Genomic DNA, 56,563 nt, shown 5'->3' with positions numbered 1-56,563 from the left:
AACAGGCCCACGCCCAGCCCGCTTTTAGTGCGGCCCGATATTTTGGTAGCGTTCAGCAGCCGCGTGACGCCGGGGTTGCTCACGACGTATTCGCCCTGCTTGATTTCTCCTTCGGGGCCGGTGGTACGTTTGCGTAACAGGCCATCTACCTCATAAAAACCCAGCGGCTGACCGCCCACCCGGCGCGAGTAAAACAGCCCGCCCTTATTGAACAACTCGGTACCCTCGGTGAAAAACTGCCGGTTCTCGTTGTACTGTACCTCGAAAGGTGACAGGTTGAGCACCTGGTTGTCGCTCTGCACCTGCCCGAAATCGGGTACCAGCGTGGCATCGAGCGTGAAGCTTTCGTTGATGCCCCATTTCACATCGGCCCCGCCGTTGAAGCTGGTGCTGGAGTTGCGCTTGCCCTGCTCGTTGAAGGGGTAATGCTCGTAGTAACTCGACACGTAGGGCGTGAGCGAAAGGCGCAGCGGCGGCTTAATGTCGCGCACGCCCCGCAGCTCGCCCCATTGGTTTACAAAGCCATCTACCTGGGGCTTTACCTGGTTCCAGAAAAACTGCTGGCGCGTACTCTGGCGCTGGCGCGCGAAATTGATGCCCCACACCTGCTCGGGCGCGTCGCTGAAACGGATGGCCGAGTAGGGAATCCGGATTTCGGCCACCCAGTCGTTGCCCTGCAGCTTGGTCTGGCTCATCCACACGGCATTCCAGTTGAAATCTTCGCCGCCCGCGGGCGAGTAGCGGGCATCGAGCTCCACACCGCCGGGCGTAATAAAAAAGCCGTAGCCGTTGAGCTTGTCGTGGTAGGTGTCGAGAAAGATGGCGAAGTAATCGGTGTTGCCCAGGTCGTCGCGCTGGCTAAGCTCGCGGAAGATGGAATCGGGGCTCACATCGTGCATCACGGCCCCAATATAGAGGGCGGCATCGTCGTAGAGCAGGCGTACTTCGGTGGCGTGCTTTTCGAGGCGGCCGGGCGTGGGCCGGGTTTCGATGAAGTTGGTTGCGACCGGCGCGGCGCGCCAGACGGCCTCATCCAGCTCACCATCAATTTTAACGGGTTCCGTAATGCGCGTGGCCTGAAACTGGCGCTTAAAGGCGGGTATAGCGGCGCTGTCGGCCGTGGTAGTTTTAGGGCCGCCAGCGGCCAATTTCTGGGCATGGGCCGGAGCCACCAGCAGCAGAATACACAGGCTCAGCAGAGCACAAAAAGGCTTCACGACGAATCGACGAGAGAGTAAAGAAATCAAACCAAGTAGCAGAAATAAGCAACGAACCAGGCACCTAATAAGCTGGCAACCGGCTCAAAACGACACCAGCCGCCCTACCCGGGCCGGCGGCTTGCCGCCATAGATGCGGGCCGCACCTCAACCGTTGCCTGTTTGCCCGAAAAGTTGCGGATAAAAGCCGGCCACCGTTGCAGCGGCGGCCGGTTTGGACATTCGTCCTTACTCACTCACTGAAATCTGAATGTTGCGGCTGTTTTTGCCGTCGGCGCCGGGCTGCACCCCCAGCAGGCGGCGGTATTTGTCGGCCACGTTGGCGGGTTGTTGCTGGCCGTTCACTGTCATAGTTTTATCGTTGAGCTGAAGCTGAAAGCCCTTATCCGTGGCTCCAATTAGCCCGTCGCTTCGCAACGCAGCTCTTATTTCGTCGGTATCGAGCTGGGGTGGCGCGGGTGGCGCGGGTAGCCTAGTTGCCGGGCGGAGTGCGGGCGGAGCCGGTGGCGCAGGCATGGCCCGGGGGCGGGGCGCAGCGCGGGGTGCGGGTGGGGCCGGCGGAGCTGGTATTGGCCCCATGCGGTCGGTCGTCGAGCCCGAAGTCTGGTAGTTGAGGTTGTACGCGCCCCGCAGCGGCTGGCCCTGCTGCTGCTCGATCAGCCGCAGGTACTTCTGCTGCACAGCGGCCGGTTGCTTTTTCCCGTTCAACATCATCCCGCTGGCCGAAAGACTGAACTGCAGGTTGTTGGTGTTCTGGATAAGGTTGTCGCGGCGAAGCTCCTGCAGCAGGGCGGCGGTGCCTTTATCCCGGCGGGCCTGCTCCGCGTCGCGGCGGGTTTGGTCGGCGTCGCGGCGGTGCTGCTCCACGTCGCGACGGATTTGGTCGGCGTCGCGGCGGGCCTGGTCGGCATCACGCCGAGCCTGGTCGGCATCACGAATGTTCTGCCGGATGTCGCGCCGCTGCTCAATCACAAGGTCTGCCCGCGCCTGCTGCCGCTCGCGCATGGCTTCTACCTGCTCCTGCAGCATCGCCCGCTCCTCGTCGGTGCGGGCCGACTTTACGGCGGCCTGCAGCTCTTTCTCCGCCTGGGCAAAAGCGTTGCGGGTGATGTCATCAATATCCATCTCGCCTATTGCACCCTGCGCCTCGGCCAGTGCCAGCGCCGAAAGCTCCTGCGCATCGGCGGCGCTGGGGGCCGCGCCGCTCAGCGTCGCCCGGTTCATGCGCAAGGCCAGTTCCTCCAGCCGCTGCTGGCTGCCAGTCTGGGGCAGTGGGGCAAGTCGGTTTGTACGGCTGTCGAGTCGTACTATGTCTACCTGGTCGCCTTTCTTGCGGGCCGGGGCAATAGCAACCGGCTGTCCGTCAATCAGGAGCTCCGTAAGGCGGCCCTTCTTATCGCGCTTGATGATGACCGTGCCGGCATCAGCGTTCCGACGGCCGGCCCTCGACCAGCGCATCAGCCGCGGGTTACGAATAGTATCGAAGCTGATTTCGGTGCTGCCCAGGCGGGCTCGGGCCTGCCCATCGGCCGACACGCTGAGGATACGTAATGGCTCCTGGTCGCTGGTGGCGGCGCTGGTGCTCGCGCCAGTTGCGGCCGCCGGGGCCGCTGGCAGCATGGGTGCCGGCAGGGTGGCGCGGCGAAGGGCAGCAGCCGGCTTGGCCAGCGTGTTCGCCAGCGAAGTAGCAGCCGGACGGGCCAGCGCCACCGCGGTGCTCAGCACCACTACACCTACTAGTACCACGCAAGCCGCCATAAAGCCTTCGGCAAACGTGGGCCGCTGCCGTCCCTGCACCAACCGCCGGATGCGGCCCAGTACCGAGCCATCGGGCCCGAGGGCCGACAGTGCCAGGCTTGCCCCAGCGGGAGCGGGGGCGGCCGTTAGCTCGGCCAGGGCAGCCAGGGCACGGGCTACCGTGAGGGGGTTGCCGCCCACCAGGGCAGTGGCCACGTCGTCGCAGCAGTTTTCGCGCTCGGTGCGCAGGCAGGCGGCCATAAACCACACGCCCGGATGGTAAAAGAGCACGGTTTCGGCCACGGCCTGCAGCAGGTTCAGCAGGTAGTCGCGGCGCTGTACGTGGGCCAGCTCGTGGGCCAGTACGGCTTCGAGGTACGTAGCGCCCAGGCCCGTAACGGTACCCAGCGGCAGCAGCACCACCGGCCGCAGATGTCCCACCACCACCGGCACCTTCACCAGTGCCGATTCGAGCAGCTCTACGCGCTGCTTCAGGCCGGCGCGGTCGGCCAGGGCAGCCAGCCGCTGCTGCCACTCCGGGGCCAGCGGCTGCACCCGGTAGCGCCGCAGGCGCTGCACGTAGGCCAGGCTACCCAGCAGGCGCAGTAGCATCACCAGCAAGCCCATCAGCCAAACAGTAACCAGCAGCGGCAGGTTGGCATTGAAATACGTCTGCCACGAGTCAAGCCAGCCGGGCGCGGCCGGGCTGCCAGCCAACTGGGCGGCCGGGGCAGCGGCTATTACAGTACCCGCTGCGCTTTGTGTAGCTGCCGGCTGCAATACTGCGGCAGCAGTCTGCTGGCCGGCCGGAGGCGCCTGATAGTAGTAGCGCCCAAACGTGAGGCCGCAGAGCAACAGTAGCGTAACCAGCGCGGCGGCGGCGGTGCGGTAGCGCACCTGGGCCGAGTGGCGGCGCAGCAAAAGCAACAGCCCGGCCAGCGCCAGCGCCACTACCGCTCCCTGCCAGAGCGAATGAAGGAGGGTCCAGCCCAGGGCCCGTACCAGGGCTGGGGGTAGCAGTTGTTCGAGCCAGTTCATTGCGCAGGGTCGTTAGCAGGTGAGTTGGTATCGTTCTGAATTTCGATGTCGTTGAGCAGGCGGCGAATCTGGGCCAGCTCCTCGCGCGAGGTGCGGCGGTTGCCCAGCGCCTGCATCACCAGCTTCATGGCCGAGCCGCCGAAGGCAGCGTCCACGAACTTATCGAGCAGTAGCCCCTGGGTTTCCTCCTCGCGCACTGCCGCCCGGTACACATGGGTCCGGGTGTCGTCGTCGCGTAGCACCAGCACCTTGTCAAGCATCAGCTGCAGCAGCTTAAGGGTAGTGGTGTAGCCGATTTCGCGGCGCTGGCTCAGCTCGTCGTTCACGAAGCGCACCGTGCTGGGACCGTGCTGCCAGAGCACCTGCAAAATCTCCAGCTCCGATTCGGTGGGCTTGGGTATCATCTTTTTAGTCATTGTAAATCAGCCAATAGAAGGTACGACATTATTCGTACTTCAAACATATACGAAACATATCGTATATCCAAATATATAGTACGAAATAAATCGTATTTCTTTTGAACTACAAGCGACAAGCCTCAAGCTGCAAGCCTTCGTTCTGTTAGCCAGCCTTTGCACGGCAGGAATAACAAAACGAAAGCTTGTCGCTTGAGGCTTGTCGCTTACAGCTCAAAAAACCTACTGCTGCCCGCCGCCCTGCTGGCCACTGCCGCCTTTCACGTCGTCGTTGCTGATGGTTTTGCGGCGGCTGCCCCCACCCGACTTCGCGTCGCCGAAGCGGTAGCCGAAGCTCAGGCGCACGGCCCGGTTGTAGGCCCGGTACTCGTTGGCTTCCTCAAAAAAGGCCGTGCGTAGACTGTTGCGGTAAGCCCAGTATTGGTTGAAGGGGTTGGCCACATTCAGTGTCAGGTCGGCTCGTTCTTTCCAGAACGTCTTCTTGCCCCCTATCGAATAGAACAGATTGGATGAGCCGGTGCCCTGGATCTGGGGGTCGGGCAGCGAGCCGTACAGAAACGCCTGAATCATAAACTCTTTGGGCAGCTTGTAGCTCGTGTTCAGGTTGAGGCCGGCCGTGAAACCCTCGCGGCGCAGGTTGAGGGCGGTGCTACGTCGGGTGATATAGCGCACGTTGGGGCCGCCGCTTATATCCCAGCCCTTGGCCGGTTTCACCGAGCCGTACACGTTCAGCTCGTAAAAGGTGTTGGCGGCCACGTTGCGGTAGGTTAGCTCGGTGAGGTTGTCTTCGAGGCTGATGAGGCGGCTGACCTGCTCGATGGCGTTGCCCGTGCGCCGCACCGACCCCGACACGCTCAGCGTGGCCGTTTTGATAGTGGTGTTATAGCCCAGCTCGTAAGAGTCGGTCAGCTCGGCGTCCAGGTCGGGATTACCAAAACGCACCACGTTGGGGTCCGACACGTCGCGGAACGGGTTGAGGTAGAAAATGAACGGCCGGGTAATGCGGCGGCTGTAGGCCAAGCGCAGGCTGCTGGCCTCGTTAAGCGTGTATTGGGCGTTGCCGTTGGGCAAGGGCGTGTAGTAGTCGCGCCGGAAGCCCGGGTCGGTGGTGCTGAACCGGGCCGCGTCGGCCGTGCGCTCCAGGCGGCCGCCCAGGCTCAGGCTCAGCTTTTTGCCCAGCCCGAACGAGTAGGTGGCGTAGGCGGCCTGCACGTCCTGCTGGTAGTCGAAATCGGTGCCGCGGGCCGGCAGCCGAATTAGCTCGCCGGTACCGGGCTGCAAACCGTCTACGCTCACCCGCGAGCCGGTGCTACGCCAGATGGCTTTCAGGCCGGTTTCCAGCTTCTGCTTATCGTCTTTGCCCATAGGCTGCACGAAATCGGTTTGCAGGGTACTTTCGTAGCCGGGCTGGCGGCCCCGGCTACGCTCGCGGTAGCTGGCTTGGTCGGGGCTGAGGGGCATAAGTCGGCCGTCGTACTGCTCGAAATCGTAGCCGCTGGTGCTGGGGTTGCCCGCGTACTGGCCCAGCACGCTCCACTCGCGGCCCTTCTGCTCGAAGGTGCGCGTGTAGGTGCCGGTCAGCTCGGTGTTCAGGCCCGAAAAGCGGTTGCGGTTGTCGCGCACGAAAAGCTGTTCGCTCCGGCCAGCCATTAGCGGGGTGCTGCGGCTGCGCAGGGTTTGGTCGGAGCTGCCGCCCCAGCCGTTGAGCGAGCCGGCCAGTGAGAAGCTGTGGTGGTCGGCGGGGTCGAAATCGAGGCCCACCGAGCCGTAGTACCAGCCTCCGTTGTTCTGCACATCACTATTTTGCTGCAGCAGGCTGGTGGCCGTACCGCTTTCATCGAAGCTTGTCCGATCCCGCCGGCTTTCGCCGGGGTTGTACCACAGCCCGGCCCCCAGCGAGGAGGTAAAGCCCAGCTTACCGGTGCGGAAGTTGAGCGAGGAGTTGAGGCTGCTGTTGCGGTTGCCGGTGCTGGCGCTCAGCCGGCCATTGGGCTTCTGCTCGGCGCCTTTTTTAAGCACAATGTTGATGATGCCCGCTGTGCCCTCGCCGTCGTACTTGGCCGGTGGCGTCGTAATCAGCTCCACACTCTGGATTTGCTCGGCGGGGATGCTTTTGAGAGCCTCGGCCAGGTTTTTGGCCAGCGTGGGCGAGGGCTTGTTGTTGATGAGCACCCGGAAGTTGCCCGAGCCGCGCATCTGCACGTTGCCGTCGCCATCGACGGCCAGTAGCGGGGCTTTGCGCAGCACGTCGGCCGCCGTGCCGCCGGCGTTGCTCAAGTCCTGGTCGGCGTTGTACACGAGGCGGTCGGGGCGCACTTCTACTACGGGCTTGGTACCCGTTATCAGCACTTCGCCGAGGGTGGTGCCGGCCGTTGGCAGCCGGAAATTCCCCGCATCGGTGGTGCCGGCCACTACAGTTACAACCCGCGTGCGGGTGGCGTAGCCCACAAAAAGGGCCCGCAGCCGGTAGCTGCCAGGCGTCAGCTTATCGAGTACAAAGCGCCCCTGCTCGTCGGTGGCGGCCCCGGTTATGGGCTTATCCACGGTGGCATCGGCCGGCAGCAGCACCACTGTGGCGTAGGGCACTGGTTGGTTTTTAAGCGAGTCGAGTACTGTGCCCGTGAGGCGGGCAGTTGCGGCTGCCGGGGCCGATGGGGCCTGCTGGGCCCGGGTAACGGCCACCGGCATCAGGCCAATAAGCAGGCCGCTCAGCAAGCCAATCAATACCCGAAAGTAGAAGTGATGCATAAGCCAGAGTAGCTAAACGATGCCGAGAAGAGGCCGCAAACCGGATCGGAGTTGCCTGAGCGGTAAGAAACAGCGCAGAAACTGCCCAGTATATCAAAAATAGCTAATTATCAATTACTTGCTCCGCCGAAAAAATACGTCGCCGCTAATGGACTCAAGCCGGATGCGGGGACCACCGTCAGCCAGCTTCCCCCGCACCTCGTAGCCCACGATGGGGTTGTCTTTGCGGTTGCTGAACGCCACGTCCTGATCGGTGAATACCTCCCCCGAAATCGACTTGAAAGCCACTTCGGCCCCGCGGCCGGCGGGCCAGCTCACATCCACGAACCCACTGATGCTTTTCAGTTCCAGTGGCCCCGTCAGGCCCGCTACATCTACGTTGCCGCTGATGGTGTTGAGGCGCACAGTGGCCGTGGCGGGCAGCGTAATCTCGTAGGCAATGGCGGCACACACGCCGGCCCGGTTGCCCTGCGCGTTACGCCCGTCGGTCCAGGAGCCGTAATAGGTGGTTCCGGACGCATCGGTCGGACAGTCGTCGGGCTGCGCCTTAGCCAGTACTTGCTTATCGAGGTCCGCCGTAACGGTAACGGCATCGGGGGTTTCGCGCAGGTCAAGCTGAAACGCATCATTCAACCGGTTCTGGTTGATGCTGACCGTGGCCCGCAGCCGTAGCTGGTTATCGGGGGCTGGCCGCAGCCGAATGGTCGTCGCGTATTTGAGGTCCAGCACTACTGTCTGACCGGCGGCAACGGCGGCCACTTTGTCTGTGGTTTTCTGGGCACGGGCGCTGGGGGTAACGGCCAGCAGAAGGCTCGCTACGGCGCAAAAAATCGGTAAGATGCGTATCATCGGAGGTGTACTTTATAGATGGAATCGTTCTGGTTCGTACTATGCTGTTTTACTTCGCCTTGCGCACGTACACGTTGCCGCTGATATTTTTGAGAGAAACAGACGTGCCCCCGCCGTTGAGGTGGCCGCCGGTGGTTTGCCCCCCCACCCGGGTGAGGCCATCGGTGTTGGCGGTTTTGGGCTGGGTAAGGTCAAAATCGGTATACACTTCGCCCGAAATGGTACGCATGGTGAGCGTAGCCTTGGTAGCGGCGGGCAAGGCCACATCGATAGCGCCACTGATATTGCTGATGGCGCTGGGCGCGGGCGTAAGCGTGGTGTAGCGCACCGTAATGTCGCCGCTGGTGCTGCTGGCCACCACCGGGCCGGTTACGTTCAGCAGCTTTACATCGGCGCTTTTCATGGTCACTTCCAGCCGGCCGCTCAGGTTTTGCAGCGTGGCGTCGTCGTCGCCCCAGGTCATGGAGCGGTACACTACATCGGCCCCGCGGGGTACTCTGATGGTGTAGTTGGCGTCGCGGCGCGAGGCTTTCACGATACGGAGCGTACCACCCTCATTGGTCACGGCCAAACCCATCTTGGTGTTATCGACGGCCGAGCTATACACCGAACGCAGGCCCTCGGCCCGCTTATCGGGCGCTTCGTAGCCGCCGCTGCCGCTGATGCGTACCTCGTTGCCGTCGTGCCCCTCCACGGTTACTTCACCGTCGCGCATTTCTATAATCACTTTAGGATTGGAGCCGGTGAGCCGGGTTTTGTACTCCTGAGCGTGTGCACTACCAACCCCCAACAGGGCGGCTAACAGGGCTATTTGCAGGATCTTTTTCATGAGACTAAGGGTTGAGAACAGGGGATTGAAAGCCGGTGAATAAAAAGTGGGGAAGGCTCTACAGAAGCACCCCAATACCCTGGGTGGCCTGCTGGCGTACCACGGGCAGCGCGTCGGGGCGCTGAGCCAGGCGCTGGAGCTGGGGTACTGCTTGCTTGCGCTGTAAACTCACCAGCAAATCGATGAGCGTAATCTGCACGTTGGGGTCGGTTTGCACCGCCAGCGACTGGGCCAGGGCGGGGCCTACCAACGAGTCGGCGCGCAGCCGGTAGAGGGCTTCGGCGGCGGCTAAGCGCACGTTGGGGTTAGGGTCGGAGTTGAGCGTGTTGATGAGCACGAGCACCGTAGGGTCGCCGGGTTGCAAGGAGCCGCCCGCAGCCTCGCGCACCAATTCAATCCGGCTGCTGGCCATGGGCGGCTGGCTACCCACAGTAGTTAGCTGGCTCGCCAGCTGCCAGGCAGCATCGGCTTGGCCAGCCACCAACAGGGCGTCGGCAGGCACAGCGGGCCGGGCCAGCAGCCAGCCCAGCGCACCCCCAACTACCAGCAGCGCCACGCTGGCGGCCAGGCGCAACCAACCGGTGGTAGCCGAGCTTAATGCAGCGGCTGGCCACAGTGGCCGGACAACGGCGGCCGGCTGGCCGGAGGGAGTTGCTACCGGCGGCAAGGCTTGCTTTTCGGCGGCCAGCAGTGCCAGAAAATTGTCGCGCAGGGCCAGTGGGGGCAGTTCGGGCGCAATGTCAGCCAGCAGCGGGAGCAGCGTCTGGTACTGGGCCAACCGGGCCTGGCAGGCCGGGCAGCCTGGCAGGTGGGCCGCTACCCGCGCCGCTGCGGCGGGCGGCAACTCCTGGGTGGCGTACTCATCCAGCAGCGGCAGCAAAGCGGCGCAATCGGGGGGCAGCGGCAAGTGCGGATCAATTTCTTCGGGCATCATCTTGGTAAGAAGTTTTATTGGAAATACACCTGCCGCAACGCCTCTAGGGCACGGTGTGCCTTTACCCGGGCGGCACCTTCGGAGCAGGCCAGCAACTCTCCGATTTCGGCGTAGCTAAACCCCTGAAAGCGGTGCAGCACCAGAATTTCGCGTTGCGCTACGGGCAGCAGCCCCAGTGCGTCCTGCAAAGCGGCGTGCTCCTGGGAGGCCGCCATGCCGGCCAGGGCGGCACGGCGGTGGGTGGTGGTGCCCTCGAAGCCGTCCACATCGTCCGGTGGACGACGGTTTTTCTGCCAGTGGTCGTGGTGTATGTGGCGGGCCAGCTGGTACACCCAGGCCCGGAAGGGCTGGCCCGGCTGGTAGCTGGCCCGGTATTTCAGCACCCGCAAAAACACGTTCTGCACCAAATCCTGGCTGGTTTCACGGCATCCGCAAAGCCGGAACAGAAAGTTGAACAGCGGCCCGTGGTAGCGTTCGAACAGCGGCGTGAGCTGGTCGAGGTCGTCGCCGCGCACTTGTTCCATTAAGGTTTCGTCGCTGACGGGGGCCACGGCGTAAGGCGGTTTTAGCGGGAGAGTTGTAAGGGGTACCGGCCCGGCGGCCATTCGTTACAGCGGGCCGCACTTTTTTTTGAACGACGTAGGGGCGGGGCCCGCTTCTGCCCGTCGCTGCACTAAATCATTGACGCAAACCATGCCTTAGGGCAGTGCTTTGTTGTTCAACAACCTCGTTCAACGGCGGGCAGAAGCGAGCCCCGCCCCTACTCCACTGCATGCTACTTCTAGATCCTACTCGGTGCGGCGGCGCTCCAGCGTAACGCGGGCCCGGTGGCAGATGCCGCCCAGTGGCGGGTTGAACTTCGAAACACTCACGCGCACGCCGTTCACGTAGGGAAACTCGGCCAGCACCCTGTCGAGCACGCGGTGGCCCAGGTGTTCGAGCAGCCGGGCGGGGGCCTGCATTTCCTCGGTCACTACCCGGTACAGCACTTCGTAGTTCACCGTTTCGCGCAGCTGGTCAGAGGCTCCCGCCGCGTGCAGGTCGGTATCGATGTACAGGTCGATACCGTACTTGTTGCCGATTTTCTGCTCCTCGTCATAATATCCGTGAAAGGCGAAGAACTCCATGCCTTCAAGTGCAATCTGGCCCATGTGATGAGGTAGTAAAATGGTGAAATAGTGCGTCTGACATGCTGGCAAGTGGCCTAGCCAGTCATTTAAAAACAACGAAGCCCACCCCAAGAGGCAGGCTTCAGTTAGTGGGCAGAGAACTGTGTCTCAGCAAGCTGCGAAAACGATTCTATCTGCAATATCTGTGATTAAATGTCGTCGAAGAACGACCGTTCGCCCAGCGTAGCTGGGGCCGCCGCCATGCCTGGCTGGCCGGGATGGATGGAGGGCGCGGGCTGGGTGATTTCGGGGTGGCCGGGACCAACGGGCCGAATATCGGGGGCTGGGGGCTCTACGCGGGGCGGGGCGGGGTCGGGCACGCGCATGGGGCCGGGCGGATTGATTTGCGGGGCGGGCGAGATGCCGGGGTTTTCGGCCGGCGCGCCGGGGCGCTCAATCTCGGGGCCGGGCTGCTGGGCCGGGGCCCCACGGTCGGGCTCCTGGCCCGGGTCGGGCTGCTGGCCGGGCTTGGGGTTGTAGCCGGTAGTGGCGGGCTGGGTGGCGCGGCTTTCGGCCGGGCCATTGGTAGCGCCCGATTCGAAACGGGCCGAAGCGGGGGAAGCAATAGCGGCGGCCGAAGCGGTAGCGGCAGTGGAAACGTGCATGGCGGAAGTATCAGGTGTGGAAGGTTCGTCGGCCGCGGGGGGCCGGTTCACCTTTACGCTCGCCGCCCGCGAAAGGATGGCCGCCGCGCCGGATTTGGGCCGGGCGCGGGCTTTTTCCACTTTGTCCAGCGCATCGGAGGCCAGGTGGTGCAGGTCGCGCGTGAGGCCGTCGAGCAGGTTTTCGAGGCGCTGGCACTCCTGGCCCAGGGCGTTGGCTTCCTTTTTCATATCGGCCACGGTGCGCTCGGCCTGCTGGTAGGCGTCTTCCACCACGCTGCGGGCCTTCTGGCGGGCGCCGGCCAGCAGCTCCTCGGCCTGCAGCTGGGCCTCGCGGATGCGCAGGTCGGCGTCGCGCTGGGCCTGCTCGGTGATGCTGTTGCCGGTGTCTTCGGCCGTTTTGAGGGTGCGGTAGAGGCTGGTTTCCACCTCCCGCATCTTGCTCACGTCCTGGGTGGCGTGCTCCAGCTTGAGGCGCAGCTCCCGGTTTTCGTCGCCCATCCGCTCCCACTGCTGCGAAACGGTTTGTAAAAAGGCCTGCACTTCGTCCTTATCCAGCCCCCGGAAGGCCTTTTCAAACGTTTTCTGCCGGATATCGAGGGCGGTGATTTTCATCTTTTGAGCTGTTAGCTTTTAGCTGATAGCTATTGGCGCTGGGCTAATAGCTTTTTCGGAAGACGCGCTTTATCAGGCTAAATGGGTTCTGGCACGAAAGCTAATAGCTAATAGCTCTCAGCTAGCAGCTCAAGAGAACCCCACTTGCCAGACGGCCAGACTACGGTCGTCGCTACACGAAACTAGCCTATTCTGGGTGCCCGGCCAAAATAACTTGTTCACGGAGGTGCCGTGGCCGGCGCTCCGGGCCTTGTCGACTACGCGCAGCAGCTGCCCGGTGGCGGCGTCCCAGAGCTTGATGCTTTTGTCCATGCTGCAGGTGGCCAGCAGCCGGGCATCGGGCGAAAAAATGAGGTGGTTGATGGTGAACATGTGGGCCACCACGGTGCGCAACGGCGCGTAGCCGGCGGCCACGGCGTAGGTGCGCAGGTGGGCGTCGCGGCCGGCGGCCAGCAGCTGGGTGCCGTCGGGCGAGTAAGCGCAGGTAAATACCGAGTTGGTGGCGTCACTGATGACGTGCTTTTCGGCCAGCGAATCGGCGTCGAGGATGCGCAGCTGCCAGTCGGAGCCGCCCACGGCCAGCTCGTTGCGGCCTTCGTGCAGGGCCAGGCAGCGCAGGCTTTTGTCGGAAACGCGGTGCAGGGTTTCGAGCCGAAAATCGGTGGTGCGCAGCACCGCCAGCGTGCCATCGGCCAGGGCCACGTACAGCCGCTGCCGGGCTTCGGAATAGCAGATATCGAAGATGGCCACGGGCGGCAGCGCGGTGGCGAAAACCAGCTTTTTGTCGGCCAGATCAATCACCTGCACGCCCTGGAAATTGTGGCCCAGCACCAGCAAATCACGCTCCGGCAGCCGGCACAGCGCGTACACCGAGTTTTCTACCTTGGCCACCAGCTCGCCATCCTGCTCGGGCGCGGCCGCGTTCCAGGCCACCACCAGCCCATCGGCCCCGGAAGAATACACCACGTCCTCCCCCACCGTGCCGGTGAGGGCATACACGCAGTCGCGGTGGCCGGTCAGGGCGGCGAGTTTCCGAACGGTGGGGCGCATGGGCGGGATGTGGTGATGTGATAAATGGGCGAATGGGTGCGCAAAGATACTGTCATCCTGAGCGGAGCGAAGGACCTATAGAGAAGGTAATACCTGATGTTAGCTTCTCTATAGGTCCTTCGCTCCGCTCAGGATGACAGTATCTTTGTTCAACAGCTTACCTGCCACCCAAACCACTGCCCATGCCGCTGCACTCCCTCGCCCCTGTTTCTGCTACGGCCCTGCTGGGGCTGTGGCACCTAACGGAGCCAGCCGATACGCTTTGGCAGCAGCTGCCGGCTTCGGCGCATTATCTGGCCCGCTTCCCCGACGGCCGCGACGAGCTGCGGGCCCGGCAGTGGCTGGCCGCCCGGGTGCTGGCCAGCCAGCTGCTGCGCGAACTGACTGACGCGCCCACGCCGCTCGAAAACGACCCGAATGGCCGGCCCTACTTTGCCGGTTTGCCGACTTTTGGCGTGTCGCTCTCGCACTCGGGCGAGTGGGTGGCGGCGCTGGTTGCGCGGGGCGCCGGGGCCGTTGGCACAGATATTGAACTGATCCGCCCAAAAGCCCAACGGCTGGCCCGGCGGTTTCTAGCGGAAACCGAGCAGGCCGACGCCGGCAACGATGCCACCAAGCACTGCCTGTACTGGAGTGCCAAGGAAACGCTTTACAAGCTGCATAGTCGCCGGGGGCTGGTGTTTAAAGAGCAGTTATTGCTCAATCCGTTTGAGCGGCGGGAGGCAGGTGTATTGACGGGACACCTGCTGCTCGAAAACTCCCGCCGCAAACACCAGATTCAGTACTTTCAGCCCACCCCCGATTACGTGCTCACGTATTGCGTAGACGCTGCGTAAGTGAACCCGCTCACCACCTCACCAACGCCCTTATGTCTTTCCGCCGTATTTCCCTGCTTGCCGCCGCCGCGCTTTTGTTCGGGGTTTTGGCCGTTACTTCGGCCCGCGCCCAGGGCAGCCGCTCGGTCGCCGACTTCAGCCTGAAGCAGAACAACACCGAAGTCAGCCTGAAAAGCTACGCCGGCAGTAAGGCCGTGGTCGTGGTGTTCATCAACCAGACCTGCCCTTTCTCCACGCTTTACCAGAATCGACTGGCCGCCCTCAGCGCCGACTACGGCAGCAAAGGCGTGCAGTTCCTGTTCATCGACACGCCTATTAATGTGGAGGCGGCCATTGATGCCAACGAGAAGGTAAAAGTAAAAGCCAGCGGCAGCCCGTCGCTTCCCCTGCTCACCGACGAAGGCCAGACCGTGAGCACGCTACTCGGGGCCACCAAAACCCCCGAGGTAGTTGTGCTGCAGCCCGTCAGTGGTGGGTTTGCGGTGCGCTACAAAGGGGCCGTCGATGATAATCCGCAGGTGGAGAACTATGTGAAGGAAAAGTACCTGGCCCAGGTGCTCGACAACCTGCTGGCCGGCCGCGCCGCCGGCGTAACCGACAAGCGCGCCGCCGGCTGCCTGATTAAGCGGTTCTAGATTTGTTAGCTGTTAGCTGTTAGCTGTTAGCTGTTAGCTGTTAGCTGTTAGCTGAAAAAACGAGCAAGGCCCCGTATTCGGTTGAGTGCGGGGTCTTACTTTTGGGTGAAAGAATAGGTTTCTTGAACGGAAGCTAACAGCTATCAGCTAAAGGCTAACAGCTTAAGAAAGGATTCCCAGCAGCTGGCCGACTTCCACGGCCTTAGCGGGTTCCTGCAGCTTCTCGAAGCTGAGCTGCAGGTTGCGCAGGGCCCGACGCACAATGTCGAGGTGGGTGCAGGGCTGGAAGAAGATGTCGTTGGGCGTGAGGTTGAGCTGCTGCACGTAATGCTCGATATCGGTGCGCGAGAGCACCAGGCCGCGGTTGTAGCAGTTGATATAGAACGGCTCCAGGGGCGCTTCGAGCTGGTAGGTGAGCACGAACAGGTTGGGCAGGTTCACGCCGAAAACCGGCAGCTTGAGGCGCTGGGCCACCAACAGGTAGATAACGCAAAGCGTGAGCGGGTTGCCGCGCTTGGTTTCCAGCACCCGGTGCAGCATGGAGTTGGCCGGCGAGTGGAAGTTCTGGGTGTTGGCCGCAAACTTATGGGCCCGAAACAGCACATGGTTGAGGGTCTGCACCTGGTCGGCGGGGTGCATTTCGGGCTGCAGCAACGTCCAGACCTCGAAGCGCAGCTGCTCAATGGCCCGGTTGAGGCTCTGGAAGTCGGCGTCGGGGTATTGGTAGGAGTTGAGCAGCCACATGCCCTCCAGCAGGTTTTCGGCCCCGGTTTCGCGCCACACCCGAAAGCGCTGCTGCAAGCCCTCGAACTGCAGATGATGGATTAAATCTTCGAGGCGCTGTTGCTGGCGCGGGTCGAGGCTTTCCTCCCAACTCTCCTCCAGAAACGGAATAATGGTTTCGCCCAGCGTCTGGATTTTGCCCTCCACATGGGGGGCACTTTCCGGATCGTCGAGCAGAGAAATAAGGGCCTTGATTTCGCGGTTGGTCATGGACGGAAGCGAGCGGCAGCTAAAGCAGGAGCAGACAAAATAAGCCGATAAACACAACCGACGCCGTTTTAGGTGGAAAGGTTGCCGGTAGATAACACGTTGGCCGGGCCGTTTTGTTCGGTTGGCAGCACTTACCGGAAGCAAACCAGGGTTGTAGAGTACGTGGATAGTTGGTCGAAAGAACGTCATGCAGAGTGCAGCAAAGCATGACACTCTATTCACTAGCACGAGTGGGCAAGCGGAAGCGACCGGGCGGTTTACCAGGGCCACACTACTTCCACGCAGCTTTCAAATCACCCCGCCCGGCTACTTGTCGGCGCTGCTTCTCACAGCCGAATGAACCGGGGGGCCGGGCCAGCCTTGGGAATTTTGTAGTCCTTGAGAAACGCCTTGAGGGCCTTTGGGTCGTGGCCGAAAGCGGTTACCTCGGCCTCCAGCTGCCGGATTCGCTGTTCCAAGCTGGCCTTCATCTGCAGAAAATCCAGCTCCATACTGGCGGGGCTGCTGGTGTAGTAATAGGGCTTGCCGGTTAAGCTCTGCAGCCCCATCTGCTCATTCAGCAGCTGCTGGTCCAGCTCCCGGACCTGTTCGCGCAGCAGCTTATTGAAGTAGCGCAGTTGGTCTTCGGCCAGGTTTTCGAGGTGGGCCTGGTCGATGCGGTTAAGCTCCAGCTGCAGGCGCAGCAGCGTGAGCAACTCGTTGGCCTTGTAGGCGGTGGTCACGCGGGCCAGCAGCTCGGTTTTACGGATTTTCTCGGCCTCGTCGGGCTCCCGGTCTGGGTGCAGGTGCTTTACCAGATCCATGTACAGCGTGCGCACGGCTTGGGTGATGTTCTGCTCCTCGGCTTTCTTCTTATCGGCGGCGGCCTGCTGCTTGAGGCTCTTTTTGCGCTTGCTCCGGCGCTCCTCCGCTTCGGCTTCCTGCTGCTCGTAGGCCTCCTGCTGGACGGCCATCTGCTGGGCCACATAGGCCTGAAACTTGGCGGGCGTACTCACATCCACGCCTTCCTCGAACTCGATGCCGAACTGCCGTCGGTACATGTCCTTCATCATCTCGGCCGTCTGGGCTTCCAGGTCGGCCTCTTCTGCCTCCAGGGCCGCCGCTTCCTCGGGCGTGGGCGGCGGGTCGAGCAGGTCGAAAATGGGGGCCAGGTCGTCGTAGCCCCTATCGAGCAGGTCGGCGCACTTATCCACTACCAGGTCCACTATTTTTTTGCGCTCGGTTTTGGTGAGCTTCTGCTGTTCGTAGGCTAGGCCCAGGGCCCGCACCATAGCGGCGCGCTGGTCGTGGTGCTGGGTTTGCAGGGGCCGGTACTCGTTCTGCACCCGCTGCCGCAGCGTATCGGCAGCAGCCCGGAACTCGCCCACCTCGGTTTCGAGCTTGGTAATCTGCTTGGTGAGCCTGTTAAAAGCCTTTTGCTCCTTGGAAAGCGCGTCGGTCCCTTTGCCCGCGTTGGGAATGTGGACGAGGGCCGGCTGAGCCGCCGGGGTTTTCTTCTTGGCCATAGCGAAATAATCGAAGTGGACAGGCAAATTACGGCCGTTTCCGGTTTTTGACACTTTATTCAGGTCGCAACGGCCCCACGCTGGGGCAGCGACCTGAAAACGCCAGCGGCCCGCCGCTCCGGGTGGAGCTGGCGGGCCGGAGTATAACGGGGAACAATGGGGAAATCAGGCAGCCTTTTGCGCTACCGGTGGCAACTCATCCGGTGATACTGCCACCACTTGCCCATCCCGCACAATAATTACCGGCGTTTTCTTGTAGCGTTTGAAGGCCAACATGTTTTCATAGGCTATGTCCAAGCCCTCTTGAATGCGCTGGCTCATAGTGGTGGGTTGCTCTGCTGTAGTCATGCGTATTGGGTCGTTAAGAGTTGCCACGTTACCGGGTCTAAGGTAACAAGTTGTCCGGCATTGCATTCCGCTATCCTCTTTGGATTCCCCTTGGTATTATCAATAAACGTCCAGCTGTCCACAGCGTTCTGATAGCGGCCAAAGAAATACTGCAGCCCCAATTCATAACGGCGGCGAATAACATCTTCGGGAATGTTGTGGCCACCCTCCAGGACCCGCACCCGGACCCGCTCAACGGCCGCTTCCACGGAACTAAGCCAGAAAAACAGCAGATGCACCGTGTAGCCCCGCGCCTGTGCCTCCCGAATGAAAGCCAGGTAATGCCGTGTGGCCAGCGTGGTTTCCAGCGCGAAAGTTTCGCCGGCCGCCAGCAGTTCCCGCAGCCGCGTAAGCATCAGCCGGCCCGCCTGCACGCTCACCGCTTCGGGCTGAAACGGCGAGAGGCCCCGCGCAATTTCATCGGCATTCACGAACTCTCGGCAGTCCAGCAGATTCGGCAGCAACGCGTAGGCAGCCGTTGTTTTGCCCGCCCCATTGCAGCCCGCCAGGATGTATAGGATTTTCATAGACCTGAAGATAAGCCGCTACTCCAAAAACGCCCGCAGCCCGCCGTTCCGGGGGGAGCTGGCGGGCCGTTGGTAATTACATCATTTGCGCTTCTTCTTCCACTCTCTGAAGCCAACTACATCCTTGCGAACAGTTCTCATCCAACGATTACCATATGTGTCCATCAAATACTCGAAAATTCGTTGATTATATAAAACCACACATTCCTGTACCGGACCAACACAGCCTGTTTCTTTATAAAACACCCCGTAAGTATTTTCGAAGGTCGTATCAGACGCGAAAGCTTGAGGGGCAAGACCACTCTTCAATACTAAGAAAGGCATCTGCTTTACAATATCTATCTCAGCCAAGGAAGATGCTTTAGCACATTCAGCACTGTAGAAAGTCAATTTGTTAACTCCAGAGCTGCTGTATTCTTCAAGAGTGAGCTTGCGTTGCTGGCCAACAACGCTGAGCGTAGAAAAGGTAAGGCTGCTTGTTATTAATATAAAAACCAGAATTTGCATACCACTTCATGCCTAAGCTCACACCTGAATAACCCCCACATTATACGCCTTCTCAATCGGGGCGTGGTTGGCCATGCTGATGCCTTGGGAAATAACCTTGCGGGTTTCGCGGGGGTCGATGATGGCGTCGACCCAGAGGCGGGCGGCGGCGTAGTAGGGCGAGAGTTGCTCGTCGTAGCGGGCCTTGATGGTGTCGAGCAGCTCCTTTTCGGCTTCGGGCGTGATTTCCTGGCCCTTGGACTTGAGCGAGGCCACCTGAATCTGGAGCAGCGTGTTGGCCGCCGCCGCGCCGCTCATTACGGCCAGCTGGGCCGTCGGCCAGGCTACTATCAGGCGGGGGTCATATGCTTTGCCGCACATGGCGTAGTTGCCGGCGCCGTAGCTGTTGCCCACGATTACCGAGAACTTGGGTACCACCGAGTTGGCCATGGCATTCACCATCTTTGCCCCGTCTTTGATGATGCCGCCGTGCTCACTCTGCGAGCCCACCATGAAGCCCGATACGTCGTGCAGGAACAGCAGCGGAATCTTCTTCTGGTTGCAGTTCATGATGAAGCGCGCGGCCTTGTCGGCCGAGTCGGAGTAGATGACGCCGCCCATTTGCATGGCGCCCTTCTTGGTCTTCACGATTTTGCGCTGGTTGGCCACGATGCCCACCGCCCAGCCATCAATGCGGGCCAGCCCGCACAGCAGCGTCTGGCCGTAGAGGTCCTTGTAGGGCTCAAACTCCGAGTTATCGACCAGCCGGTTGATGATGTCCATCATGTCGTAGGGCTTGGCGCGGTCGGCGGGCAACAAACCCAGGATTTCCTCGGGGTTTTCCTTGGGCAGCGCGGCCTCCTTGCGCGAGAAACCCGCCGTAGCCTGTCCGCCGAGCTTGTCGAAGATGTTGCGCAGATGGTCGAGGCACTCCTCGTCGGTGGCAAACTTGTAGTCGGTCACGCCCGAAATTTCGGAGTGGGTAGAAGCGCCGCCCAGCGTCTCGTTGTCGATACTCTCGCCAATGGCCGATTTCACCAGGTAGGAACCCGCCAGGAATACTGAGCCGGTGCCGTCCACAATCATGGCCTCGTCGGACATAATAGGCAGATAGGCGCCGCCGGCCACGCAGGGGCCCATAATGGCGGCCATCTGCACGATGCCCATGGAGCTCATCACGGCGTTGTTGCGGAAGATGCGGCCGAAGTGCTCCTTGTCGGGAAAAATCTCGTCCTGCATGGGCAGGTACACGCCCGCCGAATCGACGAGGTAGATGATGGGCAGCTTGTTTTCGATGCTGATTTCCTGGGCCCGCAGGTTTTTCTTGGCCGTAATCGGGAACCAGGCGCCCGCCTTCACGGTGGCGTCGTTGGCCACCACCACGCACTGGCGGCCCTGCACCCAGCCAATCATCACTACCACGCCGCCGCTGGGGCAGCCGCCTTCGTCCTGGTACATCCCCTCGCCGGCAAACGCCCCGATTTCCACGGTGTCGGCATCCTTATCCAGCAGGTAGGCAATCCGCTCGCGGGCCGTGAGCTTGCCTTTGGCTTTGTGCTTGGCCATGCTTTTCTCGCCGCCGCCCAAGGCCACGCGCTTGCTGCGTTGCGAAAGTTGGAAAATGAGCTGCTTGAGGCTGTCTTCGTTTTTGTTGAATTCGAGGTTCATTGAAGGGGGTGGGAATGGGTGGGATGAGTGAGTAGGCGGGGTTTTTGAACTAAAAAAAAGACGGTGTCATGCTGAGCGAAGGCGCGAGCTGTAGCAGAGGCATCTCTACTGCAATGCTAACTCTGTCGACTACGCAACTACTGCAACGAAGCGGTAGAGATGCTTCAACTACGGCTCGCGCCTTCGCTCAGCATGACACCGTTTTTTTCAGTTCCTGCCGTTTCCGATAGCAGCTAAAACCAAAGAAATCCGCCTGAGTGGGCGGATTTCAAAGGTAAGCAGATTGGCGGAAGCCGGCCGGGCTATTTCACCGTTTTGGTTTCCAGCTCGGTTTCGACAACCGTGCCATTGGGCTTGGTAACCGTGGTTTCCACTTCTTTCTTCGATTTTTTGCCGCCCCCGAATACCGAGAAGTGTACGTACTTCTTGGGGTTGGCCTGCAGGTCAGAAATCAGGGCGTTGGAGCTGGCGGCGGTGGCGTTGAGGTTGCGGTAGAGTGTGCTGTCGGAGAGCAGCTTGCCAAGTGAGCCCTGCTGGTCGGTGAGCGAGCGGTTAAGCGCCGTAACGGCGCTTTGCGCCTCGGTCATGGTGTTGTTGAGCTTGCGCATGGCCGGGCCGATAGGCGCATCTTTCAGCGAGTCGCTGAGCTGGGCGAAGTTGGAAGCCACTCGGTCGAACTTCTTGCTGGTCTTGTTAAGCTCGGTCGTGAGCTGAGCCATGTTACTGGTAATCTGGTTGATGTTGCGCTGATTGAGCAACAGCAGGTTCTTGACAGCTTCGGTAGCGGCTTGGCTGTTGAGCAGCGTGGCCTGCAGGCTCAGGCGGGCATCCTTGCTGAGGAAGGCATTCACTTTGGTCAGCGTCGAATCGACGGTACCGAGCACCGGCAGCGCCTTGGCCTGGAAAGCATCGGTGAGGCTGGCCACGGTGTACGATTTCAACTCCTCGCCCCCCTCGAACACCTTGGAATTACGGCCCAGAAATAGGGTAATGGTTTTCGAGCCCAGCAATGAGCCGCTCAGGCTGGCCACTGTCGAGTCGCCCACCGTTACGCCCTTCTGAAGCTCCACCGACACCTTTACGCGGTTGCCTTCTTCGGGCAGCAGCTCCATCTGTTTCACCTGGCCCACCTTGATACCGTTGAGCACCACCGGATTACCTATTGCAAGGCCATCTACGTTGTCATACTTGGCAAAGTAGGTGCGGTCCGACGACAGAATATTACTGCCCTTCAAGAAGTTGAAGCCGAAAATAAGCAGCCCTACGGCCACTATGCCCAGCAGGGCCACTTTTATTTCTTTGGACACGGGAGGTCGCAGTTATGTATGAGAGGAGAGAGCCAGTAGCCGGGCCCGTAGTTGCACGGCCGACTAGTCGCCCGAGCCGGTTTCCAGTTCCTGCTTGTATTCGCGGAAAGCCTGGTAGATGCTCGAAGCCATATACGCCTGATTGGTTTTATCGTTCAGATACAGTTCTTCCTGCCGGTTGGTGAGAAACCCCGACTCAATCAGCACGGCCGGCATGGCCGACTTCCAGAGCACCAGAAAGCCCGCCTGCTTCACGCCCCGCGAGGGACGCTTGAGCGTGGTACGAAAATGCCGGTCGACCTTCTGGGCAAAGCGCAGGCTGTTCACCATATAAGCACTCTGAAACAGGCTGAACAGGATATGGCTCTGGGGCGAGGTGGGGTCGAAGCCGTTGTATTGCTCTTTGTAGTTGTCTTCCTGCAGAATAACCGAGTTTTCGCGCTTGGCTACGGCTAGGTTGGCGTCGGTTTTGTGCGGGCCCATCGTCCAGACCTCGGTGCCGTGGGCCGTAGGAGAGGCGGCGTTGCAGTGGATGGAGATAAACAGGTCGGCATTGTGATTATTAGCAATGTTGGCGCGGTCGGCCAGCTCCACAAACACGTCGGTTTTGCGGGTATACACCACCTTCACCTCGGGCATCTTCCCCTCAATTTCCTTGCCCAGGGCCAGCACCAGCTTCAGGGCCACGTCGGCCTCGCGGGCCGATACGCCGGCGCAGCCCCGGTCTTTGCCCCCGTGGCCGGCATCGAGCACCACCGTCCGGAGTTTGTAGCGCACGGGGGTTGGGGCCACCAACTGCGGAGCCGGCGTGAAGGGAGAAGTAAATTCGGCGAAAAGAAGAAGGGTCGCCACACCCAGAGCGACAATATTCCGCACGGAGTTCGTTAGTTGAGGCAGCTACCGGCTACCTTTGCAAACCGCCACAAAATAAACGATAAATAACTACGTGGCCCTATTCGCGCCTGTGTTTCATCTCTTAACACGCTTATTCGGGCTTCGGCCAGCGCCAGTGGCGGTGCTTACGCTGCTGCTGAGCGTGGGGTTGCTTGTGCGCCCGGCCCAAGCGCAACAAACGCCTACCCGGCAAAAGCCGCTGCCCGCTCAGCAGGTGCCCAACCCAACGCCGCCGCCGGGCACGCAGGTTTCGCCGAGCACCAACGCGCCGGGCGACGTGCGCCCGCTGCCCACCATTGTGAACCCGCCCAAGCCCGACGGCCGCGTGCGCACCGATACGACTACCGCCGGCCTGCAGGTGGGCGGCACCCCCGATTCGGTGCTGCTGGGCGCGAGCCCGGGCCGCAAGGGTGCCGTGGAAACCACCGTGGTCTACAAGGCCCAGGACTCCATCCGGTTCGAGGTGCAGAACAAGCGCGCTATTCTGTACGACAAGGCCGACGTGACCTACGGCGACGTGAACCTGAAAGCGGCCCTGATTACGATTGACTATGCGCTCGACCTGGTAACGGCCGAAGGCGCAGCCGACTCGACGGGCAAGGTACAGGACCGGCCGCTGTTCACGCAGGGCGCCGAAACCTATCAGGCCGGCCGCATCGACTACAACATCAAGAGCAAGCGTGGCCGCATTACCGATGTGGTAACCAAGCAGGGCGAGGGCTTTATTCATGCCGAAAAGATCAAGCGCCAGCCCAATGGCGACATCGACGGCCTGCACGGCAGCTACACCACCTGCAACCTCGAACACCCGCACTTCTACATCAATGCTTCTAAAATGAAGCTCATCCCCGGGGAGCAGGTCATCACTGGGCCGTTCAACCTGGTTATCGGGGATATTCCGACGCCGCTGGGCTTTCTGTTCGGCTACTTTCCCACGCCCAAAACCAACAAGCGAGCCTCAGGCCTCATCATCCCCACGTTCGGGCAGGCCGCCGACAGGGGCTTTTTCCTGCGCAACGGCGGCTACTATTGGGCCGCCAACGAGCACATTGGCGTGCGCCTGACGGGCGACATCTACGCCGGCAACAGCGACCGGTTTGGGGGCTGGCGGGGTACAGCCGAGATGCAGTACATCACGCGCTACAAGTACGACGGTCTGTTCACGTTCAGCTTCAACTCGCAGCCCATCGAGAAAATCTTCAACAGCACCGACGCCAACACTAACCCCACGTACACGCCTCCCAGTTCATCGAACTCCTTTGCCCTCAGCTGGCGGCACACGCCGGTACCGCGGCCGGGCGGCGGGCGGTTTTCGGCCAGCGTAAACCTGCAATCGGCTAATGGTGCGTACCAGCGCAGCGCCACGTTCAATACGCGCAATTACCTGAGCGCCTCGTTTCAGTCGAACATCAGCTACTCCAAACAGCTGCGCAACGCCCCCATCAACTACGCGCTGCAGCTCAGCCAGACCCAGGACACCCGCCTGGGCACGATGACGGCCAACCTGCCCGACCTGTCGGTGGGCCTGGCCCGGCAGTATGTGTACGATATTCTAAAAATCCGGCCCCGCAAGGCGTACGAGCAGCTGGCGTTTTCCTACAACCTCACCTTCCGCAACAGCCTCACCAACAACGTGCCGGCCCGGCTGCTCAACAGTGGCACCATTCCGCTGCTGGGCGGCTCGCGCGACCCCTACATTACGCCCATCAAGCTGGGCAACCTGAACCAGCTGCTGCGCAACTCCCAGACGGGCATGAAGCACGACTTCAACATCACGCTGGGCAGCTACACTGTCAGCAAATTCAATATCAGTCCCGGTATCACCTACAACGAGGTCTGGTACTTCAAACGGCTCGATTACAAGTACAACCAACTGGCTCGGGCCGTAGAAATAGACACCACGGTCAGCTTCAACCGCCTGCCCACGGGCTCAGCTAACCTTAACCTCAACACATCGTTCTACGGCACCATTATCCGCAAGGGCAACCGCAAGTTGCAGGCGTTGCGCCACAAGGTTACGCCCAGCATCGGCTACAGCTATGCGCCCAAGAACCTGCCGGGCGCACAGGCTTTCCAGAACTTGAATTTGCAGGACCTGCGCGACCCTACCACCGGCCAGCTGTACTCTGCCAACCCACTTTACGCCAACGGAGTACCGTTTCCGCAGTTCAACAACTTCATCTACGGCGTCCCGCTCAACAGCTCCAACAACCGGCTGTCGTTTCAGCTGCAGAACTCGGTGGAACTGAAAGTGCGCAACTCCAACGATACCACCGGCACCACCCCTTTCAATAAGGTGGCCCTTATCCGCGACCTCACGTTCTCGGGCGGCTACGATTTCGAGCGGGTTGGCGGCTTCAACCTCGACCCCATCTCCTTTGCCTTCAATACCGAGGTAGCCCGCAAGCTCACGGTGTTTATCAACGGCCAGCTCAGCCCCTACCAGCAGGACTCGCTGGGCCGGCTGCGCGACAAGTACCTGTGGCAGCAGTCGAAGGTGCGGCTGGCGCGCCTGACCGGCGCCAGCATGAACCTGGCCTACCAGTTCAACCCCAGCCAGGGAACCCGCAAATCGGCGGTAAAGCGTGATGTGGCCCCCGTAAACGACCCGCAGCTGGGAGCGGTTACACCGCTCAACCCTTACGAGGACTACGTGAATTTCGAGATTCCCTGGGAGCTGAACACGGCCTTTGCTCTTACTTACCAGAACCAGGGTCCGCTGCCGGCGCGGCCCGGCCGGGTGCGCAAAGGGCCTTACACGGCTGCCTCGCTCAACCTCAACGGCTCAGTCAAGCTCACCGAAAGCCTGCGCTTCGGTTTCAGCTCCAACTACGACTTCGTCAACAAAACGCCCGCCTTCACCCGCCTCGACCTGACCAAGGACCTGCACTGCTGGCAGATAAATGGCACCTGGACGCCCTTCGGCCCGGCCCGCGGCTACTTTGTAACGATTGCCGCCAAATCGGCCCTACTGCAAAGCCTCAAGCTGAGCCGCAACCGCACTTTCCTCAACAACCTGTAGTTTTTTTAGCTGGTAGCTGACAGCTATTAGCTGGTAGCTTTGTTCGTATCTTCTGAAAAAACCGCAGCTTTGCTTTCCCGCTCCAACAAGTCCCGGCAAGCTTGGAGCCGGCCGATTACGTTGCAGCCCCGCAATGCCCCTGCTACTTGGTCGTGAACACCTGCAGGTTGCGCGGCTTTAAAGGGAAACGGAAGCATTATTCAGAACCTCAGCTAACAGCCATCAGCTACTAGCTAACAGCTAAAAAAACATGTCCCAACACAAGGAAGTGAAACTCGTGACCACGCACCAGCTGCTGGCCATGAAGGAGCGCGGCGAGAAAATCTCCATGCTCACGGCCTACGACTTCTCGATGGCGCAGATTCTGGACGGTGCGGGCATTGATGTGCTGCTCGTCGGCGACTCGGCTTCCAACGTAATGGCCGGCCACGAAACCACGCTACCCATCACCCTCGACCAGATGATTTACCACGCCCAGAGCGTGGTGCGCGCCGTAAAACGCGCCTTTGTGGTGGTGGACATGCCGTTTGGCTCCTACCAGGGCAACTCGTCGGAGGCGCTGCGTTCGGCCATCCGCATCATGAAAGAGTCGGGCGGCCACGGCATCAAGCTGGAAGGTGGCGCCGAAATCAAGGACAGCATCACCCGTATCCTTACGGCTGGTATTCCGGTGATGGGCCATCTGGGGCTTACTCCGCAAAGTATTTATAAATTTGGCACGTACTCGGTGCGGGCCAAGGAAGAAGTGGAAGCACAGAAGCTCATTGATGATGCCCTGCTGCTGCAGGAAATCGGCTGCTTTGCCCTCGTGCTGGAGAAAATCCCGTCGGGCCTGGCCAAGCGCGTGGCCGAGCAACTCACCATTCCCGTCATCGGCATCGGGGCCGGCCCCGACGTGGACGGGCAGGTGCTGGTAGTGCACGATATGCTGGGCATCACCAAAGAGTTCAAGCCTCGCTTCCTGCGCCGCTACGCCGACCTCGGCGACGCCATGCACGACGCCGTGCAGCGCTATATCCAGGACGTAAAAGCCCGCGACTTCCCCACCCCGGACGAAGCGTATTAGTTGAATTATGCATGTTGAATTATGAAGTATGAATTGGCCGATTGTTGGTGTGCACTCGCATGAGTGAGTTGGGCGCCTCCAATTCAAAATTCATAATTCATAATTCATAATTAACCACCGAGTGAACCGTCCCAACCTGTGGTCGGAGCAGAAGGAAATTCTGTTCGAAGACAATCATCTGCTCATCATCAACAAGCCTGCCGGCCTGCTCGTGCAGGGCGACGCCACCGGCGACGAACCGTTGTCTAATAAGGCCGAGGAATACCTGCGCTTCAAATACAAAAAGTCCGGCGCCGCCTTTGTGGGCGTGGTACACCGCCTCGACCGGCCGGTAAGTGGCGTGGTAGTGCTGGCCAAAACCAGCAAGGCCCTGAGCCGCATGAATGAGTTGTTCCGCGACAACAAAATCAGCAAAACTTACTGGGCCCTCACTGGGAAGTGCCCCTCCCCCATCTCGGGCCACCTTACGCACTGGCTGGTCAAAGACCCCATCCGCAACGTAACCAAGGCCTACACCGAGCGCCACGGCCAGGGCCAGAAGTCAGACCTTGACTACCAGGTGCTGGGCGAGGCTGGCAGCCGTTTTCTGGTGCAGGTGAACCCTATCACGGGCCGTCCCCACCAGATTCGGGTGCAGCTGAGCACCGGCCTGGGCACCCCCATCGTCGGCGACGTGAAGTACGGCTTCCTGGCCCCGCTGCCCGATGTAAGCATTGCCCTGCACGCCCGCGAGCTGCAGTTCAAGCACCCCGTTACCCAGGCAGATATGCGCATCGTAGCCCCGCTGCCGGACATGGCCCATTGGGAAGCGGCTGAGGCGTATTATTAATTTTGAGCTGTTAGCTGAAAGAACGTCATTCAGAGCGAAGCGAAGAATCTCGCGTGCCAAAGTAATCCTATCATCAGGAGTTACCATTGCACGCGAGATTCTTCGCTTCGCTCTGAATGACGTTCTGGTTTTCCGACGTATTCGGTTCTCACCCCTACTGGCTCCCCAACAACATTATGGCCTTTTGGGCAGGGAAATTGCACTGGCAGTGGGGGTAGCCGTAGTTTTGCGGTATGGTTGCTGAACTTATATAGTATTTCCGCGCTTTGCTGGCTGTACGCTCCGGTAGCCCTTCCCCAAGACCTCCTCACTTTTTCTGCCCCCTTCATGGCAATACTCGTTTTCTTCGTCGCGCACTACTACCTGTCGCTGTTCACGCAGACGTTTTACCTGCACCGCTATGCGGCGCACAAAATGTTTACGATGAACAAGTTTTGGGAGAAGTTCTTCTTCCTGTTCACCTACATCTGTCAGGGCTCCTCGTTCCTGTCGCCGCGGGCTTATGCCCTGCTGCACCGCATGCACCACGCCTACTCCGATACGGAGCTGGACCCGCACTCGCCGCTGTACTCGTCGAACGCCTTTACGATGATGTGGAAGACTAAGAACATCTACAACGCCGTGCTCAACCGCGACTATGCCGCCGCCGAGCGCTTCGAGGGTGACTACCCCGAGTGGGACCTCATCGAGAACTTGGGCGACAAATGGTACTCGCGCGTAGCCTGGGGCACGCTCTACGTACTGTTCTACGTGAACTTCGCTACGGCTTGGTGGCAGTTCCTGCTGTTGCCGCTACACTTTCTGATGGGCCCGATTCATGGCGCCATCGTGAACTGGGGCGGCCACAAGTACGGCTACCAGAACTTTGACAACCACGACCACTCCAAAAACACGCTGCCTTTCGACTTTCTCGCGTTCGGCGAGTTGTTCCAGAACAACCACCACAAGCTGCCCATGCGCGTCAATTTCGGCGTGAAGAAGTGGGAGCTTGATCCTACTTATGCTTTTATCTGGGCATTGGATAAGGTGAAAGTGGTGAAAATCAAGCGTAAGTGGCAGGAAGACGTACAGATGGCCGCGTAGGCTTTTGCGAAGTAGCGTCAGCTGTTTCTTCATGGAAAAGGGCTTCTCCACTCGGGGAAGCCCTTTTTCACGCTTATCGGATCAGTCGAAGAGGTGAAGGGCCGATTTGAATCCGGGCAATGCTTTTAATCCGGGCAATATGTGAGTACCTTTGCACCTCATTTTCAACCAGACGCACGGGATGCGTCGCTTAACCCCACCGGTTTATGGCAGTTAAAATCCGCCTCGCCCGCCGCGGCCGCAAGAAGGCCGCAATGTTCGACATCGTTATTGCTGACTCGCGCGCTCCGCGTGATGGTCGCTTCATCGAGAAAATCGGTACCTACAACCCCCAGACCAACCCCGCTACCATCAACTTCGATGGCGACAAGGCGTTCGACTGGATTATGAAAGGTGCCCAGCCCACCGACACCGTACGGGCTATGCTCTCGTACCGCGGGGTGCTCTATCGCAAGCACCTGCAGCTGGGTGTAATCAAAGGCGCTATTTCGCAGGAAACTGCCGATGAGCGTTACACTGCCTGGAAAGACGACAAGGATGCCAAGATCGAAGGCAAGCGCACCAGCCTCGGCACCGCCAAGGATGAGGCTCGTCAGCAGCGTCTGGCCGCCGAAACCAAGGTGAAGGATGCCCGCTCGGAAGCTCAGCGCGCCAAGCTGGCCGCCATCGAGGCTGCCAACGCCCCGGCTCCCGTAAACGAGGAAGCCACGTCGGAAGCCGAAGGCGAAACGACCGAAGCCGCTGCTTCGACCGAAGAAACCACCGAAGCCGCCGCCGAATAGTTAGCAAGCTGAGCAACCGGAAAGCACCAATGCCGCCAAGGCGCTGCTTCTTTCCGGCTGCTCAGCTTCTATCGCGCCAAGCACCACCCCTCCATGAAAATCGACGACTGCTACCAGCTGGGCTCCCTCGGGAAACCCCATGGCCTGAAAGGGTTTGTGGTGGCCTTTTTCGATGTGGACGACCTCAACGACTACCGCAAGCTTCAAATGGTGTGGCTGGAAATGCCCGCCGCCCCCAGCAAGCTGGTAGCCTACGAGGTCGAGAAATTTCAGCCCCAGACCGATAACAAGGTTTTGTTCAAGCTGAAAGGCATCGACCGGATTGAGGACGCCGAGCCCCTGCGCAACGCCAAACTCTGGCGCCCGCTGGCCGAGCTGCCTACTTTAGCTGATAACCAGTTCTACTTCCACGATGTGGTTGGCTACACGGTTGTCGATGAGGTGCTGGGCGAGCTGGGTGTGGTGGAAGCCTTCTATGAGCTGCCCCGGCAGGATGTACTGGGCATGCGTTACCAGGGCCAGGAAGTCCTGATTCCGGTAGTGGATGAGCTGGTGCTGCGCGCCGACCAGGCGGCCCGCCGCCTAGTGGTGCGGCTGCCCGACGGCCTGCTCGACGTTTACCTGACGCCTTCTTCGCCTAACGACGAGCAGGAATCAGACGACGACGAGCCGGCCGCGTAACCGTTCAGCTTATGCGGATCGACATCGTCACGTGCCAGCCGGATTTGCTGGTCAGCCCCTTTGCGCATTCCATCGTGAAACGCGCCCAGGAAAAAGGACTGGCAGAAATCCACTTGCACGATCTGCGCCGCTATGCCATCAACAAGCACGGCCAGATTGACGATTACGTATTCGGAGGAGGTGCCGGCATGGTGTTACGTGTGGAGCCCATTGCAGCCTGTTTCGACGAGCTATTGGCCCAACGCACCTACGATGCCATCATCTACCTCACGCCCGACGGCGAAACCCTGCGCCAGCCGCTGGTCAACCGTCTGTCGCTCAGTGGCAACTTATTGTTGCTCTGCGGGCATTACAAGGGCGTCGATGAGCGGATTCGGGCAACCTATGTCACCCACGAAATCAGTGTAGGCGACTACGTGCTGAGCGGAGGTGAGCTAGGCGCGGCAGTGCTGGTAGACGCCGTGGTTCGGTTGCTGCCCGGCGTGCTGGGCAACGAAGAATCAGCCCTGAGCGACTCGTTTCAGGACAACCTGCTCTCGCCGCCCATCTATACCCGGCCCGCTGAATGGCGGGGCCAACCGGTGCCAGAAATTCTGCTTTCGGGCAACACCCCGAAAATTGACGTCTGGCGCCACGCACAAGCCCTGGCCCGCACCCAACAGCGCCGGCCAGACTTACTGGAGTAGTGAGGAGTAGAGCTGTACAGGCAACTGTCAGCGTTTCACCACCTCAGCATTTCACAATCTAAAAACAGAGCGCTATATTTGCGCCTCTTTACCAGAAACCCCCGGGGCGGCGCGACCGTCCTTTATCGTCTTTTCAACCATGAGCGTACTACTCGATTTTATTGAGCAAGAGTCACAGGAGCGCCGCGCCAGCTTCCCCCGTTTTGCCGCCGGCGACACCATCAACGTCCACGTGAAAATTCGTGAGGGTAACAAGGAGCGCGTGCAGCAGTTCCAGGGCGTTGTAATCCAGCGTAAGAACACCAGCACCAACGGCGAAACTTTCACCGTGCGTAAAATCTCGAACCAGATTGGTACCGAGCGGATTTTCCCCCTCCTCTCGCCAAACATCGAGAAGGTAGAGGTTATCCGTCGCGGTAAGGTGCGTCGCGCCCGTCTGTACTACCTGCGTGGCCTGTCGGGCAAAGCAGCTCGTATCAAGGAGCGTCGCCTGAACGCCCCCAAGGCAGTAGCCGCCGCGTAAGCAGCGTTGCTTCCAGTATAAAAAGAGCCGGCTCTCCTTGCGGAGAACCGGCTCTTTTGCATAGCAGCCTATCACAATCATAAAAAGAATGGGCAGATAAACTGTGTCTGAGGCGCAACTTTACTACCCATTCTTTTTATGATTGAGCAGGATCTAGTTGTTCTGCGAGTCCTGCTTCAGATCCTGGGCAGGCGTATTGTCGTTGCCACCTCGGAGTTGCTTGGCGGCGGCGCTCAGTGCCTCACCTAGTTTAGTGATGCGCTCGGCCGTGTTGGGGTTCTCGGCAAAGCTGGCGGCGGCCAGCGTGTTGGTGCCTAGGCGGCCCATCAGGCGGGTAACGGTATCTTGGTTGACGGCACCGCCACCGAAGTGGGCCTTCAGGTCCTGCAGGTCGACTACCAACTGGTGCAGCTCGGGGTTGTTGGTATCCTTGAGGTCTTCAATCCAGCGCTGGAAGTGGTTATCGAGGCCGGCGCGGCTGGCTTCTTCCTGCAGGTCGTTGCCGAGTAGTGTAATGGCGCCGTCGAGGTGAACCTGGTGCTGGGTATCGTCTTTGGGGATTTTGTGAAAGGACATGCGAAGAGTGTTTGGGGCCACCAAAGCGACCGGTTGAATAGTGTATTGTTGGCAAACGCGGCCCTTTCGCGAAAGGTTATAAGTACTTTCGGTGCTTATACAACACACGATGTTCGTCCTATTCGGCCTTACCGGCTGAACGGAAACTGTTTTCAGGCTATACCATGCGCCAACACCTTTACCTTTTCTGCCTGCTGCTGGTCGGCTGCGGCCCGCGCTACTCCGATATACCTACTTTCTCGGCCGACCGCAAGCTGTTGCAGCTGGTAGTGGAAACGCCGGCTGGCACCAACCACGAGCAGCGCTACAACCCCACGACTGATACATTTGAGCCGCGAAGAGTAGCGGGGCTGGCCGCCGTGGTAGAGTTTCTGCCAGCGCCCGGCAACCTGGGATTTATACCTGGCACCAGCTCACCCAATGCGCCACAGGACCACCCCCTGCCGGCTCTGCTGCTGGCCGAAAGCCAGCCCACCGGCACCGTGCTAGAGGTGCTGCCCGTGGCCCTGCTCACGCTCGACATAGATGGGGTGCTACGGCCGGTGGTGGTAGCGGTACCGGCCCGGCCCAGCCAACGCATCCTGCCCCAGGCCACCGATTGGACCAGCCTTCAGCGCACCCACCCTTCGGTCAGACCTTTCCTCGACCTGTGGTTTCGTAACCGTGCCCCCAACACGCGCATCGTGGGCTGGAAAGATGAGAAGGCTGCCAGCCAGCTGATTCGCCAATGGCTGCGGTAGCCAACTTTGGTTGCTGGTACGGACTATCACAAAAGCGCCCCGCCGGTTGTACCGGCGGGGCGCTTTTGTGATAGTCCGTACCAATAGCCGCTACTGGGAAAGCAACGGTACCTCAGGGTTTACTGAATCTTGTTGAGGCGCTCTTTTACGGCCTCCAGTGCAACGCGCATGTTTACAATGTCGGCGCGGGCACCTTCCTGCTCTTTCAGGTTGGTATCAATCTGGTTGTTGAGCTGCAACAATTCGGAAGCGTTCTGAGCCAGCTGCTGCTGAATCTCCATTTTCTTCTGCTTGTTGCGCTCGATTTCCTTCTTGTAGGCGTCGGCCTTGGCAATAACCGCAATGTGCTGGTTCTGGGCCTGCTCCAACGACTTTTCAGCCGACATAACCTGCACGGCCATGTCTTCGCGGTAGAGCTTTACCGAAAAATCCTTGAGGTAGCCTTCAGCTGCTTTCCACTGCACGGGCGTAGCATCCTTGCTCAGGTACGCGTTGCCCAGGTCAATCGACCACCAAATGGTGGTGCCCGTAGGCACGGCGTCGACTTTGCTGATGACGCGCAAAGGCGTTTTGGAGATGGCGTCAATCACAACTTGATCCATCGTATAAATGCCTTTATCGGACTTCACCTTGTTGCCAAACTGCTCATCCAGCTGTTTCTTCCAGGATTCCTCTACTCTTTTGCTGTCGAGCTGCATGGAAACCCGCTGGCCTTTGCGCGGAATGCCTTTGATGGCCATTTCGGTTTCGTCAACCTGGGCAGTCTGTGCGAAGCCGGTTACCGACGATACCAGCACCAGCAGCAGCGGAAAAAGTATGCTTCGTTTCATAAGGAGAACAATTGATTGAAAAAGAAAAGCTTGCGCAACAGGAGTAAGATTGGGAAATGACTTTCCGACTGACCAAATTTAACCAGCCTGTCTGCATGTTGCTACACTACCGATTGTTTTTTTTCAGGAAATTAGACTTTTAGGGGAAGATTTATATATCAACTTATTTCTATTATAAACTTGTTTCTGACTCTCTATCCCTGAACAAAAGCTCCTTGGTTGGGGTTGCGTGCACACTATGACTATAACCATCTGCCGCCAGGAGCACTTCAATGCTGCCCACCGCTTGTATAACCCTGCTTGGTCCGATGAGCGTAACCAGGAGGTGTTTGGCAAGTGCAACAACCCTAATTATCACGGCCACAACTACCAGCTTATCGTGCGCCTGACGGGGGAAATCGACCCGGAAACGGGCTACGTGTACGACATGAAGAAACTAAGCGACCTCATCAAGCGGGAGATTCTCGATACCTTTGACCATCGAAATCTGAACCTCGATGTGGCCGATTTCCAGACTCTCAATCCTACGGCCGAAAATATTGCCGTCGTAAGCTGGAACCGACTACGGCCCCACCTGGCCGAGAGCCTGGCTTTGTCGGTTACGCTGTACGAGACCGAACGCAACTTTGTAGAATACCATGGATAACCTGCCGCTGTCGGCAGTAGCTGTAGCCGGCGATTCTGCCGCCATTGCTGCCGCCGACACCCAACTTCCCCCCGACCTGCGCACCCCCCTCCGGCCCGATGCGTTTGAGCTGGACGAAGAAGCCAAGATTGAAGCCATCTCCAGTCATTTCCGTGAGATTATGCAGCTGCTGGGCCTCGATATGAGCGATGATAGTCTGGCTGGTACTCCCCGCCGGGTAGCTAAAATGTACGTGCAGGAGTGGTTTAGGGGCCTCAATCCGGCTTATCACCCTGAAGTGCGCCTGTTTGAGAACCGCTACCAATACCAGCAGATGCTGGTGGAGCGCGACATTACGCTGTTCTCCTGCTGTGAGCACCATTTTGTACCCATTATTGGGAAGGCACATGTGGCCTATCTGCCTGGCGAGTATGTGGTGGGTTTGAGCAAGCTGAACCGGGTGGTGCAGTATTTTGCCCGCCGCCCCCAGGTGCAGGAGCGCCTGACGCGCCAGATTGCGGAGGAGCTCAAACGCAGCCTGGGCACCGATAACGTAGCCGTACTCATCGAGGCCGACCACCTGTGCGTGATGAGCCGGGGCGTGAACGATACCAGCAGCAGCACCCTTACGGCCGAGTATGGCGGGGTGTTCAGCCAGGATGCGGCTCTGCGCCAGGAGTTCCTGCGCCTGATTGGCAAGTGAGCTGTTAGCTGTTAGCTGTTAGCTGTTAGCTGTTAGCTTATGGTACGGAACTCCGTAGTAGCTTGCGGCGCTGATTACGATTTTCACTTAAAAACATAAGCTAACAGCTAATAGCTGTCAGCTAACAGCTCCATACATATGTCGCGTAAGGTTCTGATTACGGGAGGCACCGGAATGATTGGCACGCGGCTGGCTGAAATGCTGATTGACGGCGGCTACGAGGTGGCGCTGCTCAGCCGCACGCCCGGCGACAACCGCTACTTCAGCTTCCGCTGGGACCCGCTGGCCGGCACCATCGACCCGGCGGCCGTGCCCTACGCCGATTTTATCGTGAACCTGGCGGGCAGCAGCGTGTCGGACGGTAAGTGGACGGCTGAGCGCAAGCAGCAGATCCTGTCGAGCCGGGTGGCGGGCACGCAGCTGCTGGCCCGGGAGCTGCGCAAGCCCGGCCACCACGTGCGCGGCTTCGTGTCGGCTTCGGCCATCGGCATCTATGGCGACCAGGGCGACCGGCTGCTGACGGCGGAAACCCCGCCCCCGGCCGACGACTTTCTGGCCACCGTGTGCCGGCAGTGGGAAGAGGCCGCCGAGTACGTGGAGCAGGATGGCATCCGCACGGCTATTCTGCGCATCGGCATTGTGCTGAGCCCCGAGGGAGGCGCGCTGGTGCCGCTGGCCCGCACCGTGAAGCTGATGGCCGGCGCCCCGCTGGGCTCGGGCAAGCAGTATATGTCCTGGATTCACCTCGACGACTTGTGCCGGCTCTTCATCCGGGCCATTGAGGACGAGCAGTGGCGCGGCGTGTACAATGCGGTAGCGCCCCACCCGGTTACCAACAAGGAGTTCACCGAAACCCTGGCCGAGGTGCTGCACCGCCCGCTGGTGCTGCCCAAAGTGCCCGAGTTTGGCCTGAAGCTGATGATGGGCGAGATGAGCGAAATCGTGCTGGCCTCGCAGCGGGTTAGCGCTGAGAAGGTGCTGAGCCGGGGCTTCAAGTTCGAGTACTCGACCCTGAAGCCGGCGCTGGAGTCGTTCTACGGGGACGAGCAGTAGGCCGTGCGGCTGGCTATCTTCTAAAAGACGCACCGGCAACTCACTACAGTATACAGCATGGCTACCCCCCGCCCCTACATCCTAGCGGAAACCAACTGGCAGTTCATCAAGGATACCGCGTTTGAAGTGGCCGTGCTGCCCTGGGGCGCCACTGAAGCGCATAATTACCACCTGCCCTACGGCACCGACAACTACCAGTGCGACTATGTGGCTACTGAGGCGGCCCGGTTGGCCTGGGCGCAGGGAGCCCGCCTGACGGTACTGCCCACCATTCCTTTTGGCGTAAACACCGGTCAGCTCGATATTGCCCTCGACATCAACATGAGCCCCAGCACCCAGTTGGCCATTCTGCGCGACGTGGTGCGGGTGCTCGACCGGCAGGGGGTGCCAAAACTATTGGTACTAAACGGCCACGGCGGCAACGATTTTCGCCAGATTCTGCGCGAACTGCAGGCCGAGTTTCCGCGCGTGTTCCTGTGCACGGCCAACTGGTTTAAAGCCGCCGACCGCACGCAGTTTTTCGAGGCTCCCGGCGACCACGCCGACGAGCTGGAAACGAGCGTGATGCTGCACATTGCGCCCCAACTGGTGCGGCCTCTGACCGAGGCAGGTTCGGGCGCGGCTAAGCAGTTCCGGCTGCGGGCCCTGCGCGAATGGGCCTGGGCACAGCGCGAGTGGAGCCAGGTAACGGCCGATACTGGTGTGGGCGACCCATCCGCCGCCACCGCCGCGAAAGGTGCTGCTTTTCTGCAGGCCGTCACAGCCGAGCTGGCGCAGTTCCTGGTCGAGCTGGCCGCCGCCGACCCGACCGACATGTACGCCTAAAGCACTCAACCCACTGCCGCGCTTTCCTATCTGAATAGTGTGGAAATGTGCCTGGAGAGCATGGGAATGGCGTACAGACGCGACCATTCGCTTCTCGGCATTGTTGCCTCCTACAACTTGATGCTGTCGGGAATAGCAATGGCCCCTTGGTTGATCTTTTCCAGCAGATCATCGACGATGAGGCTGTCGACGGGCTCGGGGCGGCGGCGGGGCTCGGCCGTGATGCACTGGTACTTCTTGCTGATTTTAACCGTGGGCTGCGGGAACGGACCCATTTTGATGTCCAGCTCGGGGTCTTTATAGAGCTTCTCCATGTAGGTGCCGAAGATGGGCAGCGCCGTGCGGCCGCCTTCGCCCTGCTGCGAGCCCACGAAGTGGATGCTGCGGTCTTCGCCGCCCACCCACACGCCGGTTACCAGGTCGCGGGTGATGCCCATGTACCAGCCGTCGGAGTAGTTGCTGGTGGTGCCGGTTTTGCCGCCAATCTGGTTGTTTTTCTTCCACAGCTCGTAGTCCCAGAGGGCCTGCGAGGTGCCGCCCGGTTCCTCCATGCCGCCGCGCAGCATGTAGGTCATCAGCCAGGCTGTTTCGGCCGGAATTACGCGCTTCTGGCGGGGGTCGAACTGTACCAGCACGTTGCCGTTCTGGTCTTCGATGCGGGTGATGAGCATGGGCTCGGGCCGGAAACCCTGGTTGACGAAGGTGCTGTAGGCATTCACCATCTCGTACACGCTCACATCACCGCCCGAACCCAACCCGATGCTGGGCACGCCCAACAGCTTGCTCTTGATGCCGACTTTGTGGGCGTATTTGGCCACGTTGTCCCAGCCGACTTTCTCGGTGAGCTGGGCCGTGACGGAGTTCACCGAGCGGGCCATGGCGTAGCGCAACGTCATGTTAATGCCGGTGTACTCGCGGGTTACGTTGTCGGGCTTCCACTCCATGGGCTCGCCATTTTCCACGTAGTTGATGGTCACGCGCTCATCCCGGATTCGGTCGCAGGGGGCGTAGCCGTTGTCGAGGGCCGTCAGGTATACAAAGGGCTTGAAGGTGGAGCCGGCCTGGCGCTTGCCCTGCTTTACGTGGTCATATTGGAAAAAGCGGTAGTCGATGCCGCCCACCCAGGCCTTGATCTGGCCCGTGAAGGGGTCCATGGTCATCAGGCCGGCGTGCAGAAAGTGCTTGTAGTAAGCCAGCGAATCGAGCGGCGAGAGTAGCAGCGTGGTGTCCCGGTCGCCTTTCCAGGTAAACACTTTCATGGGCCGCTTGGCGTTCAGGGCCGAATCGAGGCGGGCAGGCTGGCCCTTATACTTTAGGGCCAGGCGCTTGTACTGCTGGGTGCGCTTCATCTGGGTTTCGATGAAGTTGGGAATCACGTTGCCTTCCTCGTCCACCCAGGGGTCGGTGCCGCGGTTGCGCCAGAATCGGTCGAAGGACTGCTGCAGGCTCTTCATCTTCTTGTCTACGGCGTCCTCGGCGTGGGTCTGCATGCGCGAGTCGATGGTGGTGTACACCTTCAGGCCGTCGCGATAGAGGTCGTAGCCATTCGCCTTACACCACTCGTTGGCCCGCTGGCTGATGGCGCTTCGGTAGTAGGTTTCAGGCCCATCGACGTGCTTTTCGATCTGGTACTGCAGCACAATGGGCGTGGCCTGTTGGGCCGTTACCTCGTCGGCCGACAGCACCCCGGCCTGGCCCATGCGCGTGAGCACCAGGTCGCGGCGGCGTTTGGCGGCCTCGGGATGAAACCGGGGATTGAAGGCGGTGGGGTTGTTGAGCATGCCCACCAGCATGGCCGCCTGCTCGACGGTGAGTGAATCGGGCGAAGTGCTATAGAAGGTTTTGGCGGCCACTTTCACTCCATAGGCCTGCGAACCGTACTCGACGGTGTTGAAGTACAGGGCCAGAATTTCGTTTTTGGTGTAGCGGCGCTCCAGCTCCACGGCCGTTAGCCACTCCTTGGTTTTGCTGATAATGGTGCCTACCAGCGGCACCCGGCCCAGCGCGCCGGTGTTTTCTTTGCGGCGGGTTTTGTACAGGTTTTTGGCCAGCTGCTGCGTGATGGTGGAGCCCCCGCCCCCGTTACCGCCCGTCGCCACACCCGCCACGGCCCGGGCTATGGCAATAGGGTCGATGCCGGAATGGTCCTGGTAACGCGCATCCTCCGTGGCCACAAGGGCCTTAATCAGCCAGGGCGACATTTTGCTGAGCGGCACGGGGCTACGGTTTTCGCGGAAGTAGCGGCCCAGCAGCACACCGTCGGCGGTGAACACCTGCGAAGGCCGCTCGACGCGCGGGCTCTCCAGCTCCTCCAGGCTCGGCGACTTGCCGAACAGGAACATGAAGTTCATGCTCACCAGAATCGGGTAGAGCAGAAACACGCCCAATCCTACCACAAAACCAGCCCACAGCAGCCGGGAAACGCGGTTGGGCCAGCGCCGGCCGGGTTGCGGGGAGGCTGCGGAGTCGATGGGTGGAGTAGGCTTGGAAGCGGACATGCAGGACGCGGAGTAGCAGGCAGCGCCGGACAAGCCGGCCGCGGGACTGCAAATATACCAGTTGCGGCCGGGCCGATGGAAAAGCAACGCTATGTACTTTGGTCGGCAGATTCGCCTTCCCGAATTGCAAGGTGCTGTAGGCCGGACTCCAGTCCGCTAATCTGCCTTAACTATGTTGCCAACTCCAATCATTCCGACGGCCTACGACGCCGCAGCTCGCGTGCAGCGGCACACTTGGCTCACAGTGGGCGGCGGGGCCGCACTGGTGCCGCTGCTGGTTGCAGCATTTATTGTCGGTAGCGGCTCGGAACCATCGATAGGGAGTGGTTTCATCTTGTTTCTTCAGGTGAGTGCCATGCTGCTAGTCGTGGGGATAATACCGGCACTATTATTTGCTTTCCTCCGGGAGCCAGTCATGCGGCGGCTGTTCACTAAAACAAGCCAACTGATTCATCCCTGGGGCCGCGCTGTCATGCTTCTTACCGGTACATTATTCATTTTCCTGAGCTACGCTGCCGTTGCAGCCATACTCTTTTCACTGTATATGTGGCTGGAGGGGCCCGCGCACCGCCTGAGCTACTGGCAATACGTAACGAGTCAGTCCGTCATAGTACTGGTTATCATCCGCGCATTCTTTCTTTTCGGGCTTCCCTGGCTGCTGGCGGCGCTGGCTTCGGCCTGGTACGTCAACCGCGACTTGCTGCCGGGTAGCCAGCTCAGGGATAGGTCATAAGGGCAATCAGCAAAGCAAACAGCGCAACAATTCCCGCAAGGCAGGCTCCAATGGCAACGAGACGCCAAAAGCTGCGCCACCACCAGCACCGAACCTGAGAGATGAGCCTCCGAGCGGTACAAACGCCCAACCACGGCAGCAGCGCCAGACAAAGCATCAACCCGGCCGCAAACCACGTTTCCGCCTGCGGATGATGCGGCCACAGCTCCGCCAGCAACAGCAGGTTCAGCCAGCTGAACCCCAGCAGCCCCAGCGTCCACCACGCCAGGCGCGGAACGGCCGGCAGCAGCGTCGCCCAGGCAAAGCGCCATAGTTGCGCGGTGTAAGAGTCGTTAACCACTGGTATTCGAGTAGTTATCGAAGCCGAGTATTGTGGGTTTAGCTCAGCAGATGATAATCAAGTCAATCAAAAAATCAGTCCATCACCTGGGCTATCATCCAAATCAGACCAAACGGCGGACTGAGTAGATGAAACAAGAGGCAGGGCACCAGCACCAGTCCGCGGTACACATCCTGACTGACGCAAGGCCGGGTGCCACGCCACAGCGGCCGGGTTGCGCCTTGGAATACCAGCGCATTCAGGCCGATTAGCAAGAGAATGATAGTGCCGCCGCCGAAAATGGCCACTGGCAGGCGGCCCCAAACACCTATCAGCAGTAACGCAGCCAGCAACACGGCCAGGCAGCGGCCGGGGGACGCGGGATTAGCAGGCTTCATAGGCGAATTCAGCGCGCCGCCACGGTCGCCGCGCCCTGCCCCCAGAGCAGCATCACATGTAGCAGCGTCCAGAGCACAGAGCCCAGCAACAGAGCCGCTGCGGGCAGCACTACAGCCAGCAGGCGCCAACTACGGGCGGGTGGCGTGGCGGCCCGTTCGCGCCAGGTAAGCAGGGCAGCCAGCATGACGATGCTGGCCACGCACCAAACCAAGCCGAGAAAGGTGAGGAAGAACACCATTTTATTGAGCTGTTAGCTTTTTTGAAGATGAATAAGAGCAAGCAGTAGCGGAGCAGGCAGAACGGGAGCCAACAACTAGCAGCTAATGGCTTACAGCTGAGTGATAAGCTTCCGACTCGGCCGCAGTCCAGCTTTGCCAGGTGCGTTGGCGCTTGTAATTCAGCTGCCAGGCAGCGAAGCGGCGCTGGATGAGGGCGCGGGCCTCGGCGGGCGGGGCTGTTGATTCGGTGTAGGAGCCAGGCGGACTGACGATGATACGGCTCATGCCGTCGAGCGCCTGCTGGCGGGCGGCCAGCTCGGGCAACACGCGAGCGGGCATTTCGAGCAGAAAGCCCAGGTCGAGGGTACCGAAGCGGGCGTTGAGGTTGTAGCGGGCAATCCAGATTTCCCAGTTACCCAGCGCCAGCAGCAGCAGCAGCCCGTAGGCGGCCAGCGAGTTGAGGCGCACCAGGGCAAAGGCCGAGCGGCGTTGCCAGATTTTGAGCAGCACCGTAATCAGCCCGAAGAAAGTGAGCAGCAGAAACCCATACACCCCAATGCGCTTGTAAGCCAGGCCCGTATGCTGGATATAGTAGTAGTTGCGCAGGCCCACCGACACCACCAGCACCGCGTTCTGCACCACCCACACGGTAGAGCCCCAGCGCAGGGCCGCCAAACCAGGCTGGTAGAAGTTGAGGTTGCGCCGAAAGAACCACAACACAATGCCCATGGCCACCAGAATACTGAAAATGAGTACGTAAGTGCCCTCATGCACAAACTGCGTGAGGTCGAAGCCGGGGCCGGGCACGAAGCCGAACCAGATCCAACGGATATCGATGCTATTTACCACCAGCAGCAGCACGTTCACGAGGCCGAATACGGCCAGCGCCGCCAGGTACTCCTTGCGCAAATCGAGGGCCTTGCGGTTGAGGGTCCGGAAATCGGGCCGGCGCACGCCCAGCGAGGCCACCCGGTCGCGCTGCCGCCGCACAAATTCGCCCATGCGCGACTCCTGGTCCTGAAAAAAGTGCAGCGGCCCGACCACCAGCGCCCCGGCCGTAAGCGCTAACCCGACCAGAAAAAACAGCAGGTGCGGGATGGAAATAGCGGGCAGCAGCGCCAGCAGCCAGTCGGCCAGCCCGCCCAGCACCTGCCCGGCCAGCGCCTCGTAGCGCGGGTTAGCCAGCACGAACAGGAAGTGAAAAACCACCAGCACCGCCAGTGGCGCCAGCAGCAGCCGGCCATAGAAACGTGTGCGGCTCCAGCGGCCTACTCCGGCGCTGGGCAGCCGCAGATACGGCAGCAGCCCTGGCAGCACCCGCGCGACGCTGCCCAATGCCGTAAGCAACGCAAAGGCCAACAGCCGCAAATGGGGCTGATTAACGAAGCCCAGCAGCATGACCAGCGAAGCCACACAGGCCAGCCAGGCTGCCGCCGAACCATACCAAAGCACGGCACCCGCGCTCAGCAGCGTACCGGCCAGCAGCAGCCGGAAGTAGCCCGAGCGCCACGCCGCTGCATGTTTCGGCAGGTTCACGAGCGTAGCCACCACCACAAACAGCGTGTACAGGGCCAGATTCAGGCCCACGCCCTGCCGATAGAACAGCACGTCGAACAGCACTGCGCCCAGGGGCAACAGTAGTTTCTGGAGGGCCGTGAGGGGCAGCGGGCTGCGGCGCGCCACAGCCGCAGCAGGGGCCGCCGGTGCGGCAACAGGAACAGCGAATGTTGTCATCTTATTTATTTTAAAAGAACTTTGTATTTCAAAGTTTATAGACAAAAAAAAGAGCCTGACTAACCGCGCAGCAGCTTTTCCAGTGCTGCCAGATGCTCCTGGAAAGCCGTTTTGCCTTCTTTGGAAGCCGAGTAAGTGGTGTTGGGCTTTTTGCCAACGAACTGCTTGCTTACGCTCACGTAACCCGCTTTTTCGAGGGCCGCCACGTGGCTGGCGAGGTTACCATCGGTCAGGTCGAGGGCCTCTTTGAGTTCGGTAAAGCTGACCACTTCGTTGGCCATGAGCACCGCCATCACGCCCAACCGTACGCGGTTGTCGAAAGCCTTATTGAGCGTGTGAATCAGGTGCTTCAAGTAGGTTAGTTGATGAAGTGATGAGTTGGTTTTAAGAACATTGCCATGCAGAGCGAAGTCGAAGCAGCTCTACCGCAGTGGTAGCTCTGACGGCTGCAACGAAGCAGTATTAAGGTACTTAGACTGCGCTCCGCCTAATCGTTTTCTATCTTTCGTAGCGGTTGTACATCAGCAGGCCGTAGCCAATGTGGCCCAGGCCGAAACCGAGCGCAAAGAACAGCAGACCGAGGCCGGGAATCAACATGGCAACCAGCCCAAGGCCGATTTCAGTGAGGCCCAGCCAGCGGATTTCATCGAGGGTGTACTTGCTGGCGTTGAGCAGGGCCAGGCCATAGAACAGCAACATGCCCGGCACCACCTGCGTTACGGCCCCATCTATGTACAGAGCGATGCAGAACAGCCCACCCGATACCAGCGGAATGGCCAGACTCAGGGCCAGCCGCCGGCCCAGCGCGCTCCAGAGCGGCTGCCCGTTGCGGCGGGCCCGGCGCAGCGTAAAGAACATGGCCACCAGCAGCGCCACCACCACAATGCCCCCGGCCAGCCCCAGCAGAAACGGCAGCAACGCCCGCCGCTCATCGGCCGAGCTTGCCAGCAGCCCCAGGTAGCCGGCCTGCGGGTACAGGCCCTTCAGGTACCAGTGCCCCAGCCCGGCCCCGGCCAGCGCCACCAGTCCTGCCCCTACCCCGGCCAGTCCGCTCAAGGAGATAAAGCGCGACGACCGCTCCATGATGGCGCGAATCTCGGTGAGTTGGGCGAGCGGGTCGGGAGTAGGCTGGGCCATATGGTCAAAAAGAACTTTGCGGTACAAAGCAAGCATAATTTCTTCAATTCCTCCTCGCTTTGCCTTGGTTTTTTTTCGGTACGCCCCGCTTGCCATGGGTAATCTGGCCAGATCGAGGTCCGGATTCGTCCCAAAATGAGTGAACGACCGAACGCAGGCAGACGGAGGACGTGGCTGAAAGCACCCTGCGGCTGCGGGTAAGGCCTACTGCGGACGCCCCATTTTGGAGCAGCCATTTCCCATTAAAAACCTGCTTTAAAGCAAACCAACGCAGACTTTGGGGCCGTACGTTTTAGCGACAGAGCTCCTGTCGCCAGCCGGTATTCGGCCGTAAATGTATTCGTTTCTAACCCCCACCTCTATGACGCACGCTTATACTTCGGCCAACTACGCTACTATCACCCGCACTCTTATTCTGTGGCTGCTGAGCAACCTCGGCGGGACACTCTGGCTGCTGCTGGATTTTGCCTACACGCGGCTCGACGACTACCCGATTGCCCTGATGGTGGGCCTGACGGCGGCACTTGCCTCGTTGGCCATTGTGCCGCTGGTGGTGCCTTTCTTTCTGCTCATGGGTCGCTTGCGGGCTGACTGGCCACGTCGCACAATGGCCCTGACGGGTATTATCCTGTTTTTCCTGCTCATCAACCTGTTGCTCCTCGACCTTATTCCGATGAATTCGCTGGGCGAGCTGCTGCCGTTTTCGCTGCCATATGGTGTGGCGGCGGTGCTGGGCGTGCTGTGGCTCTACGGCCCGGCCCGGCACGTAGCAGCCCCTTCGCGGCGCTCGGCCTAGCGGCCCGCTTAGCCGGAGCCAGTCAACGCAACGTCTGCTCTGCCCGTAAGCCCGGGTCATGAAGCTGCGCCTGCATCTGTTCGAGTTCGAGGACTTGCCCTGGTTTCCGAAAGTGATTCGGGCTGGGATGATGGACTACCTGCGGTTTATGATTTCGGCGCTGGGCACCTACCAGCCCATTGTGCCGCTGCTGCGAGCGGCGCTACGCCACACCGGCCAAACGCGGGTGCTGGAGCTGGGGGCCGGGGCGGGCGGCGGCACAGCGGGTGTGTTGCGGAGCCTGCGGGCCGGTGGCGTGCCCGAGGCCCGCATCTGCCTCACCGACCTCTATCCTCAGCCGGCAGCCTGGCTCCCCCTGCAAGCCGCCACGCCCGGCCTGGAGTTTGAGCCGGCTCCGGTAAACGCGCTGGCTGTGCCTGGCAACCTGGCGGGCTTCCGCGTCATCTTCTCCGCATTCCACCATTTCCCGCCCGCCGCCGCCGAGGCATTACTAGCCGATGCCGTGCGGCAGCGCACCGGTATTGGCGTGTTTGAGGGCGCGGGCAAGCATTGGCTGGAGCTGCTGCTGGCCGTATCGGTGCTGCCGGTGGCCCAGCTGCTCATTACCCCCTTTATCCGCCCGTTCCGCTTCAGCCGGCTGTTTTTCACCTACGTAGTGCCCCTCATTCCGCTCTTCACTATCTGGGACGGCTGCGTGAGCATCCTGCGCATGTACCCGCCCGAGCAGCTGCTGGCCCTGGCCCACCGCGCCGACCCGGAAGGCGCTTTTGCCTGGCAGGCCGGCAAAGTACGCCACTGGTGGGGCCCGCAGGTAACATATTTGATTGGCGTACCGCGAACGGAGGGGCAGCAGGATTAGAAGAATGTCATTCAGAGCGAAGCGAAGAATCTTGTTCTTTCTTCAAATTGCGCTGGCTTACCTTTCCAGCTCCACTCACGCCCATCAACCGATACTCCTTGCCACTTACCAAGTACAAAAACGCCTTGCCGCTGCTCCGGATACCGTTTTCGGTATACCTAATGCCGGTGTTCTGGTTTGGGCTGAGCGCTTTGCAGGAGCCCTTCAGCCTCTGGCGGGCGGTGGGCGTGTTCGTGGTGCTGCACCTGCTGGCCTACCCCGCTTCCAACGGCTACAACAGCTACTACGACCGCGACGAGGGCAGCATCGGCGGCCTGCGCACGCCGCCTAAAGTGTCGCCCGAGCTGCTGCATCTGGTGTGGCTGTTCGATGCGCTGGCCGTGCTGGGGGGCTGGCTTCTGAGCCCGGCTTTTGCGGGGCTGGTGGCCGTGTATCTGCTTGTATCGAAGGCCTACAGCTACGAAGGTATCCGCCTCAAGAAATATCCGCTGCTGAGTACGGCCGTAGTAGTGGTTTTCCAGGGAGCCTATACATTCCTGATGACCCAGGTGGGCGTGGGAGCCGATTGGAACCAGCTACTTGCGCCCGACAACCTGCTGCTGGCGCTGGTAAGCAGCCTGTTTCTGGCCGGCTCCTATCCGCTTACCCAGGTGTACCAACACGCCGAAGACGCCCGCCGCGGCGACCGGACTCTGAGTCTGCGGCTGGGAATCCGGGGCACGTTTGTATTTGCCGGGCTGGCTTTGGCGCTCGGGGCCGGGCTGCTGGCCTACACCTACCTGCGCCGCCACGAGCCCAGCCACTTGCTGCTGTTTCTGGTGGCTACCGGCCCGGTGGTGTGGCTGTTCGGGCGCTGGGCCGGGGCCGTGTGGCAAAACGAAGCCGCCGCCGACTTCGACCGCACCATGCGCATGAACCAGGTTTCCTCGCTGTGCATGAGCCTGGCCTTTGCGCTGATGCTGTTTTTTTAGCAGCCAGAATAACGGCTTTCCCCCTTTTCAGCGGGGTAGCGCGCCGGCTGCAGCGGGTGGCCCCACGCCGATTTTCAGGTTGCCAAACGGGCTCTCAAGCTGCTTCAACCACCGGGTTTGTCTTTGCGTAGAAACTCCCCGAGTACCTCACTTTCCGCTGCTATGCGCCTACGCCTGCTGTTACTACCTGCTCTGTTTCCGCTGGCTGCAGCCTGCTCCGGCCCTACCAGCTCGCCCACCGAGCAGCCCGCCACCCCTGATACAGCCGACGCCTCCGTTACTTCCCCGCCCGAACCGCTCGATACGGCCCGTGCCGCCACTGTTACGGCCCAGTCCGATACGCTGCTGACCAACCGGAGCCGCCACGTATTCTCCAATCAGGCCGCGCCCGACGTGTTTTCGCTGGTGCTCCGTGGCCCGGCCGTGCTCAGTGGCGAGGCCACTTTCACTATCACTACGGCTACGGGCGAAGTCATTTTCCGCGAAATCCTCACCTCGCCGGAGCTGGAAGCAGCCCTGGTGTACGAGATGAAAACGCCTACCGTAACGCAGGCCGAGCGCGAGGCCTACCTACGCCGCCGCGTACGGGAGTTCTTTGCCGAAAGCAATTTCCGACGCCCTGCCCTGGCCGCCAACGCCCCCTACCCCAGCCCTGCCCCCACCAGCCCCAACCGCGCCACCTGGAATGACCTGCGCCAGCGGCCCAATGCCGTGCGCTTCGACTATCTGGTGGGCAAAGAAGACCGCCAGCACCTAGTATGGTCGCCACTCAGCAAGCAAGTTGTACACCTGCCATAATTCGCTCGTAATAGGCCTCCCACCTGTTACCCAGCCGCTTGGGCCAAAGCGTCGGTGAGGTTGCGGGCGAATACTTCGTAGGGCTGAAAGCCGCGGCTGAGCACGTAACCCTGCGAACCGGCCCGCAGAATGATGGTCGGGAAGCCCTGTACGCCGATGCGGCCCACCGCCTCGAACTCGCGGCGTACGGCCGCGCCGGTTTCAGGCAGCGCAAACTGACGCGCAAACTCCCCGAAATCCAGTTCCAGCGCCTGTACCAACGGCTCGTAAGTGCCTACGGCATTCAGGTCTTCGCCGTGCTCAAACAGAGCCTGCTGCACGGCGTGGGCAAAATCCAGCACCCGGCTGTGGGCATCGAGCTGGCGCACACTATACAACGCACGGGCCGGTGCCTCCGAATCCTGGAGGTAGGTACCGGCCTTGCCCAGCTGCTTGTAGGCCTCGCCAAACTGCGCGCCGGTGGCCTGCTCTACCTGGGGCATGGCCCCTTCTATGTAGCTCCAGTTCGCCCCAATGGGCTCGGCCTGCGCACCGGTCAGCATGCCGCCGCTAAGCACCGAGATGGTAAGGCGGCCCGCAAAATCGGTCTGTACGCGTTGCATCACCGGGCTCATGCCATAGCACCAGCCACAGTAGGCATCGTAGATGTAAAGGAGTTCGGGAAGGTCGGAGGCGGGGGTTGGCTGCATAAGGGCAAAGTACTGGTGCGGAATCAGGTTAGCCAAATCAGTGGGGATAAAGCAATGAGCTACCGGGAAAAGCGGCTGTGTACTATTATTTTAATGTATGATTTTTTTTATAAAAAATATACATATGAAAAAATTTCGTTAAATTATATAAACCAAGACTCCATCGGTTGTGCCCTTTCTTCTCTCACTTAACCGCGTTAAGCGGATGCTGCATTATGAAAACGCTCTTTACTTCTCTGCTGCTGCTGGTAGCTGTGCTACTGGCAGGTATCGAAACCGCGCTGGGCCAATGTACTTACACTTCAAAGCCTGGAGGCGGGCCATTTTACGAAGCTTCCACTTGGGTGCGGGGTGAAGGTTGCCCTGAGAATTCCATTCCCACCTCTATCGATGTCATCAATATCGTTAGTCCGGTTATACTCAACGGAAACTTCACTGTGTCAGGCACACCCAATGGCAAGGAATCCGGGGTAATGACTATTTCCTCAGATGGGTCGCTGAAGGATACACCCGGACAACCCCGTACCCTCACCATCGACCGCGGCACTTTGGATATAATAGGTGTTGGTACTCTCAACACGAACCAACCACAGCTGGACGTATCGCAGCTCCATGTTAATCATACCCAAGTGGGACAATTCATTGCCAAGATGCGTATTGGAGCCAACTCGACCGCAAATATTGGCTGTTTGATGCTAGGCAATCAGGGTGGCATTGACCTTGCTCAAAATGCTCATCTCATTGTAGGCGGCAACATTGATGTTCAAACCGGCAATGGCTCTATCAACGGTACCGCCTTGTCTTCGTCGGATCCTGCAGATGTACATATCGTCGGGGAATTCACGGGGGTTAACGGAGGCACCCGCAATGTATTCAGTGGTAACCTGATCTGGTGCATGGAAGGAGTACCGAAGCCCTGTATTGGAACCGGCCCTGTACAGGATCCACCGACAGGCGGCTGCAGGCCCCTGCCCGTTACGCTCGTTAGCTTTACTGCCCAGGCCCACCCTTCCGGCGTGAAGCTCGACTGGGCGACGGCCACCGAGCTCAACAACGACTACTTTGAGGTGCAGCGCAGCGCTAATGGCCAGAATTTTGCGCCAATTACCAAAATAGCTGGCTCCGGCACTACCAGCTCGGGAGCTAAGTACAGCTTCATCGACACGACCCCGCTGGCCGGCTCGAACTACTACCGCCTGCGCCAGGTAGACCGCGACGGTAGTGAAGCATTTTCTGCAGTGGCAGTGGTTACCGGCTCGCAGCGGCCTGAAGCCCTCATTTACCCCAACCCCGGCACCACCACAATTACACTCCCCGCTGGCACAGGCCAGCCCGTCGATTACCGAATTTACACTGCTACCGGCCGAACTGTACTTACAGGCCGCATGGCAGGCGGCACTTCGTTTGATGTACAGCAGATTCCGGCCGGCCTCTACCTAATAGAAATTGTTGCTGCCGGCCAGCGCCATGTCCAACGTTTCGTGCGGCAGTAGATACTGCTCATTATTTCTCCTGGAAATACGAAGGGTCCGCTGCGAAGCAGGCCCTTTGTATTTCCAGGGACCTCAGGATTACCGCAGCCAGCAATGCCGCTGTTGACATATGTATGCTCGGGATACATCCCTTTCAACAGTGGTTATTCGGCCACTAGACTATCGAAAAACCTTTGCATAGGAATTTGTGCCGACGCTTGACGTAGGTAAGCGCCGTTCTTAATGAATTGGCCTCTGAGCTAAGCGATAAATGAACTCGCAAATCTGCCTTTTGGTGACGCGACATTAGACGGCCTCCTCACGATGAGCGGGTTACCGATTTTAGTGCAGGTACCGCAAACTAGCTTATACTGAGCAGGTAATAGAATACATATGTGACTGTCGCAATAAAAATTATACTTATATTTAAGTTAACTTTGACTGCGTTCTATGCGCGTGTCAATTCTTTACACTGACTCTTGACCTATTGCCCCATGAAACAACGTTTCCTCCTTTCTCTGTTCTTACCCGCCTCCCTGAAAGGTATGGACAAGCTCTACAAAGTAATTGCTTCGTTGGTATTTTTGCTACTTGGCACCCACGCCGCCGCATTGGCCCAAGGGAATGGCTGCTCCGGTCAGTTTTCCGTACTTTATCCGGGTGCTACAGGTGCTACAACTTACAACAATGGGTCTAACCCCGCCAATGTCACGTACTGCCCTGATGGTAGTGGGACGGCCACTTTCACTCTCACCGATCTAGGTAACAGTGGCGGCAGTGAAATGCGAATCTATTCGGGTCCTGTTACCATACCTAATAGAGACTTTCCGACTGCCGTTGAATTTAAAAGAGTTACGACTACTTCCGGCGGTTCAGTTACCTTCACGTTACCAGTTAGTTCTTCCGGAACTACAAACTACACGTTGGTAAACGCTATTCCGGCCTGTAATAATACAAAGGCGACTGATATTCCGCTTTCCTTAACCTCCACGCTGAACCTGACCGCTGAAAATAGTGAAACTGGCTCTCCGATATCCGGCGCTATCTGCCCGGGTACTCCCATCACTTTATCGGCAACCGGAGGCATTGCAGATGCTAATGGCAACCCGGCTGTTTACACTTTCCGCAATGCTAGCGGAACTGTTGTGGGATCGAACACAACCGGCACCCTGTCTGTAACCCCTACCACGTCCACCTCCTACACGGTATCCACCAACACGGCCAACTGTGGCTCCGCAACCGTAACCCAGGTAATTCGCATCATTGCGAACGAACTTACCGCTTCGGCTTCGCCTGCCAGTATTAATACTGGTAATTCCTCAACACTTAGCGTCAGCGGTGGCACTGGTAGCTACCAATGGTTCGAGAATAATGGCAACGGCGACGTGTTAATTGCGACGACCAATGACCCCTCCATCTCTGTTTCTCCCACCACTACCACGCAGTACACGGTACGAGGAACTACTGCGACGGGCAGCTGCGTCGATGATGCCATTACGCGTGTTACCGTAGACGGAGTTTTGCCCGTTACGCTCATCCAATTCTCTGCCACGGCCAAACCTGCGGGCGCGCTCATCAAGTGGGCTACGGCTATGGAGTTGAATAATGCCTATTTCGAGGTACAGCGCAGCGCCAATGGGCAGTCGTTTACGGCTATTGGCAAGGTGCAGGGCTCGGGCACTACCAGCAACGGGGCCACGTACAGCTTCTCGGATACGCGGCCATTGACTTCCCTGACGTATTACCGGCTGCGGCAGGTAGATCTGGACGGTACCTCGGTGTTCTCTTCTGTCGTTACCGTTACCAACAGCACCAAGCCCGAGGCCACGTTCTACCCCAACCCCAGCAATACGTCTATCATGCTGCCCAACACGGCGCGTGTGGTGCAGTACCGCGTGTACACCGCCACCGGCCGAACGGTACTGGCTGGCAGTGCAGCAGGCGGCAGCGAACTGGATATCCGTCAGGTGCCCGCTGGCCTCTATTTCCTGGAGCTGATTGCCAATGGCCACCGCAACGTGCAGCGCTTCGTGCGGCAGTAACTATCCTTTGCTTTCCAACGTCAACGGCCCGTTTCGCAAAGTGCGAAACGGGCCGTTGACGTTGGAAAGCAAGGGGAACTTAGCCGTTCATGGCCAGCAGGAATTCTTCGTTGTCCTTGGTGCCTTTCATGCGGTCTTTGAGGAACTCCATGGCCTCGGAGGCCGTCATGTCGGACATAAACTTGCGTAGCACCCAGATGCGGTTGAGCTCGTCCTTGCTCATGAGCAGGTCTTCGCGGCGGGTACCGGAAGCCGGCACGTCGATGGCCGGGAAGATGCGCTTGTTGGCCAGTTTCCGGTCGAGCTGCAGTTCCATGTTGCCGGTACCCTTGAATTCCTCGAAAATTACCTCGTCCATTTTGGAGCCGGTTTCAATGAGGGCCGTGGCAATAATGGTAAGCGAGCCGCCGTCTTCCACGTTGCGGGCTGCGCCAAAGAAGCGCTTGGGTTTGTGCAAGGCGTTTGCATCCACACCGCCCGACAGAATTTTACCCGAAGCCGGCTGCACCGTGTTATAGGCGCGGGCCAGGCGGGTAATCGAGTCGAGCAGAATCACCACATCGTGGCCACACTCGACGAGGCGCTTGGCCTTTTCCAGCGCGATGGTGGCAATTTTCACGTGACGGTCGGCTGTTTCGTCGAAGGTCGAGCTGAGCACTTCGGCCTTCACGGTGCGGGCCATATCGGTTACCTCTTCCGGCCGCTCGTCAATCAGCAGAATCATCAGGTACACCTCGGGGTGGTTCTCGGAAATCGAGTTGGCAATTTCCTGGAGCAGCACCGTTTTGCCGGTTTTGGGCTGGGCCACAATCAGGCCCCGCTGGCCTTTGCCGATGGGGGCAAACAGGTCGAGGATGCGCGTGCTGTACTGGGCCGATTTGGTGGACAGCTTCAGGCGCTCATCGGCGAAGAGTGGGGTGAGGTTGTTGAACGGGATTCGGTCGCGGGCTTCTTCTACCGAGCGGCCGTTTACGCTTTCAACGCCCACAAGCGCAAAGTACTTCTCACCTTCGCGGGGCGGACGGATGGTGGCTTTTACCGAGTCGCCGGCCTTCAAAGCGAACTGCTTCACTTGCTGCGGCGACACATAAATGTCGTCGGGCGAGGTGAGGTAGTTGTAGAACGGGCTGCGCAGGAAGCCGTAGCCGCCGTCGGGCATCATTTCCAGCGTGCCGTCGCCCGGAATCACGAGGTCCATTTCCGGCAGCTTGTTGCCACGCTGCTCATTACCGCGCTGCTGGTCCTGGCGGGGCTGGTCTTGCCGGCCTTGGTCGGAGCGGCCGGCTTCGGCACCACCGCCGCTCTGGCGCTCGGCCTGGCGCTGCTGGCGGGCAAGCTCGCGGGCGGCAAATCGCTCTTCGCGGCGCTGCTCACGCTGCTCCCGGCCATCAGGGCGGTTGCCGTCGCGCTGGTTGCGGCCCTCGCGGCCCTGGTCGTTGCGGTTTTCGCGGCCCTCACGGTTCTCGCGTCCGTCACGACCCTCACGGCCTTCGCGGCCACTGTAGCTGTCGGCGCGGTCGTCGCGGAAGTTGCGGGGCTGGTCGGTGCGCGGGGCAACGGCTGTTTCGCGAGCCACGGCGGTGGCTACTGTAGCGCCGGCCAAGTCATCCGAAAGCGCGACATCGGCCAGGGCGGCATCGGCCAGGGCAGCATCGGAGGCGGTGATGGGGCGGCCGGCGCGGTCGGTGCGCACACGCCGCTCGGGGCGCTGGTAAAGCTTTATGGGGCGGTCGGCGCTGCCGGGCTCCTCAATTCCGTCGGTGCCGGCAGCAGCTACCGGCTCGGCGGGCGTAGCTATTGGGGTTACATCGGCAGCCGGGGCTACATCAGCAGGAGCAGGCAAAGGAGCCGGGGCTTCCGGGGCCGCAGGGCTGGCAACTGTTTCGGGGGCGGCGGCAGCCACTTCGGCGGGTGCTGAGGGCGCAGGGGCCTGCTGGGCGGCCTGCTCGGCTGCTGCCTTGGTGCGGCTGGTAGCCGGGCGCGCGGCCTTTTTAGGGGCGGCCGGCGTGGCACGGGCCGCTGGCTTTTTGGGCGCTGCTTCGGCGGCTACCGTTTCGGTAGTGGCAACGGGCTCCGCGGCGGGCCGGGCGGCAGGCCGCGGCGCGGGACCCTTGGCCTGGTGGTCTAAAATCTTGTAAATCAGGTCTTGCTTGCTCAGCTTCTTGAAGTTACCGACCTCAATGGTTTCGGCAATTTCCTTCAACTCGGACAACAAACGGTCCTTTAGCTCGTCGATGGTGTACATATACGGATGTGGGGGGGCAAAAAAGGGGATTCGGGGCCGCGCGCGCACCGCACAAGCGAGGCAAGGGGCGTTCCGGACATCAGCAGCAACCGCGGAACGGTGCCTGATGCAGGGAAAAGCAGGAAATAGGGTAAGTGAAACCGGCTGGCGCGGGGCGAAGACGGGCGGGGCGTAAAGAATAAATCAGCTAACGGGCCCGCCGGCTAAAGCCGACTTGTATGTGCAATGTTAACGGAATATGCGGGAACTGCCAAATCGGGCCTTCAATCCGGCCACTCAGGCTGGTACGAGTGGCTTGGTGGCCGCGAAACGGGCTGCTGATGCCCTAAAAACCCGTTGGTTATTTTAGAACAACTGCTTGCGGCCTATACGACGGGCAGCGCCGAAAGGATGCGGCCCGCCGCTTTACCGCCCCGGAAATGACCGGCGCTTGGCGGCCGGAATCAAAGGGCTATTTTTGGGCTCCCGAAATCGTTTTTTCTGCTCTACCGATATGCTGCAAGTTGCCGTCCTGAAAGAAAACACCGTGGCCGTGCTGGCCGCGCTGGCCAAACGCCACTACCCCACTGCCGAAGCCGATGTGCAGGCCGTGCTCGACCTCGACCAGCGCCGGCGCGAGCTGCAAACCGGCCACGACCAGGCCCAGGCCGAAGCCAACGAGCTGGCCCGCCAGATTGGGGGCCTGATGAAAAGCGGTCAGAAAGCCGAGGCGGAGGCGCTTAAAGTCCGTACGGCCGAGCTCAAGCAGCAAACCAAAACTCATTCCGACGAGCTGGCCGACACCGAAAAGCAGCTCCAGCAGCTGCTCTACAAGCTCCCCAACCTGCCCCACGAAAGCGTGCCCACCGGCCGCTCGGCCGACGACAACGAAGTGGTGCGCGAATGGGGAACAAAGCCCGCGCTGTCCGCCGACGCCAAGCCTCACTGGGACCTGATTGAACAGTACGACATCATCGACTTTGCGCTGGGCAACAAGATTGCCGGTGCCGGGTTTCCGGTGTATAAAGACAAGGGCGCCCGTTTGCAGCGGGCCCTCATCAACTTTTTCCTCGACGAAGCCCGCGCCGCCGGCTACATCGAGGTGCAGCCCCCGATACTGGTAAATGAGGCCAGTGGCTACGCTACAGGCCAGCTGCCCGACAAAGAGGGCCAGATGTACCACGCCACCGCCGACGACCTGTACCTGATTCCGACGGCCGAGGTACCTATTACCAACCTCTATCGCGACGATATTGTGGCCACCGAGCGGCTGCCCATCCGCAATGCCGGCTACACGCCCTGCTTCCGCCGCGAGGCCGGCTCGTGGGGCGCGCATGTGCGGGGCCTCAACCGCCTGCACCAGTTCGATAAGGTGGAAATTGTGCACATCACGCAGCCCGAAAACAGCTACGCCGCTTTAGAGGGCATGGTCGCCCATATTGAAATGCTGCTGCAGAAGCTGGAGCTGCCCTACCGGGTGCTGCGCCTGTGCGGCGGCGACATGGGCTTCACTTCGGCCCTTACTTTCGACCTAGAAGTATGGAGCGGTGCCCAGCAGCGCTGGCTGGAAGTCAGCTCGGCTTCCAACTTTGAAACCTACCAGGCCAACCGCCTCAAGCTGCGCTACCGCCCCGAGGCCGGTGGCAAAACCCAGCTGCTGCACACGCTCAACGGTTCGGCCCTGGCCCTGCCCCGCATCGTGGCCGCCCTGCTCGAAAACAACCAGACCCCCGAAGGCATCCGCCTGCCCGAAGTGCTGCACGCGTACTGCGGCTTCGACACTATTGGCGGGTAGCTCATAGGATAACATACCCTTTACAAGCACAAAGCCCCTGATTTCCGTGCGGAGGTCGGGGGCTTTGCGCTTGTAAGAGCGACAGGCATTTATTGCTTTGAGGGTAGCACTGGGGCACAGGCCAGCTTAGCGGCCGTCGCGGGCCGGGGGTAGGTTGAGGTTGAACACGATGTCGCGCATGCACTTGAAATGGCCCTGTGGGCACTTTTCGAACCCAATTTTCGAGCAGGGCCGGCAGGCGAGGCCTTCTACCTGCAACAGCCGGAACTCGGTGCGGTAAGGGTACATGCCGAACTCGGGCACGGTGTTGCCCCACACGCTGAAAATCTGCTTTTGAAATGCCGCCGCTACGTGCATCAGCCCGGTGTCGTGGCTGACGACCAGCCGTGCCTGCCGCACCAGCGAGGCCGATTGGTTGAGGTTGAACTTCCCGCAAGCGTTGTAGATGATGGTTTGGGGAACTTGCGGAACTGCGTTTTCAGGGAAGTAGTAAGGACTCTCCGGAATCCTGAGTTCTGAAGCTGGCGAGGCGGCAGCCCCGGCATCAAAGGCCAGCTCGATGATGTGGCCGGTGCTTTCGTCGGTGGGGCCGCCGAGCAGCACCACCGGCTGGCGCAACAGCCCGCACAGCTCGATGATACGCTCCGTGGGCAGGCGCTTGGTGGCGTGCTGGGCCCCAATGGCAAAGGCCACGTAGCCATTCTGGAAGGCAGGCGGCAGCACCTCGGCCACGGCCACTTCGTCCTGCTTCGGAATGAAGTAATCGAGCCCCTGGTTGTCGTTCTGTACGCCCAGCGGCGCGGCCGCAGCCAGGTAGCGTTCCACAATGTGCACCCGGGGCAGGGTGTCAATCTTCCAGTTCACCAGCAGCCACTTACGGGCGTTGAGCTTGTCGAAGCTGCTGGCTTTCACACCCAGCCGGGCCTTGAGGATGGCGGTGCGCAGGTTGTGGTGCAGGTCGATGATGAAATCGAACTGCTCGGCCCGCAGCTCGGCTACCAGCTCGGCTAGGCTGCCCGTCAGGCAATGCACCCGGCTCACGTAGGGGTTGTTTTCCAGGATGCTGCGAAAGGCCGGCTTGGTGGCAAAGTGCACCACGGCCCCCGCCACCTGCTGCTTCACGGCCCGGATAACGGGCGTCGTCAGCACGATGTCGCCGATGGAGGAAAACCGCAAAATCAGAATTTTCATGTTAGAGCTTAGGTTTTAAGGCTTAGATGAGAACGTCATTCAGAGCGCAGCGAAGAATCTCGCGGACAGTCGTTGGTTTGTTGTGCAACGTCAGCACGCGAGATTCTTCGCTGCGCTCTGAATGACGTTCTCATCTAAGCCCTAAGTAGTCATGCAAAAGTAATCGTGTATTGTTTGCCGACGTTGGTTAAGACGTCTTCGAGTCGTTGGAGCAGGCTATGG

The 56,563-nt window shown here is 60.1% G+C and carries 54 protein-coding genes (1 of these 54 cut by a window edge); 23 read left to right on the top strand and 31 right to left on the bottom strand.

Translation table 11 applies throughout. The features are described 5' to 3' along the window. From J7E24_RS05770 to J7E24_RS05720, 11 genes are all read right to left on the bottom strand, one after another. A protein-coding gene (locus J7E24_RS05770) for a DUF5916 domain-containing protein (protein WP_215136055.1) crosses the window boundary here: on the bottom strand, positions 1-1,217 show its 5' end (the start). 1,390 nt of this gene lie to the left of the window's left edge; the window shows 1,217 of its 2,607 coding nt (coding positions 1-1,217); it begins with the start codon at positions 1,215-1,217; its stop codon lies off the left edge, out of view. A gap of 228 nt (positions 1,218-1,445) precedes the next feature. Continuing rightward, positions 1,446-3,992 carry a M56 family metallopeptidase gene (locus J7E24_RS05765; protein ID WP_215136053.1) on the bottom strand — a complete coding sequence of 849 codons (2,547 nt, stop codon included), beginning with the start codon at positions 3,990-3,992 and terminating at the stop codon, positions 1,446-1,448. After that, positions 3,989-4,408, bottom strand: a complete 420-nt coding sequence (locus J7E24_RS05760) for a BlaI/MecI/CopY family transcriptional regulator (protein WP_176906647.1) — start codon at positions 4,406-4,408, stop codon at positions 3,989-3,991. The genes J7E24_RS05765 and J7E24_RS05760 overlap by 4 nt, the downstream gene beginning before the upstream one ends. 222 nt (positions 4,409-4,630) lie before the next feature. Then, the gene (locus J7E24_RS05755; RefSeq protein WP_215136051.1) at positions 4,631-7,156 is read right to left on the bottom strand and encodes an outer membrane beta-barrel family protein; all 2,526 of its coding nucleotides are present in this window, start codon (positions 7,154-7,156) and stop codon (positions 4,631-4,633) included. A 114-nt stretch (positions 7,157-7,270) separates the two neighbouring features. After that, positions 7,271-8,005, bottom strand: coding sequence for a DUF4097 domain-containing protein (locus J7E24_RS05750; protein ID WP_215136049.1), 735 nt, complete (start codon positions 8,003-8,005; stop codon positions 7,271-7,273). Positions 8,006-8,054: 49 nt separating this feature from the next. After that, positions 8,055-8,834, bottom strand: coding sequence for a DUF4097 family beta strand repeat-containing protein (locus J7E24_RS05745; protein WP_215136047.1), 780 nt, complete (start codon positions 8,832-8,834; stop codon positions 8,055-8,057). 58 nt (positions 8,835-8,892) lie between these two features. Then, positions 8,893-9,768 (bottom strand): zf-HC2 domain-containing protein, encoded by an 876-nt coding sequence (locus J7E24_RS05740; protein ID WP_215136045.1) that lies wholly within the window; start codon positions 9,766-9,768, stop codon positions 8,893-8,895. A gap of 14 nt (positions 9,769-9,782) precedes the next feature. After that, a complete protein-coding gene (locus J7E24_RS05735) occupies positions 9,783-10,319 on the bottom strand; it encodes an RNA polymerase sigma factor (RefSeq protein WP_215136043.1) in 537 nt (178 codons plus the stop codon). A gap of 237 nt (positions 10,320-10,556) precedes the next feature. Then, the gene (folB, locus tag J7E24_RS05730) at positions 10,557-10,919 is read right to left on the bottom strand and encodes a dihydroneopterin aldolase (RefSeq protein ID WP_215136041.1); all 363 of its coding nucleotides are present in this window, start codon (positions 10,917-10,919) and stop codon (positions 10,557-10,559) included. 167 nt (positions 10,920-11,086) lie between these two features. Beyond that, positions 11,087-12,154: a DivIVA domain-containing protein gene (locus tag J7E24_RS05725; protein WP_215136039.1), complete on the bottom strand. Its 1,068-nt coding sequence runs from the start codon at positions 12,152-12,154 to the stop codon at positions 11,087-11,089. 129 nt (positions 12,155-12,283) lie between these two features. Then, positions 12,284-13,204, bottom strand: coding sequence for a WD40 repeat domain-containing protein (locus J7E24_RS05720; RefSeq protein WP_215136037.1), 921 nt, complete (start codon positions 13,202-13,204; stop codon positions 12,284-12,286). A 182-nt stretch (positions 13,205-13,386) separates the two neighbouring features. Here J7E24_RS05720 and J7E24_RS05715 point away from each other — a divergent pair, with 182 nt between their 5' ends. Together J7E24_RS05715 and J7E24_RS05710 are read left to right on the top strand one after the other, a co-directional pair. Next, positions 13,387-14,040, top strand: coding sequence for a 4'-phosphopantetheinyl transferase superfamily protein (locus J7E24_RS05715; protein ID WP_215136035.1), 654 nt, complete (start codon positions 13,387-13,389; stop codon positions 14,038-14,040). Positions 14,041-14,072: 32 nt separating this feature from the next. Next, the gene (locus J7E24_RS05710; RefSeq protein WP_215136033.1) at positions 14,073-14,675 is read left to right on the top strand and encodes a redoxin domain-containing protein; all 603 of its coding nucleotides are present in this window, start codon (positions 14,073-14,075) and stop codon (positions 14,673-14,675) included. 162 nt (positions 14,676-14,837) lie between these two features. Here the strand turns inward: J7E24_RS05710 and J7E24_RS05705 are convergent, their stop codons facing one another. The 8 genes from J7E24_RS05705 to J7E24_RS05670 form a co-directional block, all read right to left on the bottom strand. Further along, the gene (locus tag J7E24_RS05705) at positions 14,838-15,668 is read right to left on the bottom strand and encodes a transglutaminase-like domain-containing protein (RefSeq protein WP_215136031.1); all 831 of its coding nucleotides are present in this window, start codon (positions 15,666-15,668) and stop codon (positions 14,838-14,840) included. Positions 15,669-15,994: 326 nt separating this feature from the next. After that, positions 15,995-17,173 (bottom strand): hypothetical protein, encoded by a 1,179-nt coding sequence (locus J7E24_RS05700; RefSeq protein WP_215136029.1) that lies wholly within the window; start codon positions 17,171-17,173, stop codon positions 15,995-15,997. A gap of 165 nt (positions 17,174-17,338) precedes the next feature. Beyond that, complete coding sequence (locus J7E24_RS05695; protein ID WP_215136027.1) at positions 17,339-17,494, bottom strand: hypothetical protein; 156 nt, start codon at positions 17,492-17,494, stop codon at positions 17,339-17,341. A 23-nt stretch (positions 17,495-17,517) separates the two neighbouring features. Next, entirely contained in the window at positions 17,518-18,087 is a 570-nt protein-coding gene (locus J7E24_RS05690) for a zeta toxin family protein (RefSeq protein ID WP_215136025.1), read from the bottom strand. An 81-nt stretch (positions 18,088-18,168) separates the two neighbouring features. Then, positions 18,169-18,594: a hypothetical protein gene (locus tag J7E24_RS05685; protein WP_215136023.1), complete on the bottom strand. Its 426-nt coding sequence runs from the start codon at positions 18,592-18,594 to the stop codon at positions 18,169-18,171. An 18-nt stretch (positions 18,595-18,612) separates the two neighbouring features. Continuing rightward, a complete protein-coding gene (locus tag J7E24_RS05680) occupies positions 18,613-20,241 on the bottom strand; it encodes an acyl-CoA carboxylase subunit beta (protein ID WP_215136021.1) in 1,629 nt (542 codons plus the stop codon). A gap of 302 nt (positions 20,242-20,543) precedes the next feature. Then, entirely contained in the window at positions 20,544-21,548 is a 1,005-nt protein-coding gene (locus J7E24_RS05675; RefSeq protein ID WP_215136019.1) for an MlaD family protein, read from the bottom strand. Between the two features lie 63 nt (positions 21,549-21,611). Further along, entirely contained in the window at positions 21,612-22,424 is an 813-nt protein-coding gene (locus J7E24_RS05670; RefSeq protein WP_410779720.1) for an N-acetylmuramoyl-L-alanine amidase family protein, read from the bottom strand. Positions 22,425-22,512: 88 nt separating this feature from the next. Here J7E24_RS05670 and J7E24_RS05665 point away from each other — a divergent pair, with 88 nt between their 5' ends. From J7E24_RS05665 to rplS, 8 genes are all read left to right on the top strand, one after another. Further along, positions 22,513-25,464, top strand: coding sequence for a putative LPS assembly protein LptD (locus J7E24_RS05665; RefSeq protein ID WP_215136017.1), 2,952 nt, complete (start codon positions 22,513-22,515; stop codon positions 25,462-25,464). A 250-nt stretch (positions 25,465-25,714) separates the two neighbouring features. After that, positions 25,715-26,530, top strand: a complete 816-nt coding sequence (panB, locus tag J7E24_RS05660) for a 3-methyl-2-oxobutanoate hydroxymethyltransferase (protein ID WP_215136015.1) — start codon at positions 25,715-25,717, stop codon at positions 26,528-26,530. Between the two features lie 121 nt (positions 26,531-26,651). Further along, on the top strand, positions 26,652-27,359 hold the full coding sequence (locus tag J7E24_RS05655; RefSeq protein ID WP_215136013.1) for an RluA family pseudouridine synthase: 708 nt from the start codon (positions 26,652-26,654) through the stop codon (positions 27,357-27,359). A 327-nt stretch (positions 27,360-27,686) separates the two neighbouring features. Next, positions 27,687-28,442, top strand: coding sequence for an acyl-CoA desaturase (locus J7E24_RS05650; RefSeq protein ID WP_215136011.1), 756 nt, complete (start codon positions 27,687-27,689; stop codon positions 28,440-28,442). 206 nt (positions 28,443-28,648) lie between these two features. Then, positions 28,649-29,224 carry a 30S ribosomal protein S16 gene (locus J7E24_RS05645; protein WP_215136010.1) on the top strand — a complete coding sequence of 192 codons (576 nt, stop codon included), beginning with the start codon at positions 28,649-28,651 and terminating at the stop codon, positions 29,222-29,224. 93 nt (positions 29,225-29,317) lie between these two features. Beyond that, a complete protein-coding gene (gene rimM, locus J7E24_RS05640) occupies positions 29,318-29,905 on the top strand; it encodes a ribosome maturation factor RimM (RefSeq protein WP_251047043.1) in 588 nt (195 codons plus the stop codon). 11 nt (positions 29,906-29,916) lie between these two features. Next, on the top strand, positions 29,917-30,591 hold the full coding sequence (gene trmD / locus J7E24_RS05635) for a tRNA (guanosine(37)-N1)-methyltransferase TrmD (RefSeq protein ID WP_215136008.1): 675 nt from the start codon (positions 29,917-29,919) through the stop codon (positions 30,589-30,591). A gap of 139 nt (positions 30,592-30,730) precedes the next feature. Next, complete coding sequence (gene rplS, locus J7E24_RS05630) at positions 30,731-31,114, top strand: 50S ribosomal protein L19 (RefSeq protein ID WP_215136006.1); 384 nt, start codon at positions 30,731-30,733, stop codon at positions 31,112-31,114. A 153-nt stretch (positions 31,115-31,267) separates the two neighbouring features. Here the strand turns inward: rplS and J7E24_RS05625 are convergent, their stop codons facing one another. Beyond that, positions 31,268-31,690 carry a hypothetical protein gene (locus J7E24_RS05625; protein ID WP_215136004.1) on the bottom strand — a complete coding sequence of 141 codons (423 nt, stop codon included), beginning with the start codon at positions 31,688-31,690 and terminating at the stop codon, positions 31,268-31,270. A gap of 164 nt (positions 31,691-31,854) precedes the next feature. On the opposite strand from J7E24_RS05625, the gene J7E24_RS05620 reads away from it, so the two are divergent. Further along, complete coding sequence (locus J7E24_RS05620; RefSeq protein ID WP_215136002.1) at positions 31,855-32,430, top strand: inorganic diphosphatase; 576 nt, start codon at positions 31,855-31,857, stop codon at positions 32,428-32,430. A 119-nt stretch (positions 32,431-32,549) separates the two neighbouring features. On the opposite strand, the gene J7E24_RS05615 is transcribed toward J7E24_RS05620, so the two are convergent. Then, positions 32,550-33,260, bottom strand: coding sequence for a hypothetical protein (locus tag J7E24_RS05615; RefSeq protein WP_215136000.1), 711 nt, complete (start codon positions 33,258-33,260; stop codon positions 32,550-32,552). 238 nt (positions 33,261-33,498) lie between these two features. On the opposite strand from J7E24_RS05615, the gene J7E24_RS05610 reads away from it, so the two are divergent. The 4 genes from J7E24_RS05610 to J7E24_RS05595 all read left to right on the top strand — a co-directional run bounded on the left by J7E24_RS05610 (position 33,499) and on the right by J7E24_RS05595 (position 36,466). Next, positions 33,499-33,906, top strand: a complete 408-nt coding sequence (locus J7E24_RS05610; RefSeq protein ID WP_215135998.1) for a 6-pyruvoyl trahydropterin synthase family protein — start codon at positions 33,499-33,501, stop codon at positions 33,904-33,906. Then, positions 33,899-34,588 carry a GTP cyclohydrolase I FolE gene (gene folE / locus J7E24_RS05605; RefSeq protein ID WP_215135996.1) on the top strand — a complete coding sequence of 230 codons (690 nt, stop codon included), beginning with the start codon at positions 33,899-33,901 and terminating at the stop codon, positions 34,586-34,588. Before J7E24_RS05610 ends, folE begins: the two co-directional genes overlap by 8 nt. 138 nt (positions 34,589-34,726) lie before the next feature. Further along, positions 34,727-35,641 (top strand): TIGR01777 family oxidoreductase, encoded by a 915-nt coding sequence (locus J7E24_RS05600; RefSeq protein ID WP_215135994.1) that lies wholly within the window; start codon positions 34,727-34,729, stop codon positions 35,639-35,641. Positions 35,642-35,698: 57 nt separating this feature from the next. Beyond that, positions 35,699-36,466 (top strand): creatininase family protein, encoded by a 768-nt coding sequence (locus tag J7E24_RS05595; RefSeq protein ID WP_215135993.1) that lies wholly within the window; start codon positions 35,699-35,701, stop codon positions 36,464-36,466. Positions 36,467-36,576: 110 nt separating this feature from the next. On the opposite strand, the gene J7E24_RS05590 is transcribed toward J7E24_RS05595, so the two are convergent. Next, positions 36,577-38,964, bottom strand: a complete 2,388-nt coding sequence (locus J7E24_RS05590; protein WP_251047042.1) for a transglycosylase domain-containing protein — start codon at positions 38,962-38,964, stop codon at positions 36,577-36,579. Between the two features lie 172 nt (positions 38,965-39,136). Between J7E24_RS05590 and J7E24_RS05585 the strand changes: the two genes are divergently transcribed. Continuing rightward, positions 39,137-39,697 (top strand): hypothetical protein, encoded by a 561-nt coding sequence (locus J7E24_RS05585; RefSeq protein WP_215135991.1) that lies wholly within the window; start codon positions 39,137-39,139, stop codon positions 39,695-39,697. On the opposite strand, the gene J7E24_RS05580 is transcribed toward J7E24_RS05585, so the two are convergent. From J7E24_RS05580 to J7E24_RS05555, 6 genes are all read right to left on the bottom strand, one after another. Next, positions 39,681-40,037, bottom strand: a complete 357-nt coding sequence (locus tag J7E24_RS05580) for a hypothetical protein (protein WP_215135989.1) — start codon at positions 40,035-40,037, stop codon at positions 39,681-39,683. The two genes, J7E24_RS05585 and J7E24_RS05580, sit on opposite strands and share 17 nt — an antisense overlap. A gap of 74 nt (positions 40,038-40,111) precedes the next feature. Then, entirely contained in the window at positions 40,112-40,414 is a 303-nt protein-coding gene (locus J7E24_RS05575; RefSeq protein ID WP_215135987.1) for a hypothetical protein, read from the bottom strand. Positions 40,415-40,422: 8 nt separating this feature from the next. Next, positions 40,423-40,653, bottom strand: coding sequence for a hypothetical protein (locus J7E24_RS05570; protein ID WP_215135985.1), 231 nt, complete (start codon positions 40,651-40,653; stop codon positions 40,423-40,425). 82 nt (positions 40,654-40,735) lie between these two features. Beyond that, on the bottom strand, positions 40,736-42,367 hold the full coding sequence (locus tag J7E24_RS05565; RefSeq protein WP_215135983.1) for a DUF4173 domain-containing protein: 1,632 nt from the start codon (positions 42,365-42,367) through the stop codon (positions 40,736-40,738). A gap of 59 nt (positions 42,368-42,426) precedes the next feature. Further along, on the bottom strand, positions 42,427-42,720 hold the full coding sequence (locus tag J7E24_RS05560) for a winged helix-turn-helix domain-containing protein (RefSeq protein WP_019948559.1): 294 nt from the start codon (positions 42,718-42,720) through the stop codon (positions 42,427-42,429). A gap of 145 nt (positions 42,721-42,865) precedes the next feature. After that, positions 42,866-43,504, bottom strand: coding sequence for a hypothetical protein (locus J7E24_RS05555; RefSeq protein ID WP_215135981.1), 639 nt, complete (start codon positions 43,502-43,504; stop codon positions 42,866-42,868). 361 nt (positions 43,505-43,865) lie between these two features. Here J7E24_RS05555 and J7E24_RS05550 point away from each other — a divergent pair, with 361 nt between their 5' ends. From J7E24_RS05550 to J7E24_RS05535, 4 genes are all read left to right on the top strand, one after another. After that, a complete protein-coding gene (locus J7E24_RS05550; RefSeq protein ID WP_215135979.1) occupies positions 43,866-44,300 on the top strand; it encodes a hypothetical protein in 435 nt (144 codons plus the stop codon). Between the two features lie 58 nt (positions 44,301-44,358). Next, positions 44,359-45,159 carry a class I SAM-dependent methyltransferase gene (locus J7E24_RS05545; protein WP_215135977.1) on the top strand — a complete coding sequence of 267 codons (801 nt, stop codon included), beginning with the start codon at positions 44,359-44,361 and terminating at the stop codon, positions 45,157-45,159. A gap of 47 nt (positions 45,160-45,206) precedes the next feature. Then, positions 45,207-46,130, top strand: a complete 924-nt coding sequence (locus tag J7E24_RS05540; RefSeq protein ID WP_251047041.1) for a UbiA family prenyltransferase — start codon at positions 45,207-45,209, stop codon at positions 46,128-46,130. Between the two features lie 162 nt (positions 46,131-46,292). Then, positions 46,293-46,928 (top strand): hypothetical protein, encoded by a 636-nt coding sequence (locus J7E24_RS05535; RefSeq protein WP_215135975.1) that lies wholly within the window; start codon positions 46,293-46,295, stop codon positions 46,926-46,928. A gap of 26 nt (positions 46,929-46,954) precedes the next feature. Here the strand turns inward: J7E24_RS05535 and J7E24_RS05530 are convergent, their stop codons facing one another. Next, positions 46,955-47,653, bottom strand: a complete 699-nt coding sequence (locus tag J7E24_RS05530) for a DsbA family protein (protein WP_215135973.1) — start codon at positions 47,651-47,653, stop codon at positions 46,955-46,957. Between the two features lie 179 nt (positions 47,654-47,832). On the opposite strand from J7E24_RS05530, the gene J7E24_RS05525 reads away from it, so the two are divergent. Together J7E24_RS05525 and J7E24_RS17860 are read left to right on the top strand one after the other, a co-directional pair. Next, the gene (locus tag J7E24_RS05525) at positions 47,833-49,110 is read left to right on the top strand and encodes a T9SS type A sorting domain-containing protein (RefSeq protein ID WP_215135971.1); all 1,278 of its coding nucleotides are present in this window, start codon (positions 47,833-47,835) and stop codon (positions 49,108-49,110) included. A gap of 1,124 nt (positions 49,111-50,234) precedes the next feature. Further along, positions 50,235-51,131 carry a T9SS type A sorting domain-containing protein gene (locus J7E24_RS17860; RefSeq protein ID WP_215135969.1) on the top strand — a complete coding sequence of 299 codons (897 nt, stop codon included), beginning with the start codon at positions 50,235-50,237 and terminating at the stop codon, positions 51,129-51,131. 79 nt (positions 51,132-51,210) lie between these two features. Here J7E24_RS17860 and rho read toward each other — a convergent pair whose 3' ends face one another. Then, the gene (rho, locus tag J7E24_RS05515) at positions 51,211-53,376 is read right to left on the bottom strand and encodes a transcription termination factor Rho (protein WP_215135967.1); all 2,166 of its coding nucleotides are present in this window, start codon (positions 53,374-53,376) and stop codon (positions 51,211-51,213) included. 493 nt (positions 53,377-53,869) lie between these two features. Between rho and serS the strand changes: the two genes are divergently transcribed. Beyond that, positions 53,870-55,150 carry a serine--tRNA ligase gene (serS, locus tag J7E24_RS05510; RefSeq protein WP_215135965.1) on the top strand — a complete coding sequence of 427 codons (1,281 nt, stop codon included), beginning with the start codon at positions 53,870-53,872 and terminating at the stop codon, positions 55,148-55,150. A gap of 126 nt (positions 55,151-55,276) precedes the next feature. Here serS and J7E24_RS05505 read toward each other — a convergent pair whose 3' ends face one another. Next, on the bottom strand, positions 55,277-56,341 hold the full coding sequence (locus J7E24_RS05505) for a glycosyltransferase family 9 protein (protein WP_215135963.1): 1,065 nt from the start codon (positions 56,339-56,341) through the stop codon (positions 55,277-55,279). Between the last annotated feature and the right edge of the window lie 222 nt (positions 56,342-56,563).

It is taken from the genome of Hymenobacter sp. ISL-91 (assembly GCF_018613725.1).
In the GTDB taxonomy this organism is placed as follows: Bacteria; Bacteroidota; Bacteroidia; order Cytophagales; family Hymenobacteraceae; genus Hymenobacter.
Note: the sequence above shows the minus strand (reverse complement) of the source record. Positions and strands in the feature narration are given on the sequence as shown.

Excerpts from the sequence above, each read along its gene's own strand:
- J7E24_RS05725 (WP_215136039.1), bottom strand. The coding sequence starts at position 12,154 with ATGAAAATCACCGCCCTCGATATCCGGCAGAAAACGTTTGAAAAGGCC.
- J7E24_RS05570 (WP_215135985.1), bottom strand. The coding sequence starts at position 40,653 with ATGGTGTTCTTCCTCACCTTTCTCGGCTTGGTTTGGTGCGTGGCCAGC.
- J7E24_RS05505 (WP_215135963.1), bottom strand. The coding sequence starts at position 56,341 with ATGAAAATTCTGATTTTGCGGTTTTCCTCCATCGGCGACATCGTGCTG.
- J7E24_RS05650 (WP_215136011.1), top strand. The coding sequence starts at position 27,687 with ATGGCAATACTCGTTTTCTTCGTCGCGCACTACTACCTGTCGCTGTTC.
- J7E24_RS05575 (WP_215135987.1), bottom strand. The coding sequence starts at position 40,414 with ATGAAGCCTGCTAATCCCGCGTCCCCCGGCCGCTGCCTGGCCGTGTTG.
- J7E24_RS05695 (WP_215136027.1), bottom strand. The coding sequence starts at position 17,494 with ATGAGCCAGCGCATTCAAGAGGGCTTGGACATAGCCTATGAAAACATG.
- J7E24_RS05685 (WP_215136023.1), bottom strand. The coding sequence starts at position 18,594 with ATGCAAATTCTGGTTTTTATATTAATAACAAGCAGCCTTACCTTTTCT.
- J7E24_RS05620 (WP_215136002.1), top strand. The coding sequence starts at position 31,855 with ATGCGCCAACACCTTTACCTTTTCTGCCTGCTGCTGGTCGGCTGCGGC.
- folB (WP_215136041.1), bottom strand. The coding sequence starts at position 10,919 with ATGGGCCAGATTGCACTTGAAGGCATGGAGTTCTTCGCCTTTCACGGA.
- panB (WP_215136015.1), top strand. The coding sequence starts at position 25,715 with ATGTCCCAACACAAGGAAGTGAAACTCGTGACCACGCACCAGCTGCTG.
- J7E24_RS05625 (WP_215136004.1), bottom strand. The coding sequence starts at position 31,690 with ATGTCCTTTCACAAAATCCCCAAAGACGATACCCAGCACCAGGTTCAC.
- J7E24_RS05595 (WP_215135993.1), top strand. The coding sequence starts at position 35,699 with ATGGCTACCCCCCGCCCCTACATCCTAGCGGAAACCAACTGGCAGTTC.
- J7E24_RS05740 (WP_215136045.1), bottom strand. The coding sequence starts at position 9,768 with ATGATGCCCGAAGAAATTGATCCGCACTTGCCGCTGCCCCCCGATTGC.
- J7E24_RS05765 (WP_215136053.1), bottom strand. The coding sequence starts at position 3,992 with ATGAACTGGCTCGAACAACTGCTACCCCCAGCCCTGGTACGGGCCCTG.
- J7E24_RS05690 (WP_215136025.1), bottom strand. The coding sequence starts at position 18,087 with ATGAAAATCCTATACATCCTGGCGGGCTGCAATGGGGCGGGCAAAACA.
- J7E24_RS05745 (WP_215136047.1), bottom strand. The coding sequence starts at position 8,834 with ATGAAAAAGATCCTGCAAATAGCCCTGTTAGCCGCCCTGTTGGGGGTT.
- rho (WP_215135967.1), bottom strand. The coding sequence starts at position 53,376 with ATGTACACCATCGACGAGCTAAAGGACCGTTTGTTGTCCGAGTTGAAG.
- J7E24_RS05525 (WP_215135971.1), top strand. The coding sequence starts at position 47,833 with ATGAAAACGCTCTTTACTTCTCTGCTGCTGCTGGTAGCTGTGCTACTG.
- rimM (WP_251047043.1), top strand. The coding sequence starts at position 29,318 with ATGAAAATCGACGACTGCTACCAGCTGGGCTCCCTCGGGAAACCCCAT.
- J7E24_RS05715 (WP_215136035.1), top strand. The coding sequence starts at position 13,387 with ATGCCGCTGCACTCCCTCGCCCCTGTTTCTGCTACGGCCCTGCTGGGG.
- J7E24_RS05700 (WP_215136029.1), bottom strand. The coding sequence starts at position 17,173 with ATGGCCAAGAAGAAAACCCCGGCGGCTCAGCCGGCCCTCGTCCACATT.
- J7E24_RS05585 (WP_215135991.1), top strand. The coding sequence starts at position 39,137 with ATGTTGCCAACTCCAATCATTCCGACGGCCTACGACGCCGCAGCTCGC.
- trmD (WP_215136008.1), top strand. The coding sequence starts at position 29,917 with ATGCGGATCGACATCGTCACGTGCCAGCCGGATTTGCTGGTCAGCCCC.
- folE (WP_215135996.1), top strand. The coding sequence starts at position 33,899 with ATGGATAACCTGCCGCTGTCGGCAGTAGCTGTAGCCGGCGATTCTGCC.
- rplS (WP_215136006.1), top strand. The coding sequence starts at position 30,731 with ATGAGCGTACTACTCGATTTTATTGAGCAAGAGTCACAGGAGCGCCGC.
- J7E24_RS05610 (WP_215135998.1), top strand. The coding sequence starts at position 33,499 with ATGACTATAACCATCTGCCGCCAGGAGCACTTCAATGCTGCCCACCGC.
- J7E24_RS05590 (WP_251047042.1), bottom strand. The coding sequence starts at position 38,964 with ATGTCCGCTTCCAAGCCTACTCCACCCATCGACTCCGCAGCCTCCCCG.
- J7E24_RS05565 (WP_215135983.1), bottom strand. The coding sequence starts at position 42,367 with ATGACAACATTCGCTGTTCCTGTTGCCGCACCGGCGGCCCCTGCTGCG.
- J7E24_RS05600 (WP_215135994.1), top strand. The coding sequence starts at position 34,727 with ATGTCGCGTAAGGTTCTGATTACGGGAGGCACCGGAATGATTGGCACG.
- serS (WP_215135965.1), top strand. The coding sequence starts at position 53,870 with ATGCTGCAAGTTGCCGTCCTGAAAGAAAACACCGTGGCCGTGCTGGCC.
- J7E24_RS05750 (WP_215136049.1), bottom strand. The coding sequence starts at position 8,005 with ATGATACGCATCTTACCGATTTTTTGCGCCGTAGCGAGCCTTCTGCTG.
- J7E24_RS05615 (WP_215136000.1), bottom strand. The coding sequence starts at position 33,260 with ATGAAACGAAGCATACTTTTTCCGCTGCTGCTGGTGCTGGTATCGTCG.
- J7E24_RS05760 (WP_176906647.1), bottom strand. The coding sequence starts at position 4,408 with ATGACTAAAAAGATGATACCCAAGCCCACCGAATCGGAGCTGGAGATT.
- J7E24_RS05545 (WP_215135977.1), top strand. The coding sequence starts at position 44,359 with ATGAAGCTGCGCCTGCATCTGTTCGAGTTCGAGGACTTGCCCTGGTTT.
- J7E24_RS05755 (WP_215136051.1), bottom strand. The coding sequence starts at position 7,156 with ATGCATCACTTCTACTTTCGGGTATTGATTGGCTTGCTGAGCGGCCTG.
- J7E24_RS05705 (WP_215136031.1), bottom strand. The coding sequence starts at position 15,668 with ATGACCAACCGCGAAATCAAGGCCCTTATTTCTCTGCTCGACGATCCG.
- J7E24_RS05555 (WP_215135981.1), bottom strand. The coding sequence starts at position 43,504 with ATGGCCCAGCCTACTCCCGACCCGCTCGCCCAACTCACCGAGATTCGC.
- J7E24_RS05720 (WP_215136037.1), bottom strand. The coding sequence starts at position 13,204 with ATGCGCCCCACCGTTCGGAAACTCGCCGCCCTGACCGGCCACCGCGAC.
- J7E24_RS05645 (WP_215136010.1), top strand. The coding sequence starts at position 28,649 with ATGGCAGTTAAAATCCGCCTCGCCCGCCGCGGCCGCAAGAAGGCCGCA.
- J7E24_RS05550 (WP_215135979.1), top strand. The coding sequence starts at position 43,866 with ATGACGCACGCTTATACTTCGGCCAACTACGCTACTATCACCCGCACT.
- J7E24_RS05710 (WP_215136033.1), top strand. The coding sequence starts at position 14,073 with ATGTCTTTCCGCCGTATTTCCCTGCTTGCCGCCGCCGCGCTTTTGTTC.
- J7E24_RS05680 (WP_215136021.1), bottom strand. The coding sequence starts at position 20,241 with ATGAACCTCGAATTCAACAAAAACGAAGACAGCCTCAAGCAGCTCATT.
- J7E24_RS05535 (WP_215135975.1), top strand. The coding sequence starts at position 46,293 with ATGCGCCTACGCCTGCTGTTACTACCTGCTCTGTTTCCGCTGGCTGCA.